Annotated in this window: 41 protein-coding genes and 1 pseudogene (2 of these 42 cut by a window edge); 28 read left to right on the top strand and 14 right to left on the bottom strand. The window is 70.5% G+C overall.

Annotated elements, in window-relative coordinates:
* The 4 genes from ACFT7S_RS26450 to ACFT7S_RS26435 form a co-directional block, all read left to right on the top strand.
* Positions 1 to 49, top strand: partial view of a hypothetical protein gene (locus ACFT7S_RS26450; protein WP_382735964.1) — the final stretch only. It extends 356 nt beyond the left edge of the window; 49 of the gene's 405 nt are visible here — the last part of the coding sequence; the start codon falls outside the window, past its left edge; its stop codon occupies positions 47 to 49.
* A 97-nt stretch (positions 50 to 146) separates the two neighbouring features.
* The gene (locus ACFT7S_RS26445; RefSeq protein WP_382735962.1) at positions 147 to 2282 is read left to right on the top strand and encodes an alkaline phosphatase family protein; all 2136 of its coding nucleotides are present in this window, start codon (positions 147 to 149) and stop codon (positions 2280 to 2282) included.
* A 69-nt stretch (positions 2283 to 2351) separates the two neighbouring features.
* Entirely contained in the window at positions 2352 to 4436 is a 2085-nt protein-coding gene (gene ligA / locus ACFT7S_RS26440; protein WP_382735960.1) for an NAD-dependent DNA ligase LigA, read from the top strand.
* A 394-nt stretch (positions 4437 to 4830) separates the two neighbouring features.
* Positions 4831 to 5136 (top strand): 4a-hydroxytetrahydrobiopterin dehydratase, encoded by a 306-nt coding sequence (locus ACFT7S_RS26435; RefSeq protein ID WP_382735958.1) that lies wholly within the window; start codon positions 4831 to 4833, stop codon positions 5134 to 5136.
* 37 nt (positions 5137 to 5173) lie between these two features.
* Here the strand turns inward: ACFT7S_RS26435 and ACFT7S_RS26430 are convergent.
* Positions 5174 to 5383, bottom strand: a pseudogene (locus ACFT7S_RS26430) (LysR family transcriptional regulator); the annotation flags it as partial.
* A gap of 168 nt (positions 5384 to 5551) precedes the next feature.
* Between ACFT7S_RS26430 and ACFT7S_RS26425 the strand changes: the two are divergent.
* Positions 5552 to 6292: a class I SAM-dependent DNA methyltransferase gene (locus tag ACFT7S_RS26425; RefSeq protein ID WP_382735956.1), complete on the top strand. Its 741-nt coding sequence runs from the start codon at positions 5552 to 5554 to the stop codon at positions 6290 to 6292.
* 25 nt (positions 6293 to 6317) lie between these two features.
* Here the strand turns inward: ACFT7S_RS26425 and ACFT7S_RS26420 are convergent, their stop codons facing one another.
* Entirely contained in the window at positions 6318 to 7169 is an 852-nt protein-coding gene (locus ACFT7S_RS26420) for an NmrA family transcriptional regulator (RefSeq protein WP_382735954.1), read from the bottom strand.
* A gap of 81 nt (positions 7170 to 7250) precedes the next feature.
* Here ACFT7S_RS26420 and ACFT7S_RS26415 point away from each other — a divergent pair, with 81 nt between their 5' ends.
* The 5 genes from ACFT7S_RS26415 to ACFT7S_RS26395 all read left to right on the top strand — a co-directional run bounded on the left by ACFT7S_RS26415 (position 7251) and on the right by ACFT7S_RS26395 (position 18617).
* Complete coding sequence (locus tag ACFT7S_RS26415) at positions 7251 to 8240, top strand: AraC family transcriptional regulator (RefSeq protein ID WP_382735952.1); 990 nt, start codon at positions 7251 to 7253, stop codon at positions 8238 to 8240.
* A gap of 20 nt (positions 8241 to 8260) precedes the next feature.
* Positions 8261 to 9217 carry a class I SAM-dependent methyltransferase gene (locus ACFT7S_RS26410; protein ID WP_382735950.1) on the top strand — a complete coding sequence of 319 codons (957 nt, stop codon included), beginning with the start codon at positions 8261 to 8263 and terminating at the stop codon, positions 9215 to 9217.
* Positions 9218 to 9414: 197 nt separating this feature from the next.
* Complete coding sequence (locus ACFT7S_RS26405) at positions 9415 to 9801, top strand: CU044_2847 family protein (protein ID WP_382735948.1); 387 nt, start codon at positions 9415 to 9417, stop codon at positions 9799 to 9801.
* Between the two features lie 2 nt (positions 9802 to 9803).
* Positions 9804 to 14111, top strand: a complete 4308-nt coding sequence (locus ACFT7S_RS26400; RefSeq protein WP_382735946.1) for a trypsin-like peptidase domain-containing protein — start codon at positions 9804 to 9806, stop codon at positions 14109 to 14111.
* A gap of 102 nt (positions 14112 to 14213) precedes the next feature.
* On the top strand, positions 14214 to 18617 hold the full coding sequence (locus ACFT7S_RS26395; RefSeq protein ID WP_382735944.1) for a trypsin-like peptidase domain-containing protein: 4404 nt from the start codon (positions 14214 to 14216) through the stop codon (positions 18615 to 18617).
* 14 nt (positions 18618 to 18631) lie between these two features.
* On the opposite strand, the gene ACFT7S_RS26390 is transcribed toward ACFT7S_RS26395, so the two are convergent.
* From ACFT7S_RS26390 to ACFT7S_RS26370, 5 genes are all read right to left on the bottom strand, one after another.
* Positions 18632 to 19252: a hypothetical protein gene (locus ACFT7S_RS26390; protein ID WP_382735942.1), complete on the bottom strand. Its 621-nt coding sequence runs from the start codon at positions 19250 to 19252 to the stop codon at positions 18632 to 18634.
* Positions 19253 to 19347: 95 nt separating this feature from the next.
* Positions 19348 to 19827, bottom strand: a complete 480-nt coding sequence (locus tag ACFT7S_RS26385; protein ID WP_382735940.1) for an RICIN domain-containing protein — start codon at positions 19825 to 19827, stop codon at positions 19348 to 19350.
* Positions 19828 to 19948: 121 nt separating this feature from the next.
* Complete coding sequence (locus ACFT7S_RS26380) at positions 19949 to 20785, bottom strand: aldo/keto reductase (RefSeq protein WP_382735938.1); 837 nt, start codon at positions 20783 to 20785, stop codon at positions 19949 to 19951.
* Positions 20786 to 20882: 97 nt separating this feature from the next.
* A complete protein-coding gene (locus ACFT7S_RS26375; protein ID WP_382735936.1) occupies positions 20883 to 22682 on the bottom strand; it encodes an AMP-dependent synthetase/ligase in 1800 nt (599 codons plus the stop codon).
* Positions 22683 to 22965: 283 nt separating this feature from the next.
* The gene (locus ACFT7S_RS26370; protein ID WP_382735934.1) at positions 22966 to 23850 is read right to left on the bottom strand and encodes a LysR substrate-binding domain-containing protein; all 885 of its coding nucleotides are present in this window, start codon (positions 23848 to 23850) and stop codon (positions 22966 to 22968) included.
* Positions 23851 to 23966: 116 nt separating this feature from the next.
* Between ACFT7S_RS26370 and ACFT7S_RS26365 the strand changes: the two genes are divergently transcribed.
* On the top strand, positions 23967 to 24986 hold the full coding sequence (locus ACFT7S_RS26365) for a bile acid:sodium symporter family protein (protein ID WP_382735932.1): 1020 nt from the start codon (positions 23967 to 23969) through the stop codon (positions 24984 to 24986).
* 84 nt (positions 24987 to 25070) lie between these two features.
* Here the strand turns inward: ACFT7S_RS26365 and fdhD are convergent, their stop codons facing one another.
* Genes fdhD through ACFT7S_RS26340 form a run of 5 tightly spaced genes read right to left on the bottom strand, consistent with a single transcriptional unit; the run spans position 25071 to position 31711 of the window.
* Positions 25071 to 25919, bottom strand: coding sequence for a formate dehydrogenase accessory sulfurtransferase FdhD (gene fdhD, locus ACFT7S_RS26360; protein ID WP_382735931.1), 849 nt, complete (start codon positions 25917 to 25919; stop codon positions 25071 to 25073).
* A gap of 5 nt (positions 25920 to 25924) precedes the next feature.
* On the bottom strand, positions 25925 to 26785 hold the full coding sequence (locus ACFT7S_RS26355; protein WP_382735929.1) for a 2Fe-2S iron-sulfur cluster-binding protein: 861 nt from the start codon (positions 26783 to 26785) through the stop codon (positions 25925 to 25927).
* Complete coding sequence (locus ACFT7S_RS26350) at positions 26782 to 28770, bottom strand: NAD(P)H-dependent oxidoreductase subunit E (RefSeq protein ID WP_382735927.1); 1989 nt, start codon at positions 28768 to 28770, stop codon at positions 26782 to 26784. The genes ACFT7S_RS26355 and ACFT7S_RS26350 overlap by 4 nt, the downstream gene beginning before the upstream one ends.
* On the bottom strand, positions 28761 to 30725 hold the full coding sequence (locus tag ACFT7S_RS26345; RefSeq protein ID WP_382735925.1) for a molybdopterin oxidoreductase family protein: 1965 nt from the start codon (positions 30723 to 30725) through the stop codon (positions 28761 to 28763). Before ACFT7S_RS26345 ends, ACFT7S_RS26350 begins: the two co-directional genes overlap by 10 nt.
* Complete coding sequence (locus ACFT7S_RS26340) at positions 30722 to 31711, bottom strand: 2-dehydropantoate 2-reductase (RefSeq protein WP_382735923.1); 990 nt, start codon at positions 31709 to 31711, stop codon at positions 30722 to 30724. Before ACFT7S_RS26340 ends, ACFT7S_RS26345 begins: the two co-directional genes overlap by 4 nt.
* A 202-nt stretch (positions 31712 to 31913) precedes the next feature.
* Between ACFT7S_RS26340 and ACFT7S_RS26335 the strand changes: the two genes are divergently transcribed.
* From ACFT7S_RS26335 to ACFT7S_RS26255, 17 genes are all read left to right on the top strand, one after another.
* Positions 31914 to 32864 (top strand): beta-ketoacyl-ACP synthase III, encoded by a 951-nt coding sequence (locus ACFT7S_RS26335; RefSeq protein ID WP_382735921.1) that lies wholly within the window; start codon positions 31914 to 31916, stop codon positions 32862 to 32864.
* Between the two features lie 65 nt (positions 32865 to 32929).
* Positions 32930 to 33607 (top strand): GntR family transcriptional regulator, encoded by a 678-nt coding sequence (locus ACFT7S_RS26330; RefSeq protein ID WP_382735919.1) that lies wholly within the window; start codon positions 32930 to 32932, stop codon positions 33605 to 33607.
* A 221-nt stretch (positions 33608 to 33828) separates the two neighbouring features.
* Positions 33829 to 35010 carry an ROK family protein gene (locus ACFT7S_RS26325; protein WP_382735917.1) on the top strand — a complete coding sequence of 394 codons (1182 nt, stop codon included), beginning with the start codon at positions 33829 to 33831 and terminating at the stop codon, positions 35008 to 35010.
* 216 nt (positions 35011 to 35226) lie between these two features.
* Complete coding sequence (locus ACFT7S_RS26320) at positions 35227 to 36726, top strand: sugar ABC transporter ATP-binding protein (protein WP_382735916.1); 1500 nt, start codon at positions 35227 to 35229, stop codon at positions 36724 to 36726.
* A complete protein-coding gene (locus tag ACFT7S_RS26315; RefSeq protein WP_382735915.1) occupies positions 36723 to 37775 on the top strand; it encodes an ABC transporter permease in 1053 nt (350 codons plus the stop codon). The genes ACFT7S_RS26320 and ACFT7S_RS26315 overlap by 4 nt, the downstream gene beginning before the upstream one ends.
* 68 nt (positions 37776 to 37843) lie before the next feature.
* Positions 37844 to 38887 (top strand): substrate-binding domain-containing protein, encoded by a 1044-nt coding sequence (locus ACFT7S_RS26310; protein ID WP_382735913.1) that lies wholly within the window; start codon positions 37844 to 37846, stop codon positions 38885 to 38887.
* Positions 38888 to 38958: 71 nt separating this feature from the next.
* Entirely contained in the window at positions 38959 to 40191 is a 1233-nt protein-coding gene (locus ACFT7S_RS26305) for a Gfo/Idh/MocA family protein (RefSeq protein WP_382735911.1), read from the top strand.
* A 12-nt stretch (positions 40192 to 40203) separates the two neighbouring features.
* The gene (locus ACFT7S_RS26300; protein WP_382735909.1) at positions 40204 to 41208 is read left to right on the top strand and encodes a sugar phosphate isomerase/epimerase family protein; all 1005 of its coding nucleotides are present in this window, start codon (positions 40204 to 40206) and stop codon (positions 41206 to 41208) included.
* A 492-nt stretch (positions 41209 to 41700) separates the two neighbouring features.
* Positions 41701 to 45435: a ThuA domain-containing protein gene (locus ACFT7S_RS26295; RefSeq protein ID WP_382735907.1), complete on the top strand. Its 3735-nt coding sequence runs from the start codon at positions 41701 to 41703 to the stop codon at positions 45433 to 45435.
* Positions 45436 to 45569: 134 nt separating this feature from the next.
* A complete protein-coding gene (locus tag ACFT7S_RS26290; protein ID WP_382735905.1) occupies positions 45570 to 46688 on the top strand; it encodes an inositol-3-phosphate synthase in 1119 nt (372 codons plus the stop codon).
* Entirely contained in the window at positions 46685 to 47929 is a 1245-nt protein-coding gene (locus ACFT7S_RS26285) for an SCO3242 family prenyltransferase (RefSeq protein WP_382735904.1), read from the top strand. The genes ACFT7S_RS26290 and ACFT7S_RS26285 overlap by 4 nt, the downstream gene beginning before the upstream one ends.
* Positions 47926 to 48792, top strand: coding sequence for a sugar phosphate isomerase/epimerase family protein (locus ACFT7S_RS26280; RefSeq protein WP_382735902.1), 867 nt, complete (start codon positions 47926 to 47928; stop codon positions 48790 to 48792). Before ACFT7S_RS26285 ends, ACFT7S_RS26280 begins: the two co-directional genes overlap by 4 nt.
* A gap of 22 nt (positions 48793 to 48814) precedes the next feature.
* Entirely contained in the window at positions 48815 to 49471 is a 657-nt protein-coding gene (locus tag ACFT7S_RS26275; RefSeq protein ID WP_382735900.1) for an EboA domain-containing protein, read from the top strand.
* A complete protein-coding gene (locus ACFT7S_RS26270; RefSeq protein WP_382735898.1) occupies positions 49471 to 50319 on the top strand; it encodes a TatD family hydrolase in 849 nt (282 codons plus the stop codon). The genes ACFT7S_RS26275 and ACFT7S_RS26270 overlap by 1 nt, the downstream gene beginning before the upstream one ends.
* Before the next feature lie 4 nt (positions 50320 to 50323).
* Entirely contained in the window at positions 50324 to 51499 is a 1176-nt protein-coding gene (gene eboE, locus ACFT7S_RS26265) for a metabolite traffic protein EboE (protein WP_382735896.1), read from the top strand.
* Entirely contained in the window at positions 51496 to 52929 is a 1434-nt protein-coding gene (locus ACFT7S_RS26260; RefSeq protein WP_382735894.1) for an alkaline phosphatase family protein, read from the top strand. The genes eboE and ACFT7S_RS26260 overlap by 4 nt, the downstream gene beginning before the upstream one ends.
* A gap of 37 nt (positions 52930 to 52966) precedes the next feature.
* The gene (locus ACFT7S_RS26255) at positions 52967 to 53986 is read left to right on the top strand and encodes a TIM barrel protein (RefSeq protein WP_382735892.1); all 1020 of its coding nucleotides are present in this window, start codon (positions 52967 to 52969) and stop codon (positions 53984 to 53986) included.
* Positions 53987 to 54041: 55 nt separating this feature from the next.
* On the opposite strand, the gene ACFT7S_RS26250 is transcribed toward ACFT7S_RS26255, so the two are convergent.
* Complete coding sequence (locus tag ACFT7S_RS26250) at positions 54042 to 55427, bottom strand: OFA family MFS transporter (RefSeq protein ID WP_382735890.1); 1386 nt, start codon at positions 55425 to 55427, stop codon at positions 54042 to 54044.
* 158 nt (positions 55428 to 55585) lie between these two features.
* On the bottom strand, positions 55586 to 57671 hold the 3' portion of the coding sequence (locus ACFT7S_RS26245; protein WP_382735888.1) for an acetate--CoA ligase family protein. The gene runs 59 nt beyond the window's last position; 2086 of the gene's 2145 nt are visible here — the last part of the coding sequence; its start codon lies beyond the right edge, outside the window; it ends in the stop codon at positions 55586 to 55588.

Below are 57671 nucleotides of genomic sequence, written 5' to 3'. Positions count from 1 at the left end.
CGTCCACCGCAGACTCTCCATGCCGACCGCCGGATACGACGGCTGCTGAGGCGCCCAGCTCGGTGCCGGAGCGTACGAAGCCCGCTGTGAAAGGCTGGTTGCGGGCCCTGTGACGACAGGCCGGGCCCGGACGTGAGGTGGACGGCGTGAGAGACGCGCGATGGCGTACGACGGGCAGAGCCCTGATACGGGTGCTTGCGGTCTGGGCGGTATCCACCCTGACGATGCTCGCGCTCGCCGGCATCCTGCCCGAATTCCAGCTCCAGTCGGACAACGGCGACAGCATCACCAAGACCGCGTTCACCGCCGCCTGGGGCGCGGGAGCATTCGGTCTGCTCTCCGCGCTGGTCTGGCCCGTGCTCGTACGGGCGTTGCTCGTCGTGCCCGCACTCGTCCTGGGTGCGCTGGTCTTCTTCCTCAACGGCTCGCTCCTGCTGATCGCCCTGCGCCTCATCCCGGACGACCGCGGCGCCGCCGATCCGGAGACCGCGGTCGTCGTCGCCGCGGTGATGTCGGCCGTGGCCTCCGCGACGTCCACCGCCCTTGCCGTCCGTGACGACGACGCCTACCGGCGCAGGCTCTCCCGGCTCGCTGACCGGCGCCGCCGTCGCAGGGGCACGGCGGGCACCGCGGACGGCGGCCGCGGCGGCCCGCCCGGCACGGTGTTCATCCAGCTCGACGGGGTCGGCCACGACGTGCTGACGAGGGCCGCGGCCGACGGACTGATGCCGACCGTCGCCCAGTGGCTGACCGGCGGGACGGGCCACCGGCTGATGCCGTGGCACACGGACTGGTCGAGCCAGACGGGGGCCAGCCAGCTGGCCATCCTGCACGGCAGCAACCACGACGTGCCCGCCTTCCGGTGGTACGAGAAGGAGACCGGCACCGTCATGGTCTCCAGCAGGCCCGCGAGCGCACTCGAACTCCAGCGCCGAGCCATCGCACGCACCCACGACGGCGGTCTGCTCACCGTCGACGGAGCGAGCCGCGGCAATCTCTTCAGCGGCGGAGCCGACCAGCTCGCCCTCGTGCTGTCGATGGCCGCCCGGCGCGGCAAGGGGCGGCGCTCACGCGCCGGGTACTTCGCGTACTTCTCCGACCCCGCCAACGCCGTGCGTACCGCACTCTCCTTCGTTGCCGAGGTCGGCCGAGAGATCGGCCAGTCGACGCGCTCACGGGTCCGGAAGGAGACGCCCCGGATCAAGCGCGGCGGGCTCTACCCCTTCATCAGGGCCTTCGCCACGGCCATCGAACGCGATGTGGTGGTCGCCGCCGTGATCGGCGACATGTTCGCCGGACGCACCGCCGTCTACGCCGACCTCGTCGCGTACGACGAGGTCGCGCACCACTCGGGGCCGCACAGCCGCGACGCGGAGAAGGTACTCGAACGGCTCGACCGCTCCCTCGCCCTCATCACGAAGGTCGCCGAACAGGCCCCGCGCACCTACCGGATCGTGCTCCTCTCCGACCACGGCCAGAGCCCCGGCGAAACCTTCGCCGGAAAGTACGGGCTGACCCTGAAGGACCTGGTGCGGGCGGGCTGCGGACTGCCCGTGCCCCGGCGGGCGCAGCGTACGAAGAGTGGTTCGGAGGCCCGTGACGCGGTCCGGACCGCCCTGCACAGGCCCGTCGAGGCGGGGGAGGCCGAGCACCCCGCCAAACGCTCCGACCCGGTCGTGCTCGCTTCGGGCAACCTCGGGCTGCTGTCCTTCCCGGACATCGCCGGACGTGCCTCGCGCGAACAGATCGACCGCCGCCACCCGGCGCTGCTGGGGACGCTCGCCAACCATCCGGGGGTCGGCTTCCTGCTCGTACGGAGCGAGGAGCACGGGTCCGTGGTGCTGGGTGCCGGCTGCGAGATCCCGGTGTCGGAGGTGAAGGACGGGGAAGGGCCGCTCGCCGTGTTCGGTCCCGATGCGGCGGACGCGGTGCGGCGGACCGACACCTTTCCGCATGTCGCCGATGTCATGGTCAACTCGATGTACGACCCGGGCACGGGGAACGTGCACGCCTTCGAGGAACAGATCGGCTCGCACGGCGGGCTGGGCGGGGAACAGTCGCGGCCGTTCCTGCTCTGGCCCTCCGGGATGACCGATCCACTCGACGCCGTGGACGCCGTGGGAACACTGGTGGGCGCCGAGTCCGTGCACCGGGTCCTGGCGTGCTGGCTGCGCGAGGCGTCCGGACCGCAGGTGCCGCTGGCCCCGGATGTCGCCCCAGCCCCTGCTGTGGACGAGGAACGGCCGTCCGCGGGCGACGCCGTGCCCGGCGCGCTGGGCTGAGGGGCGGCCTTGGCCGCTGTGCGCGGGCGGCTCAGGGGCATTGTCAGTGGTGGGCGGCAGGATGGGGGCATGACGACGAACTCAGCTGTTGTGCTCGCCGACGCGCCCGCGTACGCCGCCGCTGTCGACCAGGCCGCGCAGGCCGCCGCCGCGTACTACGCCACGGGCGAGAGCACGCTCGACGACGACGCGTACGACCGCCTGGTGCGGGAGATCGCCGCCTACGAGGCCGAGCACCCCCAGGAGGTGCTGGACGCGTCCCCCACGGGCAAGGTCGCGGGCGGCGCCGCCATCGGGGACGTACCGCACACCGTCCCCATGCTCTCCCTGGACAACGTGTTCTCGGCCGAGCAGTTCGTCACCTGGACCGCGTCCCTGGAGCGGCGCATCGGCAGATCCGTCGCCGCCTGGAGCGTGGAGCCGAAGCTCGACGGGCTGGCCATCGCCGCGCGCTACCACGAGGGCAGGCTCGACCGGCTGATCACCCGCGGCGACGGCACGGCGGGCGAGGACGTGTCGCATGCGATCGGCACCGTCATAGGTCTGCCCGAGCAGCTCGGCTCACCGGTGACGATCGAGGTGCGCGGCGAGGTCCTCATGACCAACGAGCAGTTCGAACAGGCCAACACGGTGCGTACGGAGCACGGCGGCGCCCCCTTCGCCAACCCGCGCAACGGGGCGGCAGGCACACTCCGGGCCAAGGACCGGCCCTACCGCGTCGAGATGACGTTCTTCGCGTACGGCGCGCTCCCGCTGCCCCATTCCGGCGAACTGACCGCCGCCCTGGCCGAACTCCCGCACAGCGAGGTCCTCGCGTACGTCGCCGGGCTCGGCGTGCACACCGCGGCGGACACGGCCGTGGCGCCGCGCACCGTCACCACGGCCGATGAGGTGCAGGCCAGGGTCGAGGAAGTCGCCGCGCTGCGCGCCTCGTTGCCGTTCGGGATCGACGGCATCGTGATCAAGGCGGATCTGGCCGCCGACCAGCGGGAGGCCGGGTCCGGTACGCGGGCGCCGCGCTGGGCCATCGCGTACAAGCTCCCGGCCGTCGAGAAGGTCACCCGCCTCCTGGGCGTCGAGTGGAATGTCGGCCGTACCGGCATCATCGCGCCGCGCGCCGTTCTGGAGCCGGTCGAGATCGACGGATCGACCGTCAGCTTCGCGACCCTGCACAACCCGGCCGACATCACCCGGCGTGATCTGCGCCTGGGTGACCGGGTGATGGTCTACAAGGCGGGCGACATCATCCCCCGCATCGAGGCCCCCGTAGCTCACCTGCGGACCGGCGAGGAACAGCCGATCGAGTTTCCGCGGACGTGCCCGCAGTGCGACTCCGAGATCGACACCAGCGAGCAGCGCTGGCGGTGCACGCGCGGGCGCAACTGCCGCCTGGTCGCCTCCGTTTCGTACGCGGCGGGCCGCGACCAGCTCGATATCGAGGGCCTCGGCTCCACCCGGGTCGTGCAGCTCGTCGATGCCGGTCTGGTCGCCGACTTCGCCGACCTCTTCACCCTGGAACGCGAGCAGTTGCTCGCCCTGGACCGGATGGGCGAGACCTCCACCGACAATCTGCTGGCCGCCATCGGGACGGCCCGCAGCCGTCCGCTGTCCCGGGTGTTCTGCGCCCTCGGGGTACGCGGCACGGGGCGCTCCATGTCCCGGCGTATCGCCCGGTACTTCGCCACGATGGACCGGATCGTCACCGCCGACGTTCAGACGCTTCAGCTGGTCGACGGCATTGGCAAGGAGAAGGCGGCGGGCGTGGTCGCGGAGCTGGCGGAGCTCGCCCCGCTGATCGAGAAGCTGGTGAGCGCCGGCGTCAATATGACGGAGCCCGGTGCGACGCCGCCGCCGGAGCCCGGAGCGGAACAGGACGCGGAAGGTCGGTCGGAGCTGCCTCTCGACGGGATGACCGTGGTCGTCACCGGGGCCATGACCGGCCCGCTGGAGAAGCTGTCACGCAACCAGATGAACGAGCTGATCGAGCGGGCGGGCGGGAAGTCCTCGTCCAGCGTCTCCAAGCGGACGAGCCTCCTGGTCGCGGGGGAGAAGGCCGGGTCCAAGCGCACCAAGGCGGAGGATCTCGGTGTCCGGATCGCGGCGCCCGACGAGTTCGCCGAGCTGGTTGAAGCGTTCTTGGCCACGGAGGTGTGACGGGCGGAACTTCTTTGATTCCCTGCCACTGGCAGCTGGGGGCAGGCGGGCTGCGGGACTCTTCGCGGTGGTCGGGTTTCAATCCGGTGGTGTAGCCATGGGCCGGTGGACGGACGTCAGAGTAATGCCCTTCTCTGGGCGGTGGGGCTCGGCTGGTGGGTGACCTCTTCGGACCATGCTGGGTGTGCACAGACGTGCAGGCGAAAGGAGCAGCAAGGCACCGCCGCCGGTCCGTACATCCAAGCGCCGGATGGCCCCGGCGGCGCGCCGCGGCCCGCTCGACAACGGAGCCAGGGTCTGACGCCGTCGCCGTGTCACTCACGGCAGGTGTCGCACGGGCACCGTAACGTCACGGGCACTGTTGATCCGCCCGTCGCCGGTAGGGAGCCGTGTCATGGCCGATGAGCCGCTGTCGCAGGAAGAGATCGAGGCACGGCTGGGTGATCTGCCCGGCTGGGCGCTGGAGGGGGACCGGATCGCCCGCGGTTACCGGCTTCCCTCGCACTTCGCCGCCGCCGCCCTGACCGTCCATGTCGCGCAGATCCAGGAGGAGCTCGGTCACCACTCGGATCTCACGCTCGGCTACAACACCGTCGGTCTGTCCGTGAACACCCACTCCGCGGGCGGCGCCGTCACAGAGAAGGACCTGACACTGGCGGCGCGGGTGGAGGCCATCGCCCCGGCACACGGCGCCCGGTGAAACCGGCGCCGCGCCCTCTGCCAAGCGCGGTCGTGGCTCAGGGCGCGGCGCCGAACGAGGGATGCGCGGCGAGCCATCCCGTATAGCTGTCGCTGCGCTCTACCGCCTCCGCGTACGCCGCCCTGGCGTGCCCGCTCACCACAGCGGCCGCACCGCCGGCGGCCGGTGAACGCGGATGCCAGCCGAGCAGATGACGCCAGCTCAGCGGCGCACCGGCGATCGGCCGGGTCACGAGCCCCGGCGTCGGGAGGCGGCGGCCTTGGTGAGGCTTCCGGTGTCGGTGATGGCCCGTACGGTCCGCAGATGGCGTAACTCCAGCTCCATGACCGCAAGTTATGGCCACGGTGACACGGCGGCAGTACGTGCGAGTCCTTTCTGTCCTGCGATGTCAGGCCTGTGTCCTACAGTCATTCATGTGCTGGACTACAACATCGAGGCAGCGGTCTACGACACCACGCGCGGCGGCGTGCCCCGCGCCGAGGCTGCGGCTCACGCCGTCCTCGGCCTGATCCCGCCCACCGCCCGCACCCTGCTGGACATCGGCTGCGGTACGGGGCTGGTGACCGAGCGCATAGCGCTCGGCCGCCCCGGGCTCCGGGTGATCGGTGCCGATGCCTCGCCGGGCATGGCGCGGATGGCGCACCAGCGGATCGACGCGGTGACACTCGCCGACGTACGGCGGCTGCCGCTGGCCGACGCCGCGGTCGACGCCGTCACCGCGGTCTGGCTGCTGCATCTGCTGAGATCCGCCGGGGCCGTACGGGAGGTGGTGGCGGAAGCCGCCCGGGTCCTGAGACCGGGCGGAGTCTTCGTCACCACGGTCGACAAGGACGCCGGGCACGATGTGGGCAGCGATATCGACGAGCTCTTCGCCCCGTACCTCACCTCGGACGCTTCGGACAGTGCGGAGATCGTCGGCGGATACGGGGAGCGGCACGGCCTGGAGCAGGTTGGGGAGGCGCGGTTCGCCGGCCACGGGCAGGGACGCTCACCGCTCGACACGGCGCGGGCCGTGCGCCAGGGAAAGTTCGCCTCGCGGCTCGCCCTGCCGGGGAACGCGGCCGAACGGCTCGCGATGCGGCTCACCGGCCTGCCGGAACCCGACAGGCTGCGCCCCGACCCCGCGTACCGCCTGCTGGCCTTCCGCCGCAGCTGACCGCGCCCGGGGCCGAGCGTCCCCCTCACACCCGCCAGGCGCCGTCCTCGGCCGCCTCCTTCACGAAAGCGCCGAAGTCCTTCGGCTCCCGGCCCAGGACGCGCTTCACCCCGTCCGTCGTCACCGCGTTGTGCCCGTCCAGCAGCATCGTGAACAACTCGGCCAGGAAGCCCGCTTCGGGCCCAGGCATGCCGTACCCCTCCAGCCCCGCCGCGTACTCGTCCCCGCTGACCGGCACGTACCGCATCTCACGTCCCGTCACGGTCGCGATCTCCGCAGCCACTTCGTCGAAGGTCAGCAGCCGGGGGCCGGTCAGTTCGTGCACCGCCTCCGCCTGGCTGTCACCGGCGAGCGCGGCGACGACCACGTCCGCCAGGTCGTCGGCGTCCACGAACGGCTCGGCGGTGGTCCCGGCCGGGAACACCAGCTCGCCGCCCAGCACCCCGTCCAGCAGGGCGCCCTCGCTGAAGTTCTGCGTGAAGAACGCGGAGCGTAGGACGGTGAGCGCCATGCCAGGGGCCGCCGCACGCAACGCCTCCTCCGCGACCACCGCCTGCGGCTCGCCGCGACCGGACAGCAGCACCACCCTCCGTACACCGCTCCGCGCCGCGATCCGGCCGAAGGCCTCCATGGCCTCCGCCGCGCCGGGCGCCGCGAGATCGGGGTAGTACGTCACGTACGCCGCATCCGCGCCGCGCAGAGCCGCCTCCCAGCCCGACTCGTCCTCCCAGTCGAACGGCACCCCGCCGCTGCGCGAGCCCGACCGCACCGGGACTCCGAGAGCCGTGAGCCGCTCCACCACCCGGCGGCCGGTCTTGCCCGTGCCGCTCGTCACCAGCACTGTTTCCTGCTTCAGGTTCTCCGTGTTCGTTGTCATGACTCAAGATTCGCCGGGCGGCCCCGTCCGCGACATCCTCGACCGTCTCGCCTCCATGCGCGTGCGTCTACGCTGGCGCGCATGGACGCACTCGCCGGACTGCTGGACGGGCCACGGGCCAGAGGCGCCTTCCTGCTCCGCATGGTCATGGAGCCGCCCTGGTCGGTACGGATCGAGGACCGCGCCCCGCTCTGCCTGATGTCCATGACCCGGGGCGAGGCATGGATCGTCCCCGACGCCGGGGCGGCGCCCGTCCTTCTGCGCCCCGGCGACATCGCGATCGCGCGCGGCCCGGAGCCGTACACGGTGGCCGATGTGCCCGGCACCTCCCCGCGGTCCCGTATCGGTCCGGGCGGCGTGTGCACCACGCTGTACGGGGAGCCGCTCGCCGAGTCCATGAGTCTTGGCGTACGCACCTGGGGCAACGCCCCCGACGGGTCGGCGACGATGCTCGTCGGGACCTACCTCCTGGAGGGCGAGATCAGCCGGCGGCTCCTCGACTCCTTGCCCGCGCTGCTCGTTCTGCGTGCCGATGCCAGGACAGGGCCGCTGCTGCGTCTCCTCGACGACGAGATCTCCCAGGACGAGCCGGGCCAGAGCGTCGTCCTCGACCGGCTGCTCGATCTGCTGCTGATCGCGGGCCTTCGCACCTGGTTCGCCCGGCCAGGCGCCGAGGCTCCGGCCTGGTACGTGGCCATGGGCGACCCGGTCGTCGGACACGCGTTGCGCCTGCTCCAGAACGATCCGGCCCATCCGTGGACGGTGGCAGGCCTGGCCGCAGCGACCGGAGTCTCCCGGGCCGCGCTCGCCCGCCGCTTCTCCGAACTGGTCGGGGAGCCTCCGATGGCGTATCTGACCGGCTGGCGCTTCGCCGTCGCCGCCGATCTGCTGCGGGGGACCGACGCCACGGTGGAGGCCGTGGCACGGAAGGTCGGCTACAGCGGCTCCTTCGCCTTCAGTGCCGCTTTCAAACGCGTCCGGGGCATGAGCCCGCAGGAGTACCGCGGGGGGCCGCCCGAGTCCCTGGATCACGGCTTGCCGAACCGGCAACAAAGTTCGACCGGGGCGTGAGTCCCGGGCACGCTGACGCCATGACCAAGCACACCGAGCACGGCCACGACGGACACCACGGGACCCACGGCGCCCACGGGCAGCAGCAGGGATCGGAACCGGCGGTGCACAGCCACGGACACGGCCACGACGCCGTCGACTTCGACTGGGACGTGATGGGGCCCAGGCTGGAGCAGGAAGGCGAGCTCGGCATGGGGCAGTACCGGGAAGCCGCACGCTGGATCGCCGGTCTCCCCTCGGCCCCGACAGTGCGCCGCGTCCTCGACGTCGGCAGCGGCCCCGGCGTCGTCACCTGTCTGCTCGCCGAGGTCTTCCCGGAGGCCGAGGTCGTCGCCGTGGACGGCACCCCGGCCCTCCTGGAGCGGGCGCGGGCTCGTGCGCAGCGGCTCGGCCTGGGGGACAGGGTCCGGACCCTCCACGCCGAACTCCCTGACGATCTCGGGAAGTTGGAGGAGGCCGATCTGATCTGGGCGGGCAACTCCCTGCATCACATGGGCGACCAGCGCGGCATCCTGGCCGGCTTCGCCGGACTGCTGCGCCCCGGCGGTGCCGTGGCCCTCGTCGAGGGTGGGCTGCCCACCCGTCAGCTGCCCCGTGACATCGGCATCGGCAGGGCAGGTCTTGAGGCCCGGCTCGACGCCGTCTCCGCGGACTGGTTCGCGGACATGAGGGCGGCCCTGCCGGACGCCAAGCAGGAGACCGAGGACTGGAACGCCCTGTTCACCGCGGTCGGCCTGGAGCCGCACGGCCCGCGCAGCTTCCTGCTCGATCTGCCGGCGCCGCTCTCCGCGACCGCCCGCGAGTATGTCGTCGCGAGCTTCGCCCGCCAGCGTGAGGGGTTCGCGGAGCGGTTGTCGGCCGAGGACATCGCCGTACTCGACCGGCTCCTCGACCCGGAGGACCCGGCCGGGCTGCACCACCGCGAAGACGTCTTCGTACTCTCGGCCCGGACGGTGCACCTGGCCAGGAAGGTCTAGAGCCTGTCTCTGGTTGTGATCACGGGGTGGAGTGGAGACTTCGGCCGCCTCGGCGATCACGCCTTCCAGCAGGGCCACGAAGACACCCGCTTCGTGCGGCGGACAGCGGCCGTGAGTACGCCGGTTGATCAGAGGGCCGGAAGCACCGTGGAAGCGCTAGGGTGCGTAGCTCGGGCGATGCGTGTCGAAGGGGAAGCATGGCATACCTGGTCGAGTTGCCCGTGTCCGGTACGGGTGAGGGGGCGGGCTCCGCTCTGCCGGACGCGAGCGGCACCGTCAAGGTCCAGATCGACGAGACGTCGGACGGTCTGGTCCAGGTCGCGCGTCCCGGACAGGTCGTGGCGCGTGCGACCCGGTCGCTCAGCGACATGCTGGCCGGGATCCGGCCGGTCGCGGAGAACTTCGTGGATGGTTTCCGCGACATGGAACGCCAACCCGACGAGATCGGCGTCGAGTTCGGTCTGTCCCTGTCGGCCGAGGCCGACGTGGTGATCTCCCGGACGACGGGCCAGGCCAACTTCAAGGTCACTCTCACCTGGCGCAATCAGCCGTCCGGCGACCCGGCCGCGGACGCGGTGGGCTGACGGTGCCCGCGTTACCGGCGCAGCGCGCGCAGGTCCCCGGCCCGCAATCCCTGGACGCGGCCGTGCTGCGCGTCTTCGACGCGCGGAGACAACCCGTCGGTGTCGGCTTCCTGGTGTCTGACACGCTTGCCCTGACCTGCGCGCATGTGGTGTCAGCTGCCCTTGGGGCCCCGCCCGGCACTCCGCCGGAACCCGGCGCGCGCGTCAGGATCGACCTGCCCCTCGTGCCCGCCCCAGCGGGCGGCGCCGCGCCGTACTCGACCGCGGTCGTCGAGCTCTGGGTGCCGCCGCGGGCGTCGGGTGGCGAGTCTTCCGGTGCCGCGGATATTGCGGTGCTGCGGCTGGAGACTCCGCTGCCTGGGGCGGGGCCGGTGCGGCTGGTGGCCGCGGAGGAACTGTGGGGCCACCGGGTACGGGCGTTCGGCCTGCCCGCGGGGCGTGCGGGCGGGGTCTGGCATGCGGGGGTGTTGCGTGCGCGTCAGGCGGACGGCTGGGTGCAGGCGGATCTCGCGGGCAGCGGATATCCGGTGTCGAGAGGGTTCAGCGGGGGTCCGGTGTGGGACGACCGGCTGGCGGGTGTGGTCGGCATGGTCGCGGTGGCCGAGTCCGGGCAGCCGCCGGTCAGTTACCTGATCCCCACGAGCGGTCTGCTGGCGGCCCGGCCCGAACTGAGCCCGCTCGTGCTCCCACCGTCGCCGTTCTGCGGACTCGCGGCCTTCCAGGAGGCCGACGCGGCGATCTTCCACGGCAGACAGACAGAAAGCGACGAGGTGGCGCGGGCGCTGGCCGTCGAGCGCCGGGTCACGGTCGTCGGCCCCTCGGGCTGCGGCAAGTCGTCGCTCGCCCTGGCAGGCGTGGCACCACGCCTGCGCGCGGAACGCGCCTTGGTGGTGGTCCTGCGGCTGGCGGCCGAAAGCAGTCCGCTGTCGGCCTTCGCGGCGGCGCTACTGCCGCTCCTGGAACCCGACCTTTCCGAGGCCGAGCGGCCGGACCGGATCGCGGAACTCGCCGCTCTGCTGCGCGGGCAGGGCCCGGCGAACGTCGTGGCACGACTGCTGGAACTCCGGGGCGGCAGCGGACTGCTCGTCGTGGTGGACCAGTTCGAGGAGGTCCTCGGTCTTGCGCCGGCCTCCGCGGACGAGTTCGCCGATCTGTTCATGGGCGACCCGCTGCCGGACACCGTCCGCATGCTGATCACGCTGCGCGCCGACTTCCTGGAGCCGGTGCTGGCCCATCCGCGGTTCGGTCCGGAAGTCGGCGGGCACCTGCACGCGCTCGCTCCGCTGGACCCGGGACGCCTGCGCGAGGTGGTGAACGTACCCGTCGAGTCCGTTCCCGGGGTGTCCTACGAACCCCAGCTTGCCGAGCGTATCCTCGCCGACATCGGCCCGGGACCCGGCGAACTGCCGCTCCTCGGCCTCACCCTCGACCTGTTGTGGCGGCGGCAGGAGAACGGCCTACTGACGCACCGGGCGTACGAGGAACTCGGCGGTGTCTCCGGCGCATTGGGCGTCCACGCAGACCGGGTCTGGGCCGCTTGCGTGCCACCGGAGGACGAGGAGGCGGCCAGACGGCTGTTCACCCGGCTCGTCCGGTTCCCGACGGGCATGCCCGCACCGACGCGCCGCATGGTGCTCCGCACCGAACTGGGCGCCGAGGAGTGGCGCATCGCCCAGCGGCTCGCGGGGACGCGGCTGCTGGTGACCGGTCGCAGCGCCGAGGGCACCGAGTCGGTCGAGCTCGCGCACGAGGCTCTGATCAGCGAGTGGGACAGACTGGCCGGCTGGACGACGGGAGACCGGGCGTTCCTGGAATGGCGGGCCTCGCTGCAACAGGACCTGGATCGCTGGGAGCACGCCAAGCGTGCTCCGCAGATGCTACCCACGACCACACAACTCACCGATTCCGAAAGGTGGTTGCGTGAGCGCTACGACGAACTGACCGACGTCGAACGGCACTACCTGGACGCCGGGCACATCCAACGCCGCTCAGGAGTCCGTCGGCGACGGGCCGTGCTCTCGGGAATCAGTCTCGCCCTGCTGCTGGTCCTGGTGGCCCTGTCGGTGTTCTTCGCCACGCGGCAGGAGAGCCAGGAACGCGCGGCGTCCTCAGCGTCCCGCGCCCTCGCACTGGCCGCGGAGGACGAGACGAGCACCGATCCGGCCCTCGGCGTGCTGATGGCCCTGGCCGCCCACCGGACCGCACCGACGCAGGAGGCCCGCAACCAACTGCTTCGGCAGTACCTGCGGTACGAGGGCTACGACCGGGTGCTGTCCGGCATGCTGGGCACGGTCAGGACCTTCACCGCCAGCCGGGACGGCGACGTCGTGCTGGCCGTCTCGGAACTGGGGCGGGCCACGCTGTACGTCGGGGCAACCTCCGGGCCCGTGCGCAGCGCACAGGTGCCCGCGACCGGGCAGGTCCTCCACGTAGCGGTGTCGGCGGACGGGAAGCGCGTCGCCTACATCCAGGCGGACGGCAAGGCGGTGTGGTTCGACGTGGACGCCGACGCCGACGGCCTCCTCGGCCCGGTGCACAGACTGCCCGACGCGCCGGGCATCGGCATCGGCTGGGACAGCTCGGCGGTCCCTTCCTCAATGTCGGCGGACGGCCGGATGTTCACCGCACGGGTCCGGGACCGCCTGGTGTGGTGGAACCTGGGCAGCGGCACCCTCGCCGGTGACGTGCCCGCACCCAAGAACATGTCCACCGACCTCTGGATCGGCCCGGAGGGGCGGACGCTGCTCGCCACGGCATACGAGGCGTCGGGTGAGCACAGCCTGCTGTCCGTCGACATGGCCACCGGCCGCGCCACGGAACTCCTGTCCGGCGCCGACAGCATCTACATGTCCGGGGATCGCCGGACCGCAGTCGTCTGCCGCCAGGAAATCAGGCTGGTCGTCGTCAGCCGCCACCGGACCTCCGACGGAGCCGGCATCGGCCGCCCCTACCGTGAGGGGGGCGACGAAAACGCCGCCGACCAGTGCACGGTGAACGCCGTCGACGCGGCGGGTCGGCGCGTCGCACTCGGCTGGGGCAACGGACTGCGCGTCGTGGACATGAACAGCAGCGAGACGATCTCCAGCGTGACCTTGATGGGATCCTCGGAGGACCTCCTGCCCGCCCCCTTCCTCGTGGAGTCGCACGGCAAGCTCTCCTACGCGGGCCATCAGGAGTCGATGATCGCCTTCGTGCAACTGGCCCCCGGCAAGCCGCTGCCGGAGGCCGCGCAGCACCGGCTCACCGTCGACGGGAAGCGGACGATCAGTGTCCTGGAGGACGGCTCCCGGCTGGAACTGCGCCCGGCGGCTCCGGAGCACAGCGGGCGCGTCGTCGCGCAGGCACCTCGCGCGAAGCCGTACTGGGTGCCCCAGGAGACCGACGTGCTCGCCCTCGACCCGGCCGGCGGGCTCGTCGCCGATCGCGAGGCCAGGAACGTGGTGGTCGTCCGCGACACGTCGACGCTGCGGAAGGTGGCCACCGTGACCACCCCCAGGCCGCCGAAGAGAAGGCCGGGCCCCCTTATGGTCAGCGACCTGGATGCCGGCGGGGCGCTCAGCCGGCACCTGTCGGAGTACGAGTTCCGCTACTACTTCGACCGGACCGGCCGCCTGCTGACGGTCTCCGGCAGTGTCGTCCAGCAGTGGGACGCGCGTACGGGTCGGCAGCTCGCCCGCTTCGACGCCGGCGCCCTGCGGCCCGACGGCGCCCCGGACGCGCCCGTGACGGTCGGCCCGTACCCGGCCCGGAACAAGATCTCCGTGATCGTTGAGGGACGGCCCGGCATCCGCGTTGTCGACATCACGGACGGACGGACCACGGATCGGGTGCGGACCGGTGACGGCGTCCTCTCCGTCCAGTTCGACCGCAGCGGCAGGAACTTCGCGGTCATGCGCCGCGGCACGGGTCTGGAGGTGTGGCAGCGCGGCGACCCGCCGCGCAAGGCGATCGGCCCGCTGAGCGCCATCGGTAACGACAGCACTCCGTACCGCGCCGTCTTCCTCGAGGACGGCCGCTACCTGATCGCCGCCGAAAACGCCGTACGGATCTACCGGATCGGGAAACGGGGCTACGACGACTCGTACGCGTTCGGCGAACCCTACGAGTGGGGGACGTACTCCTTCCCGGACGTGTCGAAGGACGGGAACACCGTGATCCAGAGTTCTCACGACGACGCAGGAAGTGCCCTGGTTCTCGACCCGGACCTGTGGAGACGAGAGCTGTGCCGCGTTGTCAGTCAGCGCACGTTCACGGCCGACGAACTCGACGACCTCCCGGCGGAGACGAATGCACGGCGGTTGTGCCCGTAACGGAGGGCCGCCCGACAAGCGCTGACAATTGATGCCCGAGCGAGGGGTCCGCATGGCGTATCTGATCGAACTTCCCGTTTCCGGCTTCACAGTGACTCCGACATGGCACCGGCCCTCGGCCCGGACCGCCGCATGACGCCGCCGGAAGGGCCCGAACGGCGGCGTGCGGGCATCGGACCGAAGGCGCTGGACAGGGCGCTGCTGCGCGTCTTCGACGTGCGCGGAGAGCCCGTCGGTGTCGGTTTCCTGGTGTCCGACACGCTTGCCCTGACCTGTGCGCACGTGGTGTCCGCCGCCCTCGGGGCCGCGCCCGGCTCTCCGCAGGAACCCGGCGCGCGCGTCCGGATCGACCTGCCCCTCGTGCCCGCCGCGGCGGGCGGCGCCGCGCCGCGCTCGACCGCTGTCGTCGAGCTCTGGGTGCCGCCGCGGGTGCCGGGTGATGAGTCCTTCGGTGGTGCCGACGTGGCGGTGCTGCGGCTGGACACACCGCTGCCCGGGGCGGGGCCGGTGCGGCTGGTGGCCGCCGAGGACCTCTGGGGCCACCGGATAAGGGCCTTCGGGCTGCCCGCGGGGCGCCCGGGCGGGGTCTGGCACGCGGGGGTACTACGGGCACGGCAGGCCAACGGCTGGGTACAGGCCGATCTCTCGGGCAGCGGCTACCCGGTGTCGAGGGGATTCAGCGGAAGCCCGGTGTGGGACGACCGGCTGGCAGGTGTGGTCGGCATGGTAGCGGTGGCCGAATCCGGTCAGCCGCCGGTCAGTTACGCCATTCCCACGAGCGGCCTGCTCGCAGCCCGGCCCGCACTCGAACCACTCGTACTCCCGCCCTCACCGTTCCGCGGGCTCGCAGCCTTCCAGGAAACCGACGCTGCGAACTTCCACGGCAGACGGGCCGAGAGCGACACGGTGGCCCAGGCGCTCCACGAACAGCAGTGGGTCACGGTCGTCGGTCCCTCGGGCGGCGGCAAGTCATCGCTCGCCCTGGCCGGAGTGGCACCACGACTGCGCGCGAAAGGTGCATCCGTGGTCGTGGTGCGGCCCGCGTCCGGGAGCAGCCCTCTGTCGGCCCTCGCCGCCGCGCTGCTGCCGCTCACCGAGCCCGACCTGCCCGAGACCCGCCGGCTGGCGCGGATACCCCAACTGTCCGGCGAACTCAAGGAACAGGGCCTGTCCGGGACGGCGGCGCGCCTGCTCGAACTCGGGCGCGGCAGCCGACTCCTCATCGTCGTCGACCAGTTGGAGGAGCTGCTCCAGCAGCCTCCGGACGCCGTGAACGAACTGGCCGACGTGCTGTTCGACCAGGACGCCCTGCCGCCCACGGTCCGGGTGCTGACCACCCTGCGCGCCGACTTCCTCGAACCCGTACTCGCCCACCCGCGCCTCGGGCCCGTCGCCGGCCGGCACCTCCACGCGCTTCGCCCGCTGGGCGAGGACGGGCTGCGCGACATCGTGACCAGACCTGTCCACAACCTCCCCGGGGTGTCCTACGAGACCCGCCTGGACGAACGCATCCTCGAGGACACCGGCACCGAACCAGGCGTGCTGCCGCTCCTCGCCCTCACCCTCGACCTGCTGTGGCAGCGGCAGGAGGACGGCGTGCTCACCAACCGGACATACGACGAACTCGGCGGTGTCACCGGCGCGCTCGGCAACCACGCCGACCGGGTCTGGGCCGAGCACGTGCCGCCGCACGACGAGGAAGCGGCCCGTCGGCTGTTCACCCAACTCGTCCGGCTGCCGCTCGGCGCCGCGGTGGCGACGCGGCGCCTCGCGCGGCGCGGCGACCTCAGCGAGGAGCAGTGGCGCATCGCCCAGCGGCTCGCCGCGCACACCCGGCTCCTCGTGACCGACCGCAGCGCGGAGGGCACGGAGACGGTGGAGCTCACGCACGAGGCGCTGATCGGCGCATGGGGAAAGCTGGCCGCGTGGGTGGCCGAGGACCGCTCCTTCCTCGGGTGGCGGGAATCCGTACGGCACGAAATGGACCGCTGGCAGCAGGCGGAACGCGCCACCGATCACCTGCCGACCACCGTGGCGATGGCCGGCGCCAAGCGCTGGCTGCCGGACCGGGACGCGGCTCTGAGCGAGGCCGAGCGGGACTACCTGACGGCCGGCCGGGCCCACCGCCGCACCCGGGCCCTCGTTCGCACAGCCCTGTTCTCCGGGCTTGCCACGGCCCTGGCGTTCGCCGTGGTGCTCGGCACACTCTTCGTCACGGAAAGCCGCATCAGCCAGGAGCGCGCAGCCCTCGGCGGCTCACGCGCCCTCGCCCGAACCGCACAGGAGTCGACGGGCGCCGATCCTGCCCGCGCCGCGCTGCTCTCGCTCGCCGCGTACGACAAGTCCCCGACGCAGGAGGCCAAGAACGAGTTGATGCGGCAGTACCTCCAGTACAAGGACTACGACCGGGTGCTCTCCGGCAATCTCGGGGGGAGCATCTTCGCCAAGAGCCGGGACGGCAACGTGGTCCTGGCGGCGTCCGAGCGCTCTGGAGCCACCCTGTTCGTGCACGCCCTGACCGGGCGGGTGCGCAGCGTGCAGGTGCCCTCCAGCGACGAGGTCCAGTACGTCATGGTCTCGGCCGACGGGAAGCGCGCCGCGTACTTCCAGTACGACGGGAAAGCCGTGTGGTTCGAGGTGCGCGCCGACGCGGAGCACCCCGCGGGCCCACTGCACAGACTCCCCGACGCCCCCGGCACCGGCACGAACTGGAGCGACACGGTCACCCCCTCGATGTCGCTCGACGGCAGGATGATCGTCGCCCACGCCCACAAGCGCATCGTGTGGTGGAACCTGGACAGCGGCCCGCACAGCGCCCTTGCCGGAAACCTCCCGGCGCCCAAGGGCATGGAATTCAGACTGTGGCCGGCCGCCGACAACCGGACGCTGCTGGTGCCGGTGTACAAGCGGTTCCGCGCGTTCGGACAGGGGGAGAAGGCCAGTCTGCTCGCCCTCGACCTCGTGACCGGCAGAAGCCGACTGGTGGTGCGGGCCGACGCGGACCAGATCCGGCTCTCCGGCGACCGGACCACGGCAGTCCTGTGTCACGTGCGGGGCAAGACCACCGAGGTGACCCTCCACCGGGTCCAGGACGGCGCCCGGCAGGGACGCGCCTACCGGGAGAAGGACAAGGACTTCGCGTCGGACATCTGCATGGTGCAGGCCGTCGACGGCTCCGGGCGCCGGGTCGCCCTCAACTCCCTCAAGGGCCTTACCGTCGTGGACATGCACAGCGGCGAGGTCGTCTCCCGCAATGCCCTGCCTGCCGCGGCCTCCTCGGGGGCCACGAGCAGCCCGGTGCTCGTGGAGTCGGGTGGCGGGCTCTACTACGTCCGCCAAGACGCGTCGCTGATCGGCTTCGTCCAGCTGCGCCCCGGCTACTGGTTCGCCGACGTCAGCCAGCAACTGCTCACTCACGACGGCAAGTACACGATCAGCGTCCTGGCGGACGGCTCCCGTATGCAGGTGCACCATGCGCGGAAGGACAGCGACCGCGTGCTCGCCGATGCCTCCCGCCGCAAGCCCTACTGGGTGCCGGACCGCGGTGAGTCGCTCGCCCTGGACCACGGCGGACGGCTCGTCGCCGACCGCGAGGGCAGGAACATCGTCACCGTCCGCGACGCCACCACCCTGCGCCGGACAGCGACCGTGACCACCACCGAACCTCCACCGATGGCAGTCACCCCGCCGTCGATCGGTGACATCAGCCTCGACGGGAACGGCGACGACGAAAAGCCGAAGTGGGACTTCACCTACTTCTTCGACCACAGCGGAAAGCTGATCACTGTCGCGGGGAACGTCGTGGAGCAGTGGGACGCGCGCACCGGCAAGCGGCTCGCGCGGTTCGACGCCGCAACGCTCCGCTCCCGGGCCGGCGGTGACACGGACGCGGAGGTGATGATCGGCGCGTATCCTGCGCCGGACCGGATCACCGTCATGGTTCTGGGCAGGCCCGGAATCCACATTGTCGACATCACCACCGGACGTACGACCGACACCGTGAAGACTGGCGACGACATTCTCGCCGCCCATTTCGACAGGAGCGGCAAGTACTTCGCGATTCTGCGCCGGGGCGCGGTGTTAGAGCTGTGGCGGCGCGGCAACCCGCCGCGCAAGGAGATCGGTCCGCTGCGCAGCATCGCGGAGTCGTCGTCCACGCCGTACGCCGCCGGCTTCCTGGAAGGTGACGGCCGCTATCTCATCGCGGCGAACAATTCCGTACGGATCTACCGGATCGGCGAACGCGGCTACGAATCCTTCTATTCGTTCACCGGCCCGCGCGACAGCACCCTGGACGGGGAACACGCCTTCATGGGTGCCTCCGGAGACGGCAGCACCGTGATCCATATCGGCCCGGACGGCAGTGGCGGGCCGCTCCACCTCAGCCCGGGCCGGTGGTACAGCGAGCTGTGCGACATCATCGGCCACCGCGAGTTCACGCCCGAGGAAATGGACGTCCTCCCCGTTGAGCCGAGCACACGGAAACCGTGTGCCGAGGACGAGTGAGGCCATCGCCTGGCTCAGTGTCCGCCCCGGGGCTCCACGCAACCGCCCTCCATGTAGGCGCCGTGGGCCTCGACGTGAAGGGGCGGGCCCACGCCGCCGCTGACACACGGGGCGCCGGGAACGGAGAGGCTGAAGCCGAGCGCGTGGCCGGAGCCGTAGACCTGGGTCACTTCGGCCGGATACCCGAGCCCTTCCAGGACGGCTCGCACGTCCTGCTCGTTGGACGGGCCGGACCCGCCGGTCTCGCGCAGGGCATCGGTGATCCGGTCCGCGTGGGCGTCTCCACGGCACTGCTGATCGGGGCCGAGCGGTGCTGTCTGCTTGAAGGCGTGGTTCTCCCGGTAGCGGGATGCCTCGGGATTCTCGGGCTCCGTGGCGCCCGTCGCCGTCCGACTGGCCGACGGGCTCGGCGCGACGTCCGCGCAACGCGCCGCCACGTCCCGGAACTTCTTGTCGTGCTTCGCCCGGGCCTCCTCGGCCAGCTTCTTCCAGTCCTGCGCCGTGGACGGCCGGGCACTGGAAGGCGAGGCGGCGCCCGAGGGGCCGTCGGCCGAGTCCACGACGCGAGGAGCTTCGGTGCCGCAGCCGGTCAGAAGCAGCAGACCGGCGGCAACGGCCAGCGGTAGACGTCTCACGAAGGCACTCCATTCCCGTACGACAGGGGCCGGTCGATTGTGGGACGAGCGGATTGTCGTGGTCATGAGTATGCGTACTCATGACCAGGCCCTGTCTATCCGCCGGAGTGCGGCACCGGTTCCAACTGCCACCACTGGCCAGGGGAGTCGGTGTCCTCCCACTGCTGGACGTTGGCCCCGTCCTCGGTGCTCCCTCCGGCGACCTCCAGGACGAGGCCGCTGATGAAGCTGACGAGGGTGACGGTCCCGGGCGCCTCCAGGTGCTGTTCGATCAGCCACTCCTGGGCGCCGAAGTTGTTGGCCCTCCACTGCTGGATGTTGGCACCGTTCTCCGTGGAGGCGTTGGCGACGTCCAGGCGCTTGCCGCTGTGGGCGTTGACCAGATGATGGAGCGCCGCACCGTCGTGCACGGGGGAGATCTGCCAGTGCTGTGCGGCCGACCCGTTCTCCTTGCCCTGCTGCACGTTGGCGCCGCCACCCTTCGCCGCGCCGTAGACCTCCAGCAGCAGGCCGCTGGCCACATTGCGCAGGCGGTACGTGCCCGCTTCGACGACGGGCGCGGTGTCGGCGCTCATGTTCCGTTCTCCTCAGGCATGTTCGGACGGCGGAAGCCAGTATCCACCGGTGACCTGACGCACGACGACGCCGCCGGCCCTTGAGGCCGACGGCGTCGCATCACCGGATGCACTCGGTGACTCAGGCGTCGTAGTGGAACTCCGCCGGGTCCGGACCGAGGCGCTTGCCCTCGTCCAGAGCGGCGAACGCCGCGAGGTCGTCGGCGTCCAGCTCGAAGCCGAACACGTCCAGGTTCTCCACGATCCGCGACGGGGTCACGGACTTCGGGATCACCACGTTGCCCGTCTGGATGTGCCAGCGCAGCACCACCTGGGCGGGCGTCCGGTTGTGCTTACGCGCGATCGCGACGACGGTCGGGACCTCCAGGAGGCCCTTGCCCTGACCCAGCGGCGACCACGCCTCGGTGGCGATGCCGTGCTGGGTGTGCAGGGCACGCAGCTCGGCCTGCTGGAGCTGCGGGTGCAGCTCGACCTGGTTGACCGCGGGGACCACGGAGGTCTCGGCGATCAGGCGCTCCAGGTGCGCGGGCAGGAAGTTCGACACGCCGATGGCCTTCGCGCGGCCGTCCGCGTGGATCTTCTCCAGGGCCTTGTACGTGTCCACGTACGTGTCCTTGGCCGGCAGCGGCCAGTGGATCAGATACAGGTCGACGTAGTCGAGACCCAGCTTGTCGAGCGACGCGTCGAACGCGCGCAGCGTCGTGTCGTACCCCTGCTCGCTGTTCCACAGCTTGGTGGTGACGAACAGCTCGTCACGGGCGACACCGGAGGCGGCGACGGCCTTGCCGGTGCCCACCTCGTTCTCGTAGATCGCGGCGGTGTCGATACTCCGGTACCCGGACTCGATGGCCGTGGCCACCGCTTTCTCCGCCTCGTCGTCCGGCACCTGCCAGACACCGAAACCGAGCTGCGGCATGTCGACGCCGTTGTTGAGGGTGAGGGAGGGGACCTGGCTCACGAGCAGTCGATCCTTACGTTGTCGGCTGGTACTCCGAGAGTCAACGATCACGGAGGCGTACACATTCCCGCTCGCAGGAGTGGGGTGTGCGGGCGGCTCAGCGATACAGCGCGTCGACCTCGGCCGCGTACGCCGTCTCGATCGCCTTGCGCTTGAGTTTCAGCGAAGGGGTGAGCAGCCCGCGCTCCTCGGTGAACTGGTGCGCCAGTATTCGGAACGTACGGATCGACTCGGCCTGTGACACCGCCGTGTTGGCGGCCACGACCGCGCGGCGGACCTCCATCTCCAGATCGGGGTCCCGCACCAGTTCGCCCGGGCTCAGCGGCGACCGGCCCTGCATGACGAGCCAGTGGTCCACGGACTCCTGGTCCACGGTCACCAGCGCCGCGATGTACGGACGGTCGTTGCCGACGGCGATGCACTGCGCCACCAGCGGATGGGCCCGCACCCGCTCCTCCAGACCGGCCGGCGACACGCTCTTGCCGCCGGAGGTCACCAGGATCTCCTTCTTCCGGCCGGTGATCGTCAGATAGCCGTCCTCGTCGAGTGCACCGAGGTCGCCGGTGGCCAGCCAGCCGTCGTGGAGCGTCGCGTCGGTGGCCTTCGGGTTGCCCAGATAGCCGGAGAAGATGTTCGCGCCGTGCACCCACACCTCGCCGTCATCGGCGATGTGCACGGTCGACCCGGGGATCGGCTGCCCGACGGTGCCGTACCGGGTGCGCTCCGGCGGGTTCGCGGTCGCCGCGGCGGTGGACTCGGTGAGGCCGTACCCCTCGTAGACGAGGACACCGGCGCCCGCGAAGAACAGCCCGAGCGTGCGGGCCATGCCGGAGCCGCCCGACATCGCGTGCCGCACCCGGCCGCCCATCGCGTCGCGGACCTTCTTGTAGACAACCTTGTCAAAGAACTGGTGCTGCATCCGCAGCCCGGCGGAGGGACCGGGTCCGGTGCCGAAGGCCCGGTGCTCCATGGCCTCCGCGTACTTCACCGCGATCTCGACGGCCTTCTCGAAAGGTCCGAGCCGCCCCTCCGCCTCGGCCTTGCGCCGGGCGCCGTTGAAGACCTTCTCGAAGATGTACGGGACCGCGAGGATGAACGTCGGCCGGAACGAGACCAGGTCCGGCATCAGTGCGCGCGCCGAGAGCTCCGGCTGATGGCCCAGCTTCACCCGGCCCCGGAGCGCGGCGATCTCCACCATCCGGCCGAAGACGTGGGCCAGCGGGAGGAAGAGCAGGGTCGCGGCCTCGTCGCCCGGCTTGGAGTGGAACACCGGCTCCCACCGGCTGACCATGGTGTCCGACTCGAACATGAAGTTGGCGTGCGTGATCACGCAGCCCTTCGGGCGGCCCGTGGTGCCCGAGGTGTAGATCACGGTCGCCACCGACTCCGGCGTCACGGCACGGCGGTGCCGGTGCACCACCTCGTCGTCGATCTGTGCGCCCGCCGCGACCAGCTCGCCCACCGCGTCGGCGTCCAGCTGCCACAGCCGCTTCAGATGGGGCAGCCGGTCGACGACCGAGCCGATGGTCATCGCATGGTCCTCGTGCTCGACCATGACGGCGGTGACCTCGGCGTCGTGGAGCATCCAGAGGACCTGCTCGGCCGATGACGTCGGGTAGATCGGTACGGACTGGGCACCGACGGTCCACACCGCGAAGTCGAAGAGTGTCCACTCGTAGCGCGTACGGGACATCAGGGCGATGCGGTCGCCGAACCGGACGCCGTGCGCGATCAGCCCCTTGGCCAGGGCCAGCACCTCGTCGCGAAAGTTTGCGGCGCTGACATCGCGCCAGTGTCCGTCCGCGTCCTTGCGCCCCAGCGCGATCCGGTGCGGATCGTCCTCGGCGTTGTCGAACACGGTATCGGCGAGACCGCCGACGTGGGGCGCGGCCGCCATGGGTGGGACAGTGAATTCGCGCAATGAACCGCTCCTCGTGGCCTCCGCACAGCGCCGCGACGCTACCCCACAGGGCGCCGTCGCGGGAGAGTGTGAAGCCTCCGTAACGCATAGCATCTGCACAGGTCAGCCGTAGATATCCGGCCAGATGGGCAAGGCCCGGGCAGACTTCCGACCACGGAGTACGGGGCTTGCGCCGGAATCTCCACCGAATCTGTACATCGCGATCACTCCCATTCTGTACGGGTATACCGCCCTTCCTCGCTTATGTACGCCCCCGCTGTCAGGCGGATTCCCGGCCGCTGATCCCCCGGTGCAGCCGGTCGCCGCCCGCCAGGATCGCCGAGGCCAGGGCGTCCGCCGCTTCCTGTGCCCGTCCCCGGTTCCTGCCGTGCAGCAGGACGAAGTCCACGTCGCCGAGCTCCGGCAGCCCCGCCCTGGCCGGCACCGGCGCCAGTCCGGGCGGGATCAGCCCGCGGGTGTGCGCCATGACGCCCAGGCCCGCGCGGGCCGCCGCGATCAGTCCGCTCAGGCTCGTACTCGTACAGGCCACCCGCCAGGACCTGCCGTGCTCCTCCAGAACCTCCAGGGCACGGGCCCGGGTGATGCCGGGCGGCGGGAAGACGATCAACGGCACCGGGCGCTCCGGGTCGATCCGGAGCTGCGGTGCGCCGATCCAGGCCAGCACGTCCCGCCAGACGACCTCGCCGTGCGTGTCGCCCGTGCGCCGCTTGGCCAGCACCAGATCGAGGCGGCCCGCCTCCAGCTGCTGGTGCAGGGTCCCCGACAGCTCCACGGTCAGCTCCAGTTCGACCTCGGGGTGGTCGCGGCGGAACGATTCCAGGATCTCCGGAAGCCTGGTGAGCACGAAGTCCTCGGAGACGCCGAACCGCAGTCGGCCGCGCAGCCGCGTGCCGGTGAAGAAGGCCGACGCCCGCTCGTGCGCCTGGAGGATCGACCGGGCGAAGCCGAGCATCGCCTCGCCGTCCTCGGTGAGATCGACGCTGTGGGTGTCCCGGGCGAACAGCTGCCGCCCGGTCGCGTCCTCCAGCCGCCGCACATGCTGACTGACCGTGGACTGGCGGACACCGAGCCTGCGTGCGGCCTGCGTGAAGCTCAGGGTCTGCGCGACGGCGAGAAAGGTACGGAGCTGGGCGGGGTCGTACATGGACCCAGGTTATCGCGATCCGTGATGACAGTCAGAACGGTATGCCGGATTCCCGATTGCCCCGATCAGGAGCACGATGGGGAGGGCACGACCTGACCGAGAGACACGTGGAGCACATGAGCCGCCGCACCCTGAAGCTGCCGTCCTGGCTGCCGATCGACCCGTACATCCTGGCGCTGATCGGCACGGTCGTGCTCGCGGCGCTGCTGCCCGCATCCGGAACCGCTGCGGAGGTCGCGGGCGGGGCGTCCACCGGAGCGGTCGCCCTCCTCTTCTTCCTCTACGGAGCCCGGCTCTCCACCGCCGAGGCACTCGAAGGTCTGAGGCACTGGCGCCTCCATCTCACCGTCCTGGTCTGCACGTTCGTCGCGTTCCCGCTGCTCGGACTGGCCGGCAAGGGACTCGTGCCGTACGTCCTGACGCCCCAGCTCCAGGAGGGCCTGCTCTTCCTCTGCCTGGTCCCCTCGACGATCCAGTCCTCGATCGCCTTCACCTCGATCGCCCGCGGCAATGTGCCCGCGGCGATCTGCGCGGGCTCCTTCTCCAGCATCGCCGGGATTCTCCTCACCCCGCTGCTCGCCGCCCTGCTGCTCGGGGGGAGCGGCGGCGGCTTCTCGGCCGACGCGCTGCTGAAGATCGTGCTCCAGCTGCTGGTGCCGTTCTTCGCCGGGCAGGTGCTGCGCCGGTGGATCGGCGGCTTCCTCGCCCGCCACAAGAAGGTCCTCGGATATGTCGACCGCGGATCGATCCTGCTGGTCGTCTACACGGCGTTCAGCGAGGGCATGGTCGCCGGCATCTGGCACCAGGTCACCCCGGCCCGCCTCGGCGCGCTGCTCGCCACCGAAGCGGTGCTGCTCGCGCTGATGCTCAGCCTGACCTGGTACGGCGCGAAACGCCTCGGATTCGGCCGGGGGGACCGGATCGCCATCCAGTTCGCCGGCTCGAAGAAGAGCCTGGCAGCCGGACTGCCGATGGCGAGTGTCCTGTTCGGCGCGCACGCGAGTCTCGCGGTGCTGCCGCTGATGCTCTTCCACCAGATGCAGCTGATGGTCTGCGCGGTGATCGCGAAACGACGCGCGCGCGACCCGCTGCCGACGAGCGCGGCGGTCCCGCAGGAGACCGTCACGGTGGGCTGAGACCGGGCCCGGCAGGGTCCGGCCGGCGCAGGGGGCGCTCCCCGCCGTCCGGACCCCCGACCCGTGCAGCGGGCGGGCCCCGCGTCAGCCCGTGCCGGCCGTCGCCTCCAGGGCGATGCGGTGCTCACCCGCGTACACGTTCATGGACGGACCCCGGAGGAAACCGACCAGGGTCAGTCCGCTCTCGGCCGCCAGATCGACGGCCAGCGACGACGGCGCCGAGACGGCGGCGAGCATCGGAATGCCGGCCATCACCGCCTTCTGCGCCAGTTCGAACGAGGCCCGCCCCGACACCAGCAGAATCGCTCGCGAGAGCGGCAGCCGGTGATCGGTGAGGGCCCGGCCGACGAGCTTGTCGACCGCGTTGTGCCGGCCGACGTCCTCCCGGATGTCGAGCATTTCGCCCGCCTCCGAGAACAACGCCGCCGCGTGCAGACCCCCGGTCCGGTCGAACACCCGTTGTGCCTCGCGCAACCGGTCGGGGAGGCCGGCGAGCAGTTCGGGCGTCACCCGGACCGGGGGCGTATCTGCGACGGGATGACGTGTGGTGGTGCGGACGGCGTCGAGGCTCGCCTTGCCGCACAGACCGCACGACGACGTGGTGTACACGTTGCGTTCGAGCGTGATGTCGGGGACCACGACGCCCGGCGCGAGTTTCACGTCGACCACGTTGTACGTGTTGACTCCGTCGGCCGTCGCCCCGGCGCAGTACACGATCGACTGCACCTCGGAGCCCTCACCGATCACGCCCTCGCTCACCAGGAAGCCCGCCGCCAGCGCGAAGTCGTCACCGGGGGTACGCATCGTGATGGCGAGCGGCTTGCCGTTCAGCCGGATCTCCAGCGGCTCCTCGGCGACCAGTGTGTCGGGGCGGGTGGTGACCGCCCCGTCCCGGATGCGGATGGTGCGGCGGCGCTCGGTGACCCGTCCCATGGCGGTTAAACCCGATTCTGTACGTGTTGGTAGCCGAAACGGCCCTTGATGCAGAGGTTGCCGTGGGTCACCGGGTTGTCGTGCGGCGAGGTGACCTTGACGATCTCATTGTCCTGCACGTGGAGGGTGACGTTGCAGCCGACGCCGCAGTACGCGCAGACGGTGGTGGTCTCGGTCTGGGCCGGTTCGTCCCAGGTGCCGGCCGCGCGCATATCGAACTCGCTCTTGAAGGAGAGCGCCCCGGTGGGGCAGACCTCGATGCAGTTGCCGCAGTAGACGCACGCCGAATCGGTCAGCGGGGCGTCGTGCTCGGTGGAGATACGGGCGTCGAAACCGCGCCCCGCCACGGCGATCGCGAAGGTGTTCTGCCACTGGTCGCCACATGCGTCCACGCACTTGTAGCAGAGGATGCACTTGTCGTAGTCGCGGACGTAGAGGTCGTTGTCGACCTTGGCTTCCTCGTTGACCCGGGCGGCGTCCGGACCGAAACGGTCCGGCTTCGCCTCGTACTCCTTGAGCCATTCCGCGGCCCGCGGCGTCGTCGACAGGTCGGTGGACGAGGCGAGCAGCTCCAGGACCACCTTGCGGCTGTGCCTGGCCCGCTCGGTGTCCGTCAGCACCGTCATGCCCGCTTCCGCGCGGCGCGAGCACGCGGGTGCGAGGGTGCGGGCGCCCTCCACCTCGACGACGCAGACCCGGCAGGCGTTCTTCGGAGTGAGCGTGTCGCCCTGGCACAGGGTGGGGATGTCCTTGCCCGCCGCCCGGCAGGCGTCCAGGATCGTCGAGCCCTCCGGGACCCGGGTCTCCTGCCCGTCGAGGGTGAACTCGACCAGACGGCGCGGAAGTTGCAGCGGCACAGCGGTCACTTGTAGACCCCCAGACGGTCGATGGCCGACTCCACGGCATTCCAGGCGGTCTGCCCCAGACCGCAGATCGAGGCGTCCCGCATGGCCTGCCCCACCTCTCTCATCAGCGCGATGTCCTCGGCGGCGCCGGTGCCGGTCCGGTCCACGATCCGGTGCAGCGCCTCCTCCTGGCGCACGGTGCCGACCCGGCAGGGCACGCACTGGCCGCACGACTCGTCGCGGAAGAACTCGGCGATCCGCAGCAGAATGCGGGGCAGCTCGACGGAGTCGTCCAGGACCAGCACCACCCCCGAACCGAGCGTGGTGCCCGCCGCCCGCGTCCCCTCGAAGGTGAGGGAGATGTCCAGCTCGTCGGGGCGTACGAAGCCGCCCGCCGCTCCGCCGAGAAGCACCGCCCGCAGATTCTGCGACGGGCCCGCAAGGTCGAGCAGTTCCCGCAGATTCGCGCCGAACGGCAGCTCGTAGATGCCGGGGCGGGCGACCTGCCCCGATACGCAGAACAGTTTGGTGCCGGTCGACGCTCCGGTGCCGGTGGCCGCGTAGGCGGCGGCTCCGTGCTCCAGGATCGGCAGGACGTTGACCAGCGTCTCGACGTTGTTGACGGCGGTCGGCTTGCCGAAGAGCCCCTTCTCCACCGGGAACGGCGGTTTGGAGCGTGGCTCGCCCCGCTGCCCCTCGATCGAGTTGAAGATCGCGGTCTCCTCGCCGCAGATGTACGCCCCGGCCCCGCGCCGGATCTCGATGTCGAAGGCGTATCCCTGCCCGAGGACGTCCGGCCCCAGCAGGCCGCGGGCGCGGGCGGCCGATATGGCGTTGCTCAGCCGTTCGTACGCGCGCGGGTACTCGCCGCGCAGGTACAGGTAACCGTGCTCGGCGCCGACGGCGTATCCGGCGACGGTCATCGCCTCGATCAGCGCGAAGGGGTCGCCCTCCATCAGGACGCGGTCCTTGAACGTGCCCGGTTCGCTCTCGTCGGCGTTGCAGACCAGGTAGTGCGGGCCGTCGGCCTGTTGGGCGGTGGCCTGCCACTTGCGTCCGGTGGGGAACGCGGCGCCGCCCCTGCCGACGAGGCCGGCGTCCAGTACTTCGCGGATCACCCCGGTGGGGCCGAGGGCGAACGCCCTGCGCAGGGCGGTGTATCCGCCGGTGGACCGGTAGTCGTCGAGGGAGGTGGGGTCGACTGTGCCGATGCGCTTGAGGAGGACGAGGTTGGGGGAGCCGGCCTGGGGAACGGCGGATTCGGCGGGGGGTTCGGTGGGGGCGGATTCGGGGGAGCGGGTGGCTGCGGCGAGCGTGGGGGCGGTGGCTGGGGCGATGACCGCGTGGCGGTGGGGGGCGCCTGCGGCGGGCCATTCCCCACCCCGCCCCTTCCCGTAACCGGGGGCTCCGCCCCCGGACCCCCGCTCCTCAAACTCCCCCAAGGGCTGCGTCCAGGGGGAGCCCCCAGGGGCTGGGAGGCGAGCAGGTGGCTCGGGCGCTGGATCTCCCGCCTGGAGCAGCAGCGCCGCCGGGGCCCTTTCGCACAGGCCCAGGCAGGGGCTCTCCTGCCAGACCGCGCCCTCCGCCGGGGTGCCCGGTTCGCCCAGTTGTTCGCGCAGGGTCGCGCAGAGCGCCCCTGAGCCGCGGGCCGCGCAGGCCAGGTCGGCGCAGACGTGGAGCACCTTCGCGGGGCGGGGCTTCACGGAGAACATCGAGTAGAAGGTCGCGACGCCGTACGCCTCCGCCGGAGCCACCGTCAGCCGGCGGCAGATGTAGTCCAGCGCTCCCTCGCTGATCCACCCCACCCGGTCGTTCACCGCGTGCAGGGCGGGCAGAAGCTGGTCGCGCCGGTCCTTGGCGGCCGAGGCGCCGCCCTTCGCCCAGCGCAGGTCCTCGTCGGTGCGTTCGGTGGCGCCCTCCCAGCCGGACGGCGGGGGGCCGAGCAGGGCGTCGACCGCGGCGCGTTCGGAGTCCGAGGGGGCGGCACCGGTGAATCTCAGGTCCATGCGGGCACCAGCTTCTCTATCCGTACGGCGGAGGCCTTGAACTCGGCGGTGCCGGCGATCGGACAGTTCGCCTCGATCGTCAGCTGGTTGGTGTCGGTCTCGTCAGGGAAGTGCATCGTCATGAAGGCCAGCCCCGGCCGCAGACCGGGGTCGATCCACACGGGCGCGGTGACGCTGCCTCGCCGGGACGAGACCCGTACCTGCTCCTCGCTCGCGACGCCGTACGCCTCGGCGTCCTCCGGGCAGAGCTCGATGTACTCGCCGCGACGCAGGGGAGAGGCGTAACTGCCGCTCTGCACACCCGTGTTGTACGAGTCGAGGCGACGCCCCGTCGTCAGCCGCAGCGGGTACGTCTCATCGGTGAGGTCGACCGGCGGGTCGTGCGCCACCAGGCCGAAGGGGGCCGCGGGTCCTCGCCGCGCCGGGTCGGTCTCCCAGAGGCGGGCGTGCAGGAAGCTCGACGGCAGTTTCTCCGTGTCCGGGCAGGGCCACTGCAGCCCCTGGTGCTGGGCCAGCCGCTCGTACGTCATGCCGAAGTGGTCGGGGGACAGGGCCCGCAGTTCGTTCCAGACGGCCTCGGAATCGGCGAACTTCCAGTCGTGGCCCAGGCGTTCGGCCAGTGCGCAGATGATGTCGATGTCCTCGCGGGCCTCGCCCGGAGGCACCAGGGCCGCCCGGACCCGCTGCACGCGCCGTTCGCTGTTGGTCGTCGTGCCGTCCGTCTCCGCCCACGCGGCGGCGGCGGGCAGGACGACATCGGCCATCTCGGCCGTCTTCGTCAGGAAGATGTCCTGCACCACCAGATGGTCGAGCGAGGCGAGGCGCCGCACGGCCTGTTCGCTGTCGGCCTCGGACTGGGCCGGATTCTCGCCGATGCAGTACACGGCCCGCAGCTCGCCGCTCTCCATCGCCTCGAACATCTCGGTGAGCGTCTTTCCGTAACGGGGCTGGATGACGGTCTCCCAGGACTGTTCGAACTTCTCCCGCGACCGGGGGTCGAGGATGTCCTGGAAGCCGGGCAGCTTGTTCGGGATGGCGCCCATGTCGCCGCCACCCTGCACGTTGTTCTGGCCGCGAAGCGGCTGCACCCCGGAGCCGTACCGTCCGACGTGCCCGGTGAGCATCGACAGGTTGATCAGGGCGCGGACGTTGTCGGTGCCGTTGTGGTGCTCGGTGATGCCCAGCGTCCAGCACAACTGGGCGCGTTCGGCGGTGGCGTAGGCGTGCGCGAGGTCCCGGATCGCTTCGGCCGGGACGCCGGTGACCTGCTCCGCGGCTGTCAGCGTCCAGGGCTCGACGAGCGCCGCGTACTCCGCGAAGCCGGTCGTGGCCCGGTCCACGAACGCGGTGTTGACCAGCCCGGCGTGGATGATCTCGCGGCCGATGGCGTGCGCGAGCGGGATGTCGGTGCCGACGTTGAGGCCGAGCCAGCTCTCCGCCCACTCCGCGGTCGAGGTGCGGCGCGGGTCGACGGCGTACATCCGGGCCCCGTTGTGGATGCCCTTCAGTACGTGCTGGAAGAAGATCGGGTGCGCGAAACGGGCGTTGGAGCCCCACATGACGACGAGGTCCGTGTGCTCGACCTCCTCGTACGAAGAGGTGCCGCCGCCCGAGCCGAAGGCGGCCGAGAGCCCGGCGACGCTGGGGGCATGGCAGGTGCGGTTGCAGGAGTCGACGTTGTTGGTCCCCATCACCACCCGGGTGAACTTCTGGGCCACGTAATTCATCTCGTTGGTGGCGCGGGCACAGGAGAGCATCGCGAAGGCATCGGGGCCGTACGCCTCACGGGTCTGCCGGAATCCGGCAGCCGCGCGCGTCAGCGCCTCGTCCCAGCTCGCACGGCGCAGATTCCCGCCCTCGTCGCGTACGAGCGGGTGCGTCAGTCGTTCGTACGTCTTCGGCTGCCGGCCCTTGCGGAGCCTGCCGTCGTTGCCGTTGGTGCGGCTGTTGTTCATGGTGCGCTCCCTGCTGGGGCCGAGGAGGTGGTGGCGAGGAGGTCGGCGAGCGCGTGCACGGCGCGCAGCGTCGGTACGGGCGTCCCGGCCAGTCCGGCCAGCTCGACGACGGCGGCGAGCAGCACGTCGAGTTCGAGAGGTTTGCCCTTCTCCAGGTCCTGGAGGGTGGAGGTCTTGTGGTCGCCGACGCGTTCGGCGCCCGCGATGCGCCGCTCCACGGAGATCTCGGGGTGGCAGCCGAGGGCCGCCGCCACGTCGAGGGTTTCGCGCATCATCGACTCCACGAGTGCGCGGGTGTCCGGATGGCGGCAGATCTGGCCCATGGTGGCTCTGGCCAGCGCGCTGATCGGGTTGAAGGAGATGTTGCCGAGCAGTTTGATCCAGATGTCGTTGCGCAGATCCGGTTCGACGGGGCACTTGAGCCCGCCCGCGACCATCGCGGCGCTGAAGTCGAGACAGCGCTGCGAGACGGAGCGGTCCGGCTCACCGATGGAGAAGCGGGTGCCTTCCAGGTGGCGTACGACGCCGGGCGCCTCGATCTCCGTGGCGGCGTACACGACGCACCCGATGGCGCGTTCGGGCGGCAGGGTGGCGCTGACCGCGCCCGCCGGGTCGACGCTGTCGAGACGGCGCCCGGTGTGCGGCCCCGCGAGGCCGTGGAAGTACCACCAGGGAATGCCGTTCTGCGCCGCGATGACGGCGGTGCGGTCATGCATCAGCGGATGGACCAGGGGGCCCGACACCGCGTACGAGTTGGCCTTCAGGCCGAGGAACACATAGTCGACGGGTCCGACGTCCGAGGGGTCGTCGGTGGCCGAGGGGCGCGCGGTGAAGTCGCCGCGCGGACTGAGGACGCGCACACCGTCACGGCGCATGGCCGCCAGATGCGGACCTCGGGCGATGAGATGGACCTCGGCGCCGGCGCGGTGGAGCGCGGCCCCGACATAGGCGCCGATGGCTCCGGCACCGACAACTGCGACTTTCACGGGGCTCTCCGTTCGGTGAGAGGACCGAGCGAGGGTGTCAAGTCGACAGAATATTGTCTACAGTATGCCTTCTGGAGGGTCAAGGCTGTTGTCAAGGCTCCAACCTCCGGGCCGGAATCCTGTGGGGTTACGTGCCCCCGTACCGGGCGGTAGCGACCAAGACTGGATGGTTCCTGCCATACGTATCGAGGGGAACCCGTACATGACCGGCTCACGTGTCGTGGCGCTCGGCCACTATCAGCCCGCCAAGGTGCTCACCAATGACGATCTGGCCGCCATGGTCGACACCAGTGACGAGTGGATCACCAGCCGTGTCGGCATCAAGACCCGTCACGTAGGTGGTCCCGACGAGCCGGTGGACGAGATGGCCGCACACGCGGGAGCCAAGGCGCTGGCCTCGGCCGGCCTGCAGCCCTCGGATATCGACATGGTCCTCGTGGCCACCTCCACAGCCATCAACCGCTCGCCGAGCATGTCCGCGCGGGTCGCGGCGCGGCTCGGTATGGGCTCGCCCGCTGTGATGGACATCAACGTGGTCTGTTCCGGCTTCACGCACGCCCTGGCGACCGCGGATCACGCGATCAGGGCCGAGGCCGCCACGCGGGTCCTGGTCATCGGCGCCGACAAGATGGCCGATATCGCCGACTGGACCGACCGCACCACCTGCGTCCTGCTCGGTGATGGTGCGGGCGCGGCGGTCGTCGTCGCGGACCCCGGTGCCGGTGACCGGCCCGGGATCGGTCCGGTCCTCTGGGGCTCGGTGCCCGAGATGGGTAACGCCGTGCGCATCGAGGGCACGCCCCCGCGCTTCGCGCAGGAGGGGCAGTCCGTCTACCGCTGGGCCACCACGCAGCTGCCGCCGATTGCCCGCAAGGTGTGCGAAAAGGCAGGAATCGCCCCCGAGGACCTCGCCGCGGTGGTGCTGCATCAAGCCAATTTGAGGATCATCGAACCGGTCGCGAAGAAGATCGGTGCGGTCAACGCGATCATCGCCCGTGATGTGGTGGATTCGGGCAATACATCCGCCGCTTCCATCCCGATGGCACTGTCCAAGCTGGTGGAGCGCGGGGAGGTCGAGAGCGGTGCACCGGTGCTGCTTTTCGGCTTCGGAGGCAACCTCTCGTACGCCGGTCAAGTGATCCGCTGTCCCTGACCCGCATTGTGCTCGGTAGACTGTAGACGATAAGCAATTGCTCGTCGCCTGGAGGGGGACCGCCGATGTTGTCCACAGGACTGCCGCAAGGGGCTGTGCCAAAGCTGGAGCGGCCCGGTCCGCTGCGCGAGCGCATCTACGAGGCGCTGCTCGAACTGATCACCACACGAGCGCTGCGCCCCGGCCAGCACCTCGTCGAGAGTGAACTCGCGGGGCATCTCGGGGTGTCCAGGCAGCCGGTGCGCGAAGCGCTCCAGCGGCTGAACACCGAGGGCTGGGTCGACCTGCGTCCCGCGCAGGGCGCCTTCGTCCACGAGCCCACCGAGCATGAGGCGGACCAGCTGCTCTCGGTCCGTACGCTCCTTGAGGCCGAGGCGGCCAGGCTCGCCGCCGCCAACTCGGGCACGGCAGGCATCGCGGCGCTCGAAGAGCTCTGCGCCAAGGGCGAGCAGGCCGTGGCCGACGACGACGTGGACCTGGCGGTCGCCACCAACGCCGCCTTCCACGCCAAGGTCATGGAGCTGGCCGGCAATGTCGTCCTCGCCGAACTGGCCGGACAGGTGGACCGCAGGGTCCGCTGGTACTACACGCCGGTGGCCCGTCAGCGCGGCACCCAGTCGTGGATCGAGCACCGCGCACTGATCGCGGCGATCTCCTCGCGGGACGAGCAGCGGGCCACGGAGGTCATGCGCGCGCACACGGAGCACACGCGCGAGACGTACCACCGGCGCGAAGAGGCATAGAAGAAGAGGCATAGAAGAGGCGTCTGATCGGACCGATGGGGCACCGGGAACTCCCGGTGCCCCATCGGTGTGTCCGGGCGGGCGCATGTCTTTGTCCTGGGTGTGGAGAAAGTTGGAGCGGATTGCTGCGCAACTTCTTCCCACTCCGGGAAAGCGCTGCTACGTTCCCCTCCAAAGCCCGACGGACTGTCCGATGTGGCGGGGAGGGACGTGTGAGACGCATGACGGCTCGACCCGCGAACGCGCATCAGGCGCGACTGCTACGGCTGTTGCGCGACGGCGGCCCCAACTCCCGTGCGCAGCTCGGAGACGAGATCGATCTCTCGCGCTCCAAGCTCGCCGTCGAGGTGGACCGGCTGCTGGAGACCGGCCTCGTCGTGGCCGACGGACTCGCCGCCTCGCGCGGTGGGCGCCGCTCCCACAACATCCGGCTCGCCCCGGCACTGCGGTTCCTCGGTGTCGACATCGGCGCCACATCCATCGATGTGGCTGTCACCAACGCCGAGTTGGAGGTCCTCGGGCACCTCAACCACCCCATGGACGTACGCGAAGGTCCCGTCGCCGTCTTCGAGCAGGTGCTGTCGATGGCAGCCAAGCTCCGGGCCTCCGGGCTCGCCGAGGGCTTCGACGGCGCGGGCATCGGCGTACCGGGGCCCGTCCGCTTCCCCGAAGGCGTACCGGTCGCGCCGCCGATCATGCCTGGCTGGGACGGTTTCCCGGTCCGCGAGGCGCTCAGCCAGGAGCTGGGCTGCCCCGTCATGGTCGACAACGACGTGAACCTCATGGCGATGGGGGAGCAGCACGCGGGCGTCGCACGCTCCGTGGGCGACTTCCTCTGCGTCAAGATCGGTACGGGTATCGGCTGCGGCATCGTCGTCGGCGGCGAGGTCTACCGCGGTACGACGGGCAGCGCCGGGGACATCGGCCACATCCAGGTGGAACCGGACGGCAGGGCCTGCGCCTGCGGCAACCGGGGCTGCCTGGAAGCCCACTTCAGCGGCGCGGCGCTCGCCCGCGACGCGGAGGACGCGGCACGCTCCGGGCGGTCGGCGGAGCTCGCGGCCCGGCTCGAAGCGGCAGGGAAACTCAACGCCGTCGACGTCGCCGCCGCCGCGGCGGCCGGTGACGCCGCCGCTCTCGACCTCATCCGTGAGGGCGGCAACAGGGTCGGCCAGGTCATTGCCGGACTCGTCAGCTTCTTCAACCCTGGTCTGGTGGTGATCGGCGGCGGTGTGACCGGTCTCGGCCACAACCTGCTCGCCAGTGTCCGGACCCAGGTCTACCGGCAGTCCCTGCCGCTCGCCACAGGCAACCTTCCCATCGTCCTGGGGGAGTTGGGACCGGCCGCCGGAGTGATCGGCGCCGCCCGGCTCATCAGCGACCACCTGTTCTCACCGGCCTGATCCTCGGACCGGTCAGCACGACAGCACGTCCGCACGAGCACGTCCAGTACCTCCCGCACCCCCCGTACCTCGCCCTGCCCGCTCACCGGTCCCGCACCGAGGGGATTTGTCATGGCACCAGAACCGGCATCAGCGTCGGTACCGGCACCGGAACCCGCACAGGTTCCGGCCCCGGAAACAGCAGCGGAAACCGCACCCGAACGACCCCTGCTCACCATGTCCGGCATCACCAAGTCCTTCCCCGGTGTACGCGCCCTCGACGGCGTGGACCTGGAAGTACAGGCCGGCGAAGTCCACTGCCTCCTCGGGCAGAACGGCGCCGGCAAGTCCACTCTCATCAAGGTGCTGGCCGGGGCCCACCAGCCCGACGGCGGCGAGATCACCTGGCGCGGCGCACCCGTTGCGCTCAAGTCGCCCATCGCCGCGATGCGCCTCGGGATCGCCACCATCTACCAGGAACTCGACCTGGTCGAGGGCCTGTCGGTCGCCGAGAACATCTTCCTCGGGCACGAACCGACCAGCGCGGGCTTCGTCGTCCGCACCCGAGAGGCCCGCAGAGCAGCGGGCGAGCACCTCAAGCGCCTCGGCCACCCGGAGATCGACCCCGCCCGCGCGGTCGGCGACCTCTCCGCCGCCCAGCAGCAGATCGTCTCCATGGCACGGGCGCTCTCCCACGACGTACGCCTCATCGTGATGGACGAACCATCCGCCGCCCTCGACCCGGACGAGGTCGACAACCTCTTCCGTATCGTCGACGGGCTCACCGCCGAAGGCGTCGCCGTCGTCTACATCTCCCACCGGCTGGAGGAGATCCGCCGGATCGGCGACCGGGTGACCGTACTCAAGGACGGCCGGGCCGTCGCCGTGGGGCTTCCCGCCACGTCCACACCGACGCGCGACATCGTTGCCATGATGACCGGCCGCAACGTCGAGTACGTCTTCCCCGAGCGGACCACTGCCCCGGCCGCGCGCGCCGCGGCCGGGCCCGTCCTCACCGTCGAAGGGCTCTCCAGGAAGGGCGAGTTCGAACCGCTCGACCTCGAACTGCGGCCCGGCGAGATCGTCGGCCTCGCCGGACTCGTCGGCTCCGGACGTTCCGAGATCCTGGAAACCGTCTTCGGCGCACGCAGGCCCACCACGGGCCGCGTCACCGTCGACGGAAAGCCGCTGCGCCCCGGCAGCGTCCGCGCCGCGGTGGCCGCCGGAATCGGTCTGGCACCCGAGGAACGCAAGGCGCAGGCCCTTCTGTTGACCGAATCGGTGACCCGTAACGTCTCCGTCTCCTCGCTCTCCCGCTTCGCCCGCGGCGGCTGGCTCGACCGGGGCGCCGAACGGAAGGCGGCCAGGGCCGCCACCCGGGAGCTCTCCTTGCGGCCCGACAACCCGGACGCGGCCGTCCGCACCCTCTCCGGCGGAAATCAGCAGAAAGCGGTCCTGGCCCGCTGGCTGCTGCGTGGCTGCCGGGTCCTGCTTCTCGACGAACCCACCCGCGGTGTCGACGTCGGCGCCCGCGCGGAGCTGTACGCCGTGATCCGCCGGCTGGCCGACGACGGTCTCGCCGTACTGCTCGTCTCCAGCGAGGTACCCGAAGTGCTGGGCCTCGCCGACCGGGTGCTGGTGCTCCGTGAGGGCCGCGTCGTGCACGCGGCCGACGCGCAGGAGCTCGACGAGCACCGCGTACTCGATCTCGTGATGGAAGGGAGCCCGGCATCATGACGCAGCCAGTCTCTTCGGCGCAGCACAACGGGCCGGACAAGGGGGTCCTGACCGGCCCGGCCGCCGCCCCGCCCTCGAAGAAGGAGGGAGGCCCACGCGCGTTCGGTCTGCGTGCCGACGTCCGCAACCTGTCGTTGCTCGGCGTACTCGCCGTACTGATCGCCGTCGGCGGCATCACCGAACCCGAAGCCTTCCTGGACACCGGGAACCTTCAGCTGATCCTGACGCAGGCGTCCGTCATCGGAGTCGTCACCGTCGGCATGACCTTCGTCATCACCAGCGGCGGCATCGACCTGTCGGTCGGCGCGATGGTGGCGCTCGCCTCCGTCTGGGCGACGACACTCGCCACCCAGGAGTACGGCTTCGCGGGCATCCTCTTCACTGCCGTGATCGTCGGACTCGGCGCAGGACTCGTCAACGGGCTCCTCATCGCGTACGGCGGAATGGTGCCGTTCATCGCGACCCTGGCCATGCTCGCGTCGGCCCGCGGGCTCGCCCTCCAGATCACCGACGGCAAGACACAGATCGTCACCGTGCAGTCCGTCCTCGACCTGGGCCTCCCCGACTCGTACATCCTGGGAATCCCGCCGCTGGTCCTGGTCTTCGCCGCGGTCACCGTCGTCGGCTGGCTGATCCTGAACCGGACGACCTTCGGGCGCCGTACGGTCGCGGTCGGCGGCAACGCGGAAGCGGCCCGGCTGGCCGGCATCGACGTCCGCCGCCAGCGGCTCTACCTCTATCTGCTCTCCGGACTCTGCTGCGGTATCGCCGCCTTCATGCTGATCATCCTGTCCGGCTCGGGCCAGAACACCAACGGCAACCTGTACGAGCTCGACGCCATCGCCGCCGCCATCATCGGCGGCACCCTCCTCAGCGGCGGACGCGGCACCATCGTCGGCTCCGTCCTCGGTGTCCTCGTCTTCACCACGATCACCAACATCTTCGCGCTCAACAATCTGCAGAGCGATGTCCAGCAGATCGCCAAGGGCGCGATCATCGTCGCCGCCGTCCTGGTCCAGCGCCGCACGCTGCGCAACGGAGAGACCTGATCCAGCGGTCCTCCCCACCACCACCCGCTGTTCCGTATGCACCGCACCGGATGAAGGGTTTGACAGCCATGCCAGAAACCAGCCGCAGAGGACTGCTCTTCGGCACCGCAGCCGTCTCCGCGGGCGCCTTCCTCACCGCCTGCACCAGCAACGAGCCCAAGTCCACGGACAACTCGGCCACCCAGAGCAATCAGCCCGCCGCCGACGACAAGCCCGGCAAGCCCGTCACCATCGGCTTCGCCGGACCCCAGGCCGACCACGGCTGGCTCAACGCGATCAATGTGAACGCCAAGTCGCGGGCCGAGAAGTACTCCGAAGTGACCTTGGAGATCACCGAGGGGTCCAACGACACGGCCGTCCAGATCGGCCAGGTCAAGACCCTCATCAACAAGAAGGTCGACGTCCTCGTCATTCTTCCGGCGGACGGCAAGGCGCTCACCCAGGTGGGCCTCGAAGCGATGAAGGCGGGCATCCCCGTCATCAACCTCGACCGCATCTTCGCCTCCCCGCAGGCGTACCGCTGCTGGGTCGGCGGCGACAACTACGGCATGGGGCTGAACGCCGGTCACTACATCGGTGAGCAGCTCAAGGGGAAGTCGAACGCCAAGGTCGTCGAGCTGGCCGGCATCGACAGCCTGGAACTCACCAAGCAGCGCAGCCAGGGCTTCGCCGACGCCCTGAAGAACTACTCCAATGTGGAGCTGGTGGCCCGTCAGGCGGCCGACTTCACCGTCGAGTCGGGGCAGGCCAAGATGGCCCAGCTCCTCCAGGCGCAGAAGAAGATCGACGCTCTGTGGAACCACGACGACGACCAGGGGGTCGGCGCGCTGCGAGCCATTCAGCAGGCTGGCCGCGACGAGTTCATCATGGTCGGCGGGGCCGGGGCCAAGTCGGCGATGGACGCCATCAAGGCCGACAACAGCGTCCTCAAGGCGACCGTCCTGTATCCGCCGACGATGGCCGCGTCCGCCATCGACCTGGCGCGCGCCCTGGGGCAGAGCAAGGGCATCGGGGGTCTCTCCGAACTGGAGATCCCGACCTCGCTCACTCTCTACTCGGCCGTGGTCACCAAGGAGAACATCGACCAGTACCTGCCGACGGGCTTCAGCTGATCCGGCCGTAGGAGGGAGCTGACCGCCCCTCCTGCCGTGCCCACCGAACGACCGACGAGGAGGAAGCCCGGATGTCCCGTAGGGAAGAGACGGAGCAAAAGGCCGCAGCGCCGCCGACGCAGACGCCGGACACGGCGACGCTCGGAGTCGGCATGGTCGGATACGCGTTCATGGGCGCCGCCCACTCACAGGGGTGGCGCACCGCAGGACATGTCTTCGACCTGCCGCTGCGGCCCGCTCTCGCCGCGATCTGCGGACGCGACCGGACCGCGGTCGACGCCGCCGCCGCCAGACACGGCTGGGCGGCGGCCGAGACCGACTGGCGCGCCCTGATCGCCCGGGACGACGTACAGCTCGTGGATATATGCACCCCCGGCGACAGCCATGCGGAGATCGCCATCGCCGCCCTCGAAGCGGGCAAGCACGTGCTGTGCGAGAAGCCGCTCGCCAACACGGTCGCCGAGGCGGAGGCCATGGTGGAGGCCGCGGAACGGGCCGCCGCGCGGGGGCAGATGGCCATCGTGGGCTTCAACTACCGCAAGGTTCCCGCGATCACCTACGCCCGCACGCTCATCGCGGAGGGCCGGCTCGGCGCCCTGCGGCACGTACGGGCCACCTACCTCCAGGACTGGCTGGTCGACCCCGAGTCGCCCCTCACCTGGCGGCTCAAGCGCGAGCACGCCGGGTCGGGTGCGCTGGGCGACCTCGGGGCGCACATCGTGGACCTGGCCCAGTACTTGACGGGGGAACTGCTGGTGGGGGTGTCGGCAGTCAGCGAGACCTTCGTGCGGAGCCGGCCCGTGCTCGCCGGGCCCGGGGCAGGGCTCTCGGGGGCCGCGGACGGTACCGCACGGGGGGCGGTCACCGTCGACGACGCGGCCCTGTTCACCGGCCGGCTCGCCTCCGGGGCGCTGGCCTCCTTCGAGGCGACCCGGATGGCGGCGGGCCGCAAGAACGCGTTGCGCCTGGAGATCAACGGGGAGCTCGGCTCGCTGGCCTTCGATCTGGAACGCCTCAACGAACTCTCCTTCCACGACCACACCGAACCGGCGGTCAGCGCGGGATTCCGGCGGATCCTCGTCACCGAACCCGAACACCCCTACCTGGAGGCGTGGTGGCCGCCGGGCCACGGCCTCGGCTACGAGCACACCTTCGTCCATCAGGCCGCGGACGTGGTGCGCACGATCGCCGCAGGGTCGGCGCCCATGCCGTCCTTCGCCGACGGGCTCCAGGTGCAGCGGGTGCTCGCCGCCGTCGAGGAGAGCGCCGAGAAGAACTCCGTCCACACCCCGGTCCCGTTCTAGGAGGTCCTGCGCATGCCCCGTCCCTTCACGCTCTTCACCGGTCAGTGGGCCGACCTGCCTCTGGAGGAGGTCTGCCGGCACGCCAGGGACTTCGGTTACGACGGTCTCGAACTCGCCTGCTGGGGCGACCACTTCGAGGTCGACAAGGCGCTCGCCGACCCCGGCTATCTGGACGGGCGGCACGAGCTGCTCGAAAAGTACGGACTCACCTGCTACGCGATCTCCAACCACCTGGTCGGGCAGGCCGTCTGCGACAACCCCATCGACGAGCGTCACCAGGCGATCCTGCCCGGCAGGATCTGGGGCGACGGCGAGCCCGAAGGGGTACGCAGGCGGGCCGCCGAGGAGATCAAGAACACCGCACGCGCCGCCGCGGCCTTCGGGGTGCAGACCGTCATCGGCTTCACCGGGTCGTCGATCTGGCACCTGGTCGCGATGTTCCCGCCGGTACCACCGCACATGATCGAGCGTGGTTACGAGGACTTCGCCGAGCGCTGGAACCCGATCCTCGACGTCTTCGACGCGGAGGGGGTGCGCTTCGCCCACGAGGTGCATCCCAGTGAGATCGCGTACGACTACTGGACAACGCACCGTGCCCTGGAGGCCGTTGACCACCGGCCGGCGTTCGGGCTGAACTTCGACCCGAGCCACTTCGTGTGGCAGGACCTCGACCCGGTCGGGTTCCTGTACGACTTCCGGGACCGGATCTACCACGTGGACTGCAAGGAGGCGCGCAAGCGCCTGGACGGGCGCAACGGCAGGCTCGGCTCGCACCTGCCGTGGGGCGACCCGCGGCGCGGCTGGGACTTCGTCTCGGCGGGCCATGGTGACGTCCCGTGGGAGGACGTGTTCCGGATGCTGCGGTCCATCGGGTACGAGGGGCCGGTCTCCGTCGAGTGGGAGGACGCGGGGATGGACCGGCTGACGGGGGCGCCAGAAGCGCTTGCTTCGCTGAAGCGGTTCGATTTCGACCCGCCGACTTCGTCGTTCGATGCGGCGTTCGGCAGCGCGGACTGAGCGCCCCCGGGGCGCCGCCTACCTGGGGCTCCGCCCCCGGACCCCCGCTCCTCAATCGCCGGAGGGGCTAAGAAGACGTCCTCAAACGCCGGACGGGCTGGGACGAGGGCACCTTTCAGCCCGTCACATCAAGACGCTCGAGCGAGCTCGGGTGAGGTGACGGCCGCGTCCCGCCAATATCAAGCCTGCCCGGCGATTGAGGGCACCTTTCAGCCCGTCCGGCGATTGAGGACCGGGGTGTGGGGCGGAGCCCCAACGGGTCGCCCACGGCTGCCCGAAACACGCTTTGTCCTGGCACAGGAAGAAGTTCAACTTAGCTGCTGCGCAAGGGCTTTCCGTCCCGGACGAACAGGTCTACCGTCCCCATTGGTGTACACGACACGACTCGCGTCAGCGGAGCCCGTCCGGCCCCACTGACGTGCGCGGCAGTCCCCGCGCTGCACGGCCACGGCAACACCCGCCCGTACAACCGGCACTCTCCGGAGGACACTCGTGCACAGAACCCGAACCCGATATCGCGGCCGACAGCACACAGGATTCCGTAAGTCCCTCGCCCTGCTGACCGGTGGTCTGCTCACCGCGACGACCCTCGCCCTCGGAGTCGCCCCCGGCGCCTCGGCCGGACCGAGGACGCAGAACGCCGCCGCAGACGCAGCAGCCGCCGCCGAGGAATTCCAGCAGGTCACCCTCGCCAAGGGCGGCGCCGAGACCGGTGAGCCCATGTCGCTCGCCGTCCTCCCCGACCGCAGCGTCCTGCACACCTCGCGCAACGGCGAGCTGCGCATCACCGACAGCGCGGGCAACACGCGGGTCGCCGGCACCATCCCCGTCTACTCTCACGACGAGGAAGGACTCCAAGGCGTCGGAATCGACCCGGACTTCAGCGAGAACCGGGCGATCTACCTCTACTACGCGCCCCCGCTGGACACCCCCGCCGGTGATGCCCCGGCCAACGGGACGGCGGCGGAGTTCGCGAAGTTCGACGGAGTGAACCGGCTCTCGCGCTTCGTGCTCAACGCGGACGGTACCCTCGACAACGCCAGCGAGAAGAAGGTCATCGACATCCCCGCCACCCGCGGGATCTGCTGCCACGTGGGCGGCGACATCGACTTCGACGCGCAGGGCAACCTTTACCTGTCGACGGGCGACGACTCCAACCCGTTCTCCTCGGACGGCTTCACGCCCATCGACGAGAGCCCGGACCGCAACCCGGCGTACGACGCCCGCCGCACCTCCGGAAACACCAATGACCTGCGCGGCAAGATCCTCCGGATCAAGGTCGCCACGGACGGCTCGTACACCGTGCCCGATGGCAACCTGTTCGCGCCCGGCACGGACAAGACGCGGCCCGAGATCTACGCGATGGGCTTCCGCAACCCGTTCCGCTTCTCCGTCGACAAGTCGACCGGCATCCTCTACGTCGGTGACTACGGCCCCGACGCGGGTGCGGCCGACCCGAAGCGCGGACCGGCCGGACAGGTCGAGTTCGCCCGGGTGACGAAGCCCGCCAACTTCGGCTGGCCGTTCTGCACGGGCGACAACGACCCGTACATCGACTACGACTTCGCGACCAAGACGTCCGGCGCCGCCTTCGACTGCGCCGCACCGAAGAACACCTCGCGGCACAACACCGGCCTGGTCGACCTGCCTCCGGCCGAGGCCGCCTGGATTCCGTACGACGGCGGTTCCGTGCCCGAGTTCGGCAGCGGCTCCGAGTCCCCGATGGGCGGGCCCGTCTACCACTACGACCCGAACCTCGACTCGCCGGTGAAGTTCCCCGAGGCGTACGACGGGGACTTCTTCGCCGGGGAGTTCGGCCGGCGCTGGATCAAGCGCATCGAGCACGACAGCAACGGCGCCGTCCAGTCGATCAACTCCATTCCGTGGACCGGCACCCAGGTCATGGACATGGCCTTCGGGCCGGACGGGGCGCTGTACGTCCTGGACTACGGCACCGCCTGGTTCGGCGGGGACGAGAACGCCGGGCTCTACCGCATCGAGAACGCAACCGGCGGACGCTCACCCGTCGCCGAGGCGAGCTCGAACAAGACCTCCGGCACCGCACCGCTCAAGGTCGCCTTCTCCTCGGCCGGTACGACGGACGGGGACGGCGACGCCCTCACCTACGCCTGGGACTTCGGCGACGGCGGCAAGTCGACGGCCGCCAACCCCACGTACACGTACAAGAAGAACGGCACCTACACCGCGACCGTCACCGCCAAGGACCCGAGCGGCCGCACCGGTTCGGCGAGCGTCCATGTGACCGTCGGCAACACCGCCCCGACCGTAAAGCTCGAACTCCCCGGCGAGGGCAAGCTGTTCACCTTCGGTGACGAGATTCCCTTCAAGGTGACCGTCACCGACCCCGAGGACGGCACCGTCGACTGCTCCAAGGTCGCGGTCCGCTTCATCCTCGGCCACGACAGCCACGGCCACCCCGTCACCACCGTCAACGGCTGCTCCGGCGTCATCAAGACCGAGGCGGACGGCGGACACGACCCGAACGCCAACATCTTCGGAGTCATCGACGCCTCGTACACCGACGGCGGAGGCGGCGGCCAGGCCGCGCTGACCGGCAGCGACCAGGCCCAGCTCCAGCCGCGCCACCGACAGGCCGAGCACTACAGCGCCCAGTCCGGTGTCGCACCGCAGGACAAGGCGAGCGCACACGGCGGTAAGACCGTCGGAGACATCCACAACGGCGACTGGATCTCCTTCAAGCCGTATCTGCTCACCGGCTCCACCAAGCTCACCGCCCGGATCTCCTCCGCCGGAGCGGGCGGCTCCCTCGAAGTACGGACCGGTTCGCCCACCGGCACCCTGCTGGGCTCCGCCACCGTCCCGGTGACGGGCAGCTGGGACACCTTCCAGGACATCGACGTGTCCCTGCGCAACGTCCCGAAGCGGACCACTGAACTCTTCCTGGTCTTCAAGGGCGGCACCGGAGCTCTCTACGACGTCGACGACTTCGAACTGTCGTCGGCCGCACCCGACGCGGACGCCAAGCGGGTCCTGGTGTTCTCCAAGACCGGCGGCTTCCGTCACGACTCCATCCCGGCGGGTATCACCGCGCTGAAGGAGATCGGCGGCGAAAGCGGCATCACCGTCGACGCGACCGAGGCGGCCGGCCAGTTCACCGCGGCCAACCTGGCACGCTACGACTCCGTCGTCTTCCTTTCCACGACCGGTGACGTCCTCAACAGCGACCAGCAGAAGGCGTTCGAGGACTACGTGGCCGACGGAGGCGGATACATGGGCGTCCACGCCGCCGCCGACACCGAGTACGACTGGGAGTTCTACGGCGGACTCGTCGGCGCGTACTTCGCCTCGCATCCGCAGATCCAGCCCGCCACCGTACGCGTCGAGAACCACGACCACCCGGCGACGGCCCACCTGGGCGAGGCCTGGGACCGCACCGACGAGTGGTACAACTACCGCACCAACCCCCGGGACAAGGCCCAGGTGCTGGCCACGCTGGACGAGACCAGCTACACCGGCGGCACGATGAAGGGCGACCACCCGATCTCCTGGTGCCAGACCTACCAGGGCGGCCGTTCCTTCTACACCGGCCTCGGCCACACCAAGGAGTCGTACGCCGAACCGGACTTCCGCAAGCACCTCCTCGGCGGAATGCGCTACACGACCGGTCAGGCCAGGGCCGACTGCAAGCCCGACACCGGCTACCGGACGATCTTCAACGGGAAGACGCTCGACGGCTGGAAGCAGGCGGGTCCCGGCCAGTTCGCCGTGGCCGACGGTGAGCTGCGCTCCGAGGGCGGCATGGGGATGCTCTGGTACCAGGCCAAGGAGCTGAAGTCCTACTCCCTGAAGCTCGACTGGAAGATGGCCGGCGACGACAACTCCGGAGTCTTCGTGGGCTTCCCCGCCTCCGACGACCCCTGGTCCGCCGTGAACAACGGCTACGAGGTCCAGATCGACGCCACCGACGCGGCCGACCGCACCACGGGCGCCGTCTACGGCTTCAAGTCCGCCGACCTCGCCGCCCGTGACCAGGTCCTCAAGCCGCCGGGGGAGTGGAACAGATACGAGATCCGGGTCGAGGGCGAACGCCTCCGGGTCTTCCTCAACGGCGTGAAGATCAACGACTACACCAACACCGATCCCGTCCGCAGTCTGAAGAACGGCTACATCGGCCTCCAGAACCATGGAGCCGACGACCAGGTGTCCTTCCGTGACATCCAGCTGAAGCAGCTGCCCTCGACGTAGGGCGGCCCCGGCCGACGGCGGGCGGGGGAGTCCGAGGCCCCCGCCCGCCGTCCTCCAACCGGCACCACAGCCGTACCCCACATCAGCTCCACCGTGCTCCACCGCGTCAGGAGCCCCAGCCAGGGAGGCAGCCCGTGACCGCACAAGCCGTCCGTACCGGAATCTGGTTCATCGGAGCACGCGGCTCCGTCGCCACCACCGCCACCGCGGGGTGCGCCGCCATCGCGGCCGGGCTCCACCCGGCGACCGGCATGGTCACCGAGACGCCCCCCTTCGCCGACAGCGGACTGCCACCGCTGAGCTCCCTGGTCTTCGGCGGCCACGACACCCTCGACTGCCCTCTGCCGAAACGGGCCGAGGCGCTCGCCTCCGGGGAAGTCCTGCCGTACGGTCTGCCCTCGGCGGTACGCGCCGAACTCACCGCGGCCGACGCGGAGATACGGACCGGTGGCCCCCTCCCCGGTGACACGCGCACCGACGAGCAGCTCATCACCGCGTTCGCCGCGGACCTCGCAGACTTCGCCCGCCGCCACGAACTGGCGCGCACGGTCGTGATCAACGTCGCCTCCACGGAGCCCCTTCCCCAGGAGGGCGACGCACGTCTTCCCGCCAGCTCCCTCTACGCGGCGGCGGCGCTCCGGGCCGGCTGCCCGTACGTCAACTTCACCCCGTCCACGGGCCTGCGCAGCGCGGCCCTCCAGGACGCCGTCGCCACCTGCGGACTTCCCCACGCGGGGCGCGACGGCAAGACAGGCCAGACGCTGCTCCGTTCCGTGCTTGCCCCGATGTTCGTGCAACGCGCCCTGCCGGTACGGGCATGGTCGGGCACCAATCTCCTGGGCGGCGGAGACGGAGCGGCGCTGGCCGACCCGGCGGCGGCTGCGGCCAAGAACGCGGGCAAGGAACGCGTACTGGCCGACACGCTCGGTGCCGCCCCCGAGGGCGAGGTGCACATCGACGACGTCCCGGCGATGGGCGACTGGAAGACGGCGTGGGACCACATCGCGTTCGACGGTTTCCTCGGCTCGCGCATGATCCTCCAGACGATCTGGCAGGGCTGCGACTCGGCGCTGGCCGCCCCGCTGGTCCTCGACCTGGCCCGGCTGCTGGCCCGCGCCCACGAGAGAGGCCTCACCGGTCCGCGCCCCGAGCTGGGCTTCTACTTCAAGGACCCGGACGGCGGACCGGCCGCCCTTTCCGAGCAGTACGCGGCCCTACTGGCCTTCGGCGAGCGGCTGAGGGGCGAACGATGAGGCTCCGCCGCTGGGGCGGCGCGGCCGGCCTGCTGCTGGCCCTGACGGTGACGGCTGCGGGCGTGGGCGCCGCTCGTGGCGCTCGCGGTGCGCGGTCGGGCACCGTGCCGGAGGCCACCCCGGCCACAGACAGCCTGTCCGGTGCAGGCGGGACTGCGCCCGCACCGGACAGGCCCCGCACGACGAACGGCCGGGACGATGCCGGTGCCGGCACCGGCACCTGTGCCGGTGCCGTAGCCGGACCTGGCCCGGCCGGGTTCCGCGACCGGGCGGGCGCGTGGGCGGAGCTGCTGAGGGTGTCGGCCCTCTTCACCGTCCCGGGCGACGCCCTGGCCGGAGCAGCCGCGATGGGCCGGAGGCCCAACCGGGGCACCGCGCTGGCCGTCGGCGCCTCGCTCTGCCTGTACGAGGCGGGGATGGCGCTCAACGACTGGGCGGACCGCGAGGAGGACGCCGTGGACCGCCCCCACCGCCCGATTCCCTCGGGCCGCATCGCCCCCGGCGCGGCCCTCGCCGCGGCGAGTGCGCTGACAGCGGCGGGCCTGGCCCTGGCCGCACGAGCCGGCCGCCCCTCGCTCGCGGTGGCCTCGGCTCTCGCGGCCACGGTGTGGTCCTACGACCTGTACCTGAAACACACAGAAGCGGGCCCGGCCGCCATGGCGACGGCCCGCTCCCTGGACCTGCTGCTGGGCGCGACAGCGACAGCGACAGCGACGGGAACGCGAAGGGCACCCGCACCCGCACCCGCACCCTCGGCCTCGGCCTCGTTTCCGCGCGTCGCCTTCCCCGCCGCCGCCCTCCCCGCCGCCGCGCTCCTCGGCGCGCACACCTACGCCGTCACCGTCGTCTCCCGGCACGAGGCGCAAGGCGGCTCCACTGCCGCGCCCCTTGCCGCGCTCGCCGCGACCGTGACGCTCGGCACCGCCGTCGCGAGCGAGCACAGACGGCCCTGGGGCCCGCGTGGCACGCACGAGTCGGGGCGCCCCGCCGGTGCCTCCGCCCGCCTCCTCCTCACCGCCTTCGCCGGCGCCTACCTCCGTACCGCCGCACGCCCCCAGCTGCACGCCGCGCTCAACCCGTCCCCGCCCCTCACTCAACGCGCCGTCGGTGGTGGCATCCGCGCCATGATCCCGCTCCAGGCCGCCCTCGCCGCCCGCGCCGGCGCGCCCGTCACCGGTCTGGTCCTCATGGGGCTCGTCCCCCTGGCGCGCAAGCTCGCACGGAAGGTGAGCCCGACATGACGCTCCACTTCGGTTACGGCACCAACGGGCTCACCGACCTCCGGCTCGACGACGCCTTCGGGCTGCTCGCCGACCTCGGGTACGAGGGCGTCGGGCTGACCCTCGACCACATGCACCTCGATCCCCTCGCCCCGGATCTGGCCGCACGCACCCGCCACGTGGCGCGCCGGCTCACCGCTCTCGGGCTCGCCGTGACCATCGAGACCGGCGCCCGCTATGTCCTCGACCCGCGCCGCAAGCACGGTCCGTCGTTGCTCGACCCGGACCCCGAGGCCCGGGCGTCCCGTACCGCACTGCTCGTCCGGGCCGTCGACGTCGCCGCCGACCTCGGTGCGCACGCCGTGCACTGCTTCAGCGGCATCACCCCACCGGGAGCCGGGGAGGGGGACGGAGCCACGACCACCGTCGCCTGGCAGCGGCTGGCCGACGCGCTCGCCCCCGTCCTCGACGCCGCCACCCGCACCGGCATCCCGCTCGCCATCGAGCCCGAACCCGGTCATCTCCTCGCCACACTCGCCGACTTCCATCACCTCCGCACGCTCCTCGGCGACCCGGAACCCCTCGGACTCACCCTCGACATCGGGCACTGCCAGTGCCTGGAGCCCGCCTCGCCCGTCGACTGCGTCAAGGACGCCGCCCCCTGGCTGCGCCACGTCCAGATCGAGGACATGTGCCGCGGGGTCCACGAACACCTGCCCTTCGGTGACGGCGAGATCGACTTCCCGCCCGTCCTCGCAGCGCTCGCCGATGCGGACTACCGCGGGCTCACCGTCGTCGAACTGCCCCGCCATTCGCACGCCGGGCCCGAACTCGCCCGCACCTCCATCGAGTTCCTGCGCAAGCACAGTCCGTCGAGCCGCTGAACCCGCCGAAGGGAGCAACGCCATGCCGATGACCCCGCTGCCGACCCGCAAAGAACTCGACGCCCAGCTCGGCGGAGCCGCACGCGCGTGGCTCGACGAAGCCCTCGCCGAAGCCGAACACGCCGCCGCCCACGCCGCCGAGCAGCCGGACGCCGACTCATCCTTCGCCGTGCCGCCGTGGGAGCTGCGGTACGCCGCCGCCGGCCGGTACTGCGGACTCGACCACGCTGACTCCGTACGCGCCCTCCTGCTCCTCGAAGCCCGGGCCGGGCTCCCCGCCCTGACCAGGCTCTACGAACAGGGCACCGCGGCCGAACGGCGCGCCGTGCTCCGTACCCTGCACCGGCTGGATATCGGCTCCGCCGCCCTGCCGCTCGTCGAGGACGCCCTGCGTACGAATGACACCCGGCTCGTCGCAGCCGCCGTCGGCCCGTACGCCGCCGTGCACCTCGACGCGCACCAGTGGCGCCACGCCATCCTCAAGTGTCTCTTCACAGGTGTCCCCGTGGACTGTGTCGACGCACTGTCCCGCCGGTCGCGCGGCGACGCCGAACTCGCCCGCATGCTCGGCGACTTCGCCGCCGAACGCACCGCGGCCGGGCGGGACGTCCCCGCCGATCTCGCGCACGTACTCGCTCTCACCGCTCCCGCCCCCACGGTCCCCTCGGAGGAGTCCTGATGCGCATCTTCGACCCCCACATCCATATGACCTCCCGCACCACGGACGACTACCGGGCGATGTACGACGCGGGTGTCCGTGCCCTCGTCGAACCCTCCTTCTGGCTCGGCCAGCCCCGCACCTCGCCCGCCAGCTTCTTCGACTACTTCGACGCCCTGCTCGGCTGGGAGCCCTTCCGCGCCTCCCAGTACGGCATAGCCCACCACTGCACGCTCGCCCTCAACCCCAAGGAGGCGAACGACCCCCGCTGTTTCCCCGTCCTCGATGCCCTGCCCCGCTATCTCGTCAAGGACTCCGTCGTCGCCGTCGGTGAGATCGGCTACGACTCCATGACCCCGGCCGAGGACATCGCCCTGGCCACGCAGCTCCAGCTCGCCGCGGACCACGGTCTGCCCGCCCTGGTCCACACCCCGCACCGCGACAAGCTCGCCGGTCTGCACCGCACCATCGACGTCATCCGCGAATCCCACCTTCCCCCGGAGCGGGTGCTGCTCGATCACCTCAACGAGACGACCGTAAAGGACGCCACTGACAGTGGCTGCTGGGCCGGTTTCTCCATCTACCCGGACACCAAGATGGACGAGGACCGCATGGTCACGATCCTGCGGACCTACGGCACCGAGAAGATCCTCGTCAACTCGGCCGCCGACTGGGGACAGAGCGACCCGCTGAAGACCCGCAAGGTCGCCGACGCGATGCTGAAGGCCGGATTCACCGACGACGACGTCGACCAGGTCCTCTGGCGCAACCCCGTCGCCTTCTACGGGCAGAGCGGCCGGCTCCAGCTCGACATCGCCGCCCCCGACCCCCTGCACGAGGGGAACTCCATCCTGCGCGGCGGGGAGTGAAGCGATGCGCTTCCGCCACCCCGACGGCTCCACCGTCCACCTCTCGTACTGCACCAACGTGCACCCCGCCGAAACCCTCGACGGTGTGCGGGCACAGCTGCGCGACCACAGTGAACCGGTGCGCAAACGTCTCGGCCGCGACCGGCTGGGCATCGGCCTGTGGCTCGCCAAGGACGCCGCCCGCACCCTGATCAACGACCCCGCCGCACTGCGCTCCCTGCGCGCCGAGCTGGACCGCCGCGGCCTCGAAGTCGTCACGCTCAACGGATTCCCGTACGAGGGATTCGGCGCCGAAGAGGTCAAGTACCGCGTCTACCGGCCGGACTGGACCGACCCCGAGCGGCTCGCCCACACCACGGACCTCGCCCGGCTGCTCGCCGCCCTGCTCCCCGACGACGTCACCGAAGGCAGCATCTCCACCCTGCCGATCGCCTGGCGCACCCCGTACGACGGCGACCCCGACGCGGCCCGCACCGCATGCGCCGCCCTCACCACCCTCGCGCAACGCCTCGACGCCCTCGCCGAGCTGACCGGCAAATCCATCCGGATCGGCCTCGAACCCGAACCGGGCTGCACGGTCGAGACGACCGCCGACGCCATCGCCCCGCTCACCGCGATCGGCCACGACCGCATCGGCATCTGCATCGACACGTGCCACCTCGCCACGGCCTTCGAGGACCCGGACACGGCGCTCGATGCCCTCGCCGGTGCCGGAGTCTTCGTGGCCAAGGCCCAGCTCTCCGCGGCCCTGCACGCCGAACACCCCCACCTGCCCGACGTGCGCACCGCCCTCGCCGCCTTCGCCGAACCCCGCTTCCTGCACCAGACCCGGATGAGCACCGCCGCGGGACTGCGCGGCACCGACGACCTCGACGAGGCACTGAACGGCCACGCGCTGCCCGACAGCACCCCCTGGCGCTCCCACTTCCACGTACCGCTGCACGCACCCCCGGCGCCCCCGCTGACCTCCACCCTCCCGGTGCTCCGGTCCACGCTGACCCGGCTCGTCGGAGGTCCACGGCCCCTGACCCGGCACCTGGAGGTCGAGACGTACACCTGGCAGGCGCTGCCGGCCGAGCTGCGCCCCCGTACTCGCACCCAGCTCGCCGACGGCATCGCCGCCGAACTCACCCTCGCCCGCGACCTCCTGGTCGACCTCGGCCTCAAGGAGCTCCCATGACCGCACCCGAAGAAGGCACCGCACCCCAAGCAGGCACCGAAACAGGCCCCGCCCCCGCCCCCACTCCCCTCCTCGTCCTCGATGTCGTCGGCCTCACCCCCCAGCTCCTCGACCACATGCCCAACCTCAAGGCCATGGCCGGCAACGGTGCCCAGGCACCGCTCACCACCGTGCTCCCTGCCGTCACCTGCGCCGCCCAGTCCACCTTCCTCACCGGCACAACCCCCGCCGAGCACGGGATCGTCGCCAACGGCTGGTACTTCCGCGAGCTGGGTGACATCCTCCTGTGGCGCCAGCACAACGGGCTCGTCGCGGGCGACAAGCTGTGGGACGCCGCCCGCCGCGCCCACCCCGGCTACACCGTCGCCAACATCTGCTGGTGGTACGCGATGGGCGCGGACACCGACTTCACGGTCACCCCGCGCCCCGTGTACTACGCCGACGGCCGCAAGGAACCCGACTGCTACACCCGGCCGCCCGCGCTGCACGACGAGCTCACCGAGAAGCTCGGCACCTTCCCCCTTTTCCACTTCTGGGGTCCCGGCGCGGACCTCGTCTCCTCCCAGTGGATCATCGACGCGACCCGGCACATCCTCGCCACCCGTGCCCCCGACCTGGCCCTCTGCTACCTGCCCCACCTCGACTACGACCTCCAGCGCTACGGCCCCGACGACCCGCGTTCCCACCGCGCGGCCACCGAGCTCGACCGGGCCGTTGCGCCCCTGCTCGAAGACGCCCGCCTCCAGGGGCGCACCGTCGTGGCGCTCTCCGAGTACGGGATCACCCGTGTCGACCGGCCCGTCGACATCAACCGTGTCCTGCGCCGCGCCGGCCTGCTGGAGGTCCACACCCAGGACGGCATGGAATACCTCGACCCGATGGCCTCACGTGCCTTCGCCGTCGCCGACCATCAGATCGCGCACATCTACGTACGCCGCCCCGAGGACCTGGAAGCCACGCGGGAGGCCCTCGCGGGTCTGCCCGGCATCGAGCAACTCCTCGACGACGAGGGCAAGAAGGCCCACCACCTCGACCATCCCCGCTCCGGGGAGCTCGTCGCCGTCGCGGAAGCGGACGCCTGGTTCACGTACTACTACTGGCTCGACGACGACCGCGCCCCCGACTTCGCGCAACTGGTCGAGATCCACCGTAAACCGGGCTACGACCCCGTCGAGCTCTTCATGGACCCCCAGGACCCCTACGTCCGGGTCAAGGCCGTCAGTGCCGTCGCCCGCAAGAAGCTCGGCATGCGCTACCGCATGGCCGTGGTCCCGCTCGACCCCGCACCCATCCGCGGCAGCCACGGCCGCCTGCCCACGAGCGACGACGAAGGTCCGCTCATCCTCTGCTCCACCCCCCGCGCGTTCACCGGCCGCGTCCAGGCCACCGAAGTGAAGTCCCTGCTCCTCCGGCTTGCCGGACTGCACTGAGCAACCCCCGCTCACTCATCAAGGGAGTTACGTGATCATGAGCCGCACCCCGAAGGACATCGAACTCGCGCGCAGACTCAGCCGCCGCAACGTCCTGGGCGTCGTCGCCGGAGCCACCGCTGCCACGCTCCTCGGCACCGCGACTGCCGAGGCCCACGGCAGGGGCCGTGCCGTTCTGCCCCCCGGCCGCCTCGGAATCCAGCTCTACAGCCTCCGCGACAAGGTCTCCACGCTTGGATTCGCGCCCGTCTTCACGGAGTTGGAGAAGTACGGCTACGACGAGATCGAGTTCGCCGGATACTCCCAGGGCTCGGCCGGTGCCATCACCCTGGCCCAGTTGAAGCGGCTGGCCCGGGACCACGGGCTGAATCCCATCGGCAGCCACGTCGGCTACTACGACAACAACAACCCCGGCGCCTACACCTTCGCCCAGAACCTCACCAAGGTCCTGGACGACGCCGAGGCCCTCGGCCTCAAGCACATCGGCACGGCCTCGGGTCCCTTCCGCTACGGCTCGACCGTCGACGGCTGGAAGCGTGCCGCCGAGGAGTTCAACACCTACGGCGCGGCGGCCCGCAAGCGCGGGATGAAGTTCTACCAGCACAACCACGCGGAGGAGTTCTCCTTCGCGACCGACAAGCCGGACGTACGGCTGTACGACGTCCTGCTCGCCGAGACCGACCCGGACCTGGTGTACCTGGAGATGGACATCTACTGGGCCTACGCCGCCCAGTTCCGCTTCGGCAAGAAGGCGGACGGCACACCGGCCCCCTTCAACCCGGTCGATTACGTACTCAGGCAGCCCGACCGCTATCCGCTCTTCCACGTCAAGGACGGCATCCGGGACGACACGGCCCGCGACGGGTACCGCATGTCGGACGTCGGCGACGGTGACATCGACTACAAGACGTTCCTCAGCCGTGTCACCGAGCGGACTCCTCGCGGCCGCACCTACCACCACTGGCAGACCGAGCACGACAACCCGGTCGAGTCCTTCGCGTTCGCCCGCAAGTCGAGCGAGCACCTGCACGGACTGCGGGAGCGGTGCGGCGAGTAGCCGATCGGACGCCGCGTGACCGGCCCCGGGGTGCCAACGCACCCCGGGGCCAACCTCAGTCCGTTTCGCGACTGATGGGCATCGGGTTGGGTTTGATTCCCTTCTTCGGCCGGCCCGGTGCGGTGAGGAACAGTGCGATGAATGCGGCGAACAGTGAGATCGAGCCCGCGAGAGTGAACGCCCCGCTGTGGCCCCAGTTGTCCACCACGACCTTGCCCATACCTGCTCCGAGCAGGCCGGACACCAGCTTGGAGCTGTAGACCAGGCCGTAGTTGGACGCGTTGTTGTTCTCCCCGAAGTAGTCGGCGGTCATGGCCGCGAACATCGGGAAGATCGCGCCGCCGCCGAATCCGGAGATCGACGAGAACATCAGGAAGAGCGGCAGGTTCTCGATGTTCGCCGACCACAGGATTCCGTACTGCGAAAGGCCGAGGACGACGCAGACGAAGATCAGGCACCTCTTGCGTCCGTACCGGTCGGAGAGCCAGCCGATCACGCCGCGTCCTGTGCCGTTCACGATCGCCTTCAGCGACATCGCGGTCGCGACGATGCCACCGGCGAAGCCGGCCTCCTTGCCTATGTCGACCTGGAACGCGATGCCGAAGATGTTCACGCCGGAGGTGCACAGCAGACAGAACCACATCAGTGCGACCCGCCCGGTCCGCCAGGCCTCGGCCGGGGTGTACTGCTTGACCGCCGGCGGGTTCATCGCCATTGCGCGACGGGCCCGCGGGTCGTCCGGCGGCCTCAGCGGGTCGATCTCGGCGGGCCACCAGTTCTTCGGCGGGTCCTGGAAGAAGTGCCCCGCCACGGCCACCGTCGCGGCCAGGAAGAGACCGACCGAGACAAGGACCCAGCGGAAGTTGGTCAGATCCATGAAGCCGGTGAAGAGGAAGACGAAGGGCACGGAACCGTAGGCGAATCCGCCGTTGACGAAGCCGGTCTTGCCTCCCTTGCGTTCCGGATACCACTTGCCGACCATGTTCACGCAGGTCGCGTAGACCATGCCGGCGCCCATACCGCTGAACATGCCGAACCCGACGTACGCGACGACCACATGCGGCGCGAACGCGAGCGACAGATATCCGAGCAGGGTGCCGAGTGCGCCGAACATCATCGCCCAGCGGGCGGGCAGTTTGCCGCTTTCTCTGAGCTTGCCGGCGGGGAAGGCCACCGCCGCCTGGAAGAACACCCAGACACCGAGCATCCAGAAGATGTGCCCGCTGCTCCAGCTGTGTGCGATGTGCAGGGTGTCCTCGGCCGACGCGAACGCGTACTCGGCCGAGCTGATGCCCATCATGCCGACCCACGGCAGGATGACCATCCACTTGCGCTTGCGGCCCATGATGTCCATATCGGTCTCGCCGATGCGGTACATGCGCCCGTTGGCGTCCGTCACCTCCCTGTAGGCGGCGGATGTCGAGATGTCTGTAGTCGCCATGTCGATCGAACCCCTTGCGTGGAAGAAGTCTGGCCGGCGCCCCCTGCCCGTTCTCACTTCGCGCCGGGGTCTGCGGCCGCGCGATGCGTCGCAGACCCCGTGGTTCGAGCCGTCGTCACCGGGTCATCGATCACCACCCAGCAACCCCGCGGCCCGCGTCACAGCAACCCCGCGGCCCGTGCCCAGCGATACTTCGCACCGAGGACGGCGACCGGCTGCTCCGTCGTGTACGGATAGGCGACGACACCCCGCTCGTACAGGTACGCGCAGGCCTCCTCGACCTCCGTGTCACCCGCCAGCGACGCCACCACCGGCTTCTCGATCCCGCGCTCCCGGAACTCCGCGACCACCCGGGCCGTCAGCTCCGCGAAGACCATCGGGGGAGTGACAATGGTGTGCCAGTAGCCCAGCACCAGCGCATGGATACGCGGGTCCTCCAGGCCGAGCCGGATCGTCGCCTCGTACGTGGACGGCGGCTCACCGCCCGTGATGTCGATCGGGTTGCCCGCCGCGCCGAACGGCGGGATGAACGCCTTGAACGCCGTGTCCAGGTCCGGCGGGATCTCCATCAGCGACAGGCCGTTGTCCACGATCGCGTCCGAGAGGAGCACGCCCGAACCGCCCGCCCCCGTGATGATGACGACGTTGTCACCCTTCGGCGTCGGAAGGACCGGCAACGCACGCGCGTACTCCAGCATGTCCTTCAACCCCGGCGCCCGGATCACCCCCGCCTGCCGCAGGATGTCGTCGTACACCGCGTCGTCACCCGCCAGCGCGCCCGTGTGCGAACCGGCCGCCTTCGCACCCGCACTGGTGCGCCCGGCCTTCAGCACCACGATCGGCTTCTTCGGTACGGTGGCCCGCGCTGCCGCCACGAAGGCGCGCCCGTCCTTGAGGTCCTCCAAGTGCATCGCGATGCACTGGGTGTTGGGGTCCTCACCGAACCAGGTCAGCAGATCGTCCTCGTCGATGTCCGACTTGTTGCCGAGCCCCACGATCGCCGATACACCGGTCTTCGTGGAACGGGCGAAACCGAGGATCGCCATGCCGATGCCACCGGACTGCGAGGTCAGCGCCACCCCGCCCCTGACGTCGTACGGGGTGCAGAACGTGGCGCAGAGGTCCTGCCAGGTGGAGTAGTAGCCGTAGATGTTCGGCCCCAGGATGCGCACGCCGTAGCGCTCACCGATCGCCACGATCTCGTCCTGGAGTTCCTGCTCGCCGGTCTCCGCGAAGCCCGACGGGATGAGTACGGCGTTGGGAATCCCCTTGCGCCCCACCTCCTCCAGCGCCGCTGCCACGAACTTGGCGGGGATCGCGAAGACCGCCACATCCACCTCACCGGGAACGTCGGTGACACTCTTGTACGCCTTGCGGCCCAGAATGTCATCGGCCCGGGGGTTCACCGGATGGATCTCGCCAGGGAAACCTCCGTCGACGAGGTTGCGCATCACCGAATTGCCGATCTTGCCCTGCTCGTTGGAAGCCCCGATGACGGCCACCGAACGCGGCTCCATCAGCCGGCGCATCGATACGAGGATCTCCTCGCGGCTGTAGACGCGCCGGACCTTCACCTCCTCGGTGGCCAGGATGATGCGGATATCGGCGGCGACGGCACCGTCCGGCGCCGCGATCACCGGATTGAGGTCGACCTCGGCGATCTCCGGGAAGTCCGTGACGAGTTGGGACACCCGCCTGATCTGCTCCGCGAGGGCCCAGCGGTCCACCGCGGGCGCCCCGCGCACACCGCGCAGGATCTCCGCGGCGCCGATCGAGTCGAGCATCGACTGCGCCTCGTCGGCGGTGACGGGCGCCAGCCGGAACGTGATGTCCTTCAACACCTCGACCAGCACCCCGCCGAGGCCGAACGCCACCACCTTCCCGAAGGTCGGGTCGGTGACCGCGCCGATGATCACCTCCTGCCCGGGCGGCACCAGCTGCTGCACCTGCACCCCGTCGATCCTCGCCTCGGGCGCGTACGCCTTCGCGTTCTCGACGATCCGGCAGAAGGCGGCCCGTACCTCCGCGGGCCCCGACACCCCGACCACGACCCCGCCCGCATCCGTCTTGTGCAGGATGTCCGGGGAGACGATCTTCAGTACGACGGGTCCGCCGAGCCGGTCCGCGTGCGCCACGGCCTCGTCGACGTCCCGGGCCAGCTCCTCGCCCGGTACGGCGATGCCGTACGCGTCCGCGACGATTTTCCCCTCCGGGGCCGTGAGCGCGTCGCGCCCCTCGGCCCTG

Origin of the sequence: Streptomyces sp. NPDC057136, from assembly GCF_042670885.1 — a bacterium.
GTDB lineage: Bacteria > Actinomycetota > Actinomycetes > Streptomycetales > Streptomycetaceae > Streptomyces.
This window is presented reverse-complemented; position numbering and strand designations above follow the sequence as displayed.

What these genes read in the sequence shown, in the direction of transcription:
- ACFT7S_RS26395 (WP_382735944.1), top strand. Translation starts at nt 14,214, where the DNA reads ATGGCACCGGCCCTCGGCCCGGACCGCCGCATGACGCCGCCGGAAGGG.
- ACFT7S_RS26310 (WP_382735913.1), top strand. Translation starts at nt 37,844, where the DNA reads ATGCCAGAAACCAGCCGCAGAGGACTGCTCTTCGGCACCGCAGCCGTC.
- ACFT7S_RS26260 (WP_382735894.1), top strand. Translation starts at nt 51,496, where the DNA reads ATGACCGCACCCGAAGAAGGCACCGCACCCCAAGCAGGCACCGAAACA.
- ACFT7S_RS26255 (WP_382735892.1), top strand. Translation starts at nt 52,967, where the DNA reads ATGAGCCGCACCCCGAAGGACATCGAACTCGCGCGCAGACTCAGCCGC.
- ACFT7S_RS26270 (WP_382735898.1), top strand. Translation starts at nt 49,471, where the DNA reads ATGCGCATCTTCGACCCCCACATCCATATGACCTCCCGCACCACGGAC.
- ACFT7S_RS26320 (WP_382735916.1), top strand. Translation starts at nt 35,227, where the DNA reads ATGTCCGGCATCACCAAGTCCTTCCCCGGTGTACGCGCCCTCGACGGC.
- ACFT7S_RS26405 (WP_382735948.1), top strand. Translation starts at nt 9,415, where the DNA reads ATGGCATACCTGGTCGAGTTGCCCGTGTCCGGTACGGGTGAGGGGGCG.
- ACFT7S_RS26280 (WP_382735902.1), top strand. Translation starts at nt 47,926, where the DNA reads ATGACGCTCCACTTCGGTTACGGCACCAACGGGCTCACCGACCTCCGG.
- ACFT7S_RS26330 (WP_382735919.1), top strand. Translation starts at nt 32,930, where the DNA reads ATGTTGTCCACAGGACTGCCGCAAGGGGCTGTGCCAAAGCTGGAGCGG.
- ACFT7S_RS26365 (WP_382735932.1), top strand. Translation starts at nt 23,967, where the DNA reads ATGAGCCGCCGCACCCTGAAGCTGCCGTCCTGGCTGCCGATCGACCCG.
- ACFT7S_RS26250 (WP_382735890.1), bottom strand. Translation starts at nt 55,427, where the DNA reads ATGGCGACTACAGACATCTCGACATCCGCCGCCTACAGGGAGGTGACG.
- ACFT7S_RS26345 (WP_382735925.1), bottom strand. Translation starts at nt 30,725, where the DNA reads ATGAACAACAGCCGCACCAACGGCAACGACGGCAGGCTCCGCAAGGGC.
- ACFT7S_RS26350 (WP_382735927.1), bottom strand. Translation starts at nt 28,770, where the DNA reads ATGGACCTGAGATTCACCGGTGCCGCCCCCTCGGACTCCGAACGCGCC.
- ACFT7S_RS26375 (WP_382735936.1), bottom strand. Translation starts at nt 22,682, where the DNA reads ATGGCGGCCGCGCCCCACGTCGGCGGTCTCGCCGATACCGTGTTCGAC.
- ACFT7S_RS26275 (WP_382735900.1), top strand. Translation starts at nt 48,815, where the DNA reads ATGCCGATGACCCCGCTGCCGACCCGCAAAGAACTCGACGCCCAGCTC.
- ACFT7S_RS26300 (WP_382735909.1), top strand. Translation starts at nt 40,204, where the DNA reads ATGCCCCGTCCCTTCACGCTCTTCACCGGTCAGTGGGCCGACCTGCCT.
- fdhD (WP_382735931.1), bottom strand. Translation starts at nt 25,919, where the DNA reads ATGGGACGGGTCACCGAGCGCCGCCGCACCATCCGCATCCGGGACGGG.
- ACFT7S_RS26315 (WP_382735915.1), top strand. Translation starts at nt 36,723, where the DNA reads ATGACGCAGCCAGTCTCTTCGGCGCAGCACAACGGGCCGGACAAGGGG.
- ACFT7S_RS26370 (WP_382735934.1), bottom strand. Translation starts at nt 23,850, where the DNA reads ATGTACGACCCCGCCCAGCTCCGTACCTTTCTCGCCGTCGCGCAGACC.
- ACFT7S_RS26285 (WP_382735904.1), top strand. Translation starts at nt 46,685, where the DNA reads ATGAGGCTCCGCCGCTGGGGCGGCGCGGCCGGCCTGCTGCTGGCCCTG.
- ACFT7S_RS26410 (WP_382735950.1), top strand. Translation starts at nt 8,261, where the DNA reads ATGACCAAGCACACCGAGCACGGCCACGACGGACACCACGGGACCCAC.
- ACFT7S_RS26385 (WP_382735940.1), bottom strand. Translation starts at nt 19,827, where the DNA reads ATGAGCGCCGACACCGCGCCCGTCGTCGAAGCGGGCACGTACCGCCTG.
- ACFT7S_RS26335 (WP_382735921.1), top strand. Translation starts at nt 31,914, where the DNA reads ATGACCGGCTCACGTGTCGTGGCGCTCGGCCACTATCAGCCCGCCAAG.
- eboE (WP_382735896.1), top strand. Translation starts at nt 50,324, where the DNA reads ATGCGCTTCCGCCACCCCGACGGCTCCACCGTCCACCTCTCGTACTGC.
- ACFT7S_RS26420 (WP_382735954.1), bottom strand. Translation starts at nt 7,169, where the DNA reads ATGACAACGAACACGGAGAACCTGAAGCAGGAAACAGTGCTGGTGACG.
- ligA (WP_382735960.1), top strand. Translation starts at nt 2,352, where the DNA reads ATGACGACGAACTCAGCTGTTGTGCTCGCCGACGCGCCCGCGTACGCC.
- ACFT7S_RS26435 (WP_382735958.1), top strand. Translation starts at nt 4,831, where the DNA reads ATGGCCGATGAGCCGCTGTCGCAGGAAGAGATCGAGGCACGGCTGGGT.
- ACFT7S_RS26305 (WP_382735911.1), top strand. Translation starts at nt 38,959, where the DNA reads ATGTCCCGTAGGGAAGAGACGGAGCAAAAGGCCGCAGCGCCGCCGACG.
- ACFT7S_RS26325 (WP_382735917.1), top strand. Translation starts at nt 33,829, where the DNA reads ATGACGGCTCGACCCGCGAACGCGCATCAGGCGCGACTGCTACGGCTG.
- ACFT7S_RS26415 (WP_382735952.1), top strand. Translation starts at nt 7,251, where the DNA reads ATGGACGCACTCGCCGGACTGCTGGACGGGCCACGGGCCAGAGGCGCC.